Genomic DNA, 55,766 nt, shown 5'->3' with positions numbered 1-55,766 from the left:
TCGAAGGTGTTGGGCAGGTCCTGACGCGCCGCCATCCGCTCTGCGATCCAGGCCTCTTCCCGACCGTGGGCGTCCGCATACAGGCCGTCACGGATGCCGATATGGAGAACCTCGCGGAAGGTCATGCCGGGAACGAGCTTCGAGCTCAGCTCCGGATTCACCTCGTCGTAGCGGGCGTTCCACAGCACCAGACGATCGTTGGCGTCATAGAAGGCCATGCCGTCGGGCATGGCGTCGACGGCCTCCCGGATCTGGGCGATCGCACTGTTGCGGGACCAGTAGACGAGCCCGCTGAGGAAGCCGGCGATGGCGATGATCACCGCGACGGCGCCGGTGGCCGACGCCTGGATCGTCTCGGCGGGGAGAGAACCCGGCGAGAACTCGACGGCCGGATCGACGGCGACGATCAGGGCGGAGACGGTCAGGAAGTGTGCGACGATCACCGACGCCGCGGCCAGCCAGGACGCCAGCAGAAGCCGTTTGAAGCTGGTGGCCGTATTCAGCGTGGCGCCGAGCCCGCCCAGCGCACCGCTGACCAGGACGCTGAGCCAGATCATGCCGGTGTCCCAGCTCAATGACCGATGTTGAACCTCGATCCCGCGTACGCTCAGCAGCACCATGACCACGACGATCACCACGCCCGCAGAGCCCGAAAGGGCGCGCCACGGCGCGGTCTTGCCGCGGATCGAGATGATAAACGTCGTCATTACGGAGGCGACGGCCGCGCCATAGGAGGCGAGCGTCAACCAGCCGTCGTAACGGATCGGCTGATCGAAATGGAAACCCTGCATGGCGACGAAGTGGGTCGACCACAGGGTCAGGCAACCCACCAGCATCGAAGCGACGCCCTTGAGGCCACGTCCGCGGTGAGGCCCGCTGCGAGCGTCCGCCAGCAGCTTGAACGCCATCGGCACGCCCACAAGGGCGATGACGACCGCCAGCGTGGTCCAGCGCCAGTCATGCGCTGACATCACTGTCTGGTAGATGCGATCCAAGGTTGTCCCCACGAGATGACCAAGGATCGCTCAAAGGGGTGAACAAAAAGTGGGCGTCAGACCCTCAGGCGTTGACCTGATCGGGAACAGCGAACTGGAACGTGCGCCCCACAACCTTTGCGGGGTTGATCTGGGCGCCGTCGCGGCGAACCTCGAAATGCAAGTGAGGCCCGGTGGACCGGCCGGTGGTTCCCACCAGACCGATGCGACCGCCTTCACCGATGCTGTCGCCCGAGGCCACGTCGATACGGCTCAGGTGGCCGTACAGGGTGGTCATGCCGTTGGGGTGGCGTAGTTCGATGAAGCGGCCGTAGCCATGCGGATCGAACCCGGTGCGAACGACCTGACCTTCGGCGGCGGCGTAGACGCCGGTGCCGATCGGGGCGGCGATGTCCACGCCCTCATGCCGTCGTGCCGCGGCTTCACCGGCCAGACGGCGCAGGCCGAAAGCCGAGTTGACGGCATAGCCGCGCACGGGGCGTTCAAAGACCAGTTCACGCAGGACCGGCCCGGCGGGCCCCGCAACGGCGGTCACGGGCGGCGTTTCCGGTACGGCGAAGCCTTCGACAGGGACGGGGTCCGGCGTCTCGGTCAGGGGCGCGGCGGCCATGACCAGCACGGCGGTCGCGGCCAGGGCCACGGCGTGGCCGGAGTGGGAGAGAAACGACCGAACGGTCGGCAACAGGCGTCGCATGGCGGCGTCGGCTCCGTCTGGGCTCGGGAAGAGCGGTGAACGGGCGTCGGCGACGCCCAGGTCGGCGGCGCTGCTCAGCGCCTGCGAACGGGCGTTTCTACCGTTTCATGGGGCCGCTTTGGGGCGGAAGGGAGCGTCAGGTGGTCGCAGGCGGGAACGAAAAGGGCGCGGAGCCGAAGCTCCGCGCCCTCAATTCCTCGCCAGCGTAAGCGTCAGCGCAGCGAGATGCTGTAGGTCAGCGCGCCCATATGGCTGTCGGCGGCGTCGCCGAAGCGACCGCGATAACCGAAGGACAGCTTGCCCGGGCCGATGTCGGCTTCGACGCCGGCCGAGGCGATGATGCTGCCGCCGAACGGATCGTCGAACTCGCGCGACAGCACCTGCGCCGGGTTGCCCAGAATGCCGACACGCACGGCCTCGCTATTGTCGCTGAGGCTGTCGCGATAGCCGCCTTCGGCCCAGAAGCTCATTCCGTCGCCGCCGCCTTCGGCGCGCAGCGAGATTTCGCCCGTGGTCGCCTCCATCTTGCGGTCCTCGTAGCGGTATTCAGCCGCCGCACCGGTCTCGTTGTAGCCGTTGACGTCCATCGAGATCACGCTGACCGCTGCGCGGGGAGACAGGGCGATGCCGCCCATGTCGAACCACATGCCGCCCTGCAGCCGGGCGCCGAGGCCGCCGCCGTCGGTTTCGGCGGAGTGGACGATCGGCGCCAGCGAGGTGACGCGGGTGATATCCTTGTACTTGTCGATCGACCCGCCCGCGACAGCGTTGACGAACACCGATCCCGAACGCCAGCCGGCGTAGATGTCCATCGCGTAGCTATCGAGGTCGAAGCCCATCGGCCCGGCCTCGACCTCGGCGGTGCGGAAGGTGCCGGTCAGACCGAAGCGCAGGGAGTCCGACAGGGCGTGGTCCAGCCCCACACGACCGCCCCAGCCGTCGGCCTTGGCCTCGGCGACGGGGCCACGCGCGTCGGTTTCGACGCTGTCGCCAATGACGGCGAAGGTCATGTTGGTGCCGGGCTCCCAGGCGTCACGTCCGCCCAGAACCTCGGACGACAGGTCCATCAGGTCCTCGCGCTGGCGCATGGCGGTCTCGCCCTGCACCGTCGATTGGGCGCCGAGGTCGCCATAATACAGATAGTCGTTGGCCAGAGTCGCCAGCAGCCGGTGCCCCGCGGCGGTCGGGTGAACGCCGTCCCAGTACAGGTAGGTGTCGGGCGCCGAGCAGACCGTGACGCCGTTGAAGCAGGACGCGGTGACATTGGTCAGGCCGAAGTCGCCGGGGCGGGCGGCCAGCACGTCGCTGACCTTGTAGAGATCCAGCAGGATAATGTTGGTCCCGGGCCGCGCGGCCGCGGTGGCCATCAGATTGGTGGCGAGCGCGCTGTTGAACTGCTGCCCGGCGAAGTCCGCCAGAGCCATGCCGCTCGCGCCCGTCGCGCGGAACTGGGGCGTGATGCCCAGTCGCGGCAGGTTGGAGACTAGGATGGTTCCCGCGCCAGCGCCCGCGACGCTGTTGACGATGAAGTTGATGTCGGTGGCGGCCGCACCGGCTACCGCCTGGATGGTCGACTGGGCCGTCGTGGGGCTGGCGGCTGCGCCCGGGAAGGCCTGGAAGATATTGTTGGCGCCGCCAAGGATGCTCACCAGATCGGTGGAGCTGAAGGTGCCGCCCGCGCTGGTGTAGGCGAGCAACTGGTTACGCATTCCGGGCGGAGATGCTGCGCTGTCCGTGCGGGCGCCGCCGAAGGCGTAGTTGACGCTGCCGGTGACCGGAGCGCCCGCGGTGAACCGGCCCGCGTTGAAGCCCAGCAGCTCGGTGAAAACCGGCCCGTTCGAGAATCGGCCCTGGAAATATGGCGGCGACGTCGGCTGGCCGGAAACGGCATACAGGTTGCCGTTGTCGCTCAGGCTGTCGCCGAACACGACGAGGCGGTTGTAGCTCTGGGCCTGGGCGGCCGTGGCGACGGCTCCGAAGGCGGCGGCGGCAAGCGCGGCGCACGCGGCGGTGCGCAGAAAACGAGACATGGATGGTCCTCCCTCGGTCGTTCTTGGATACGACCGTTACGCGACAGTCTGCGCCCGTTCGCGCCCGGCGCAAGATGCCGTCGGGGAAGGTTCTAGTGGAGCATCCTGAACCGAAGCGTTCCGGCCACACTCCTCAGGGTGCCGAGGGAGTCCGGATCGTAGTCGCGGTCCACGTCGACGATGACGTAGCCGACCCGTTCGTCGGTCTTCAGATACTGTCCCAGCACGTTCAGACCAGCTCCGGCCAGCGCCTGGTTCAGCTCGGCCAGCACGCCCGGCTGGTTCCGGTGGATGTGCAGGATGCGGTGCCCGTCCTCGACCTCTGGAAGCTGCACATTCGGCAGGTTGACGCAGAATGTAGTGTCGCCCCGGTTCAGGTAGGACAGCAGCCGCTCGGCGGTGAATTCGCCGATCGCTTCCTGCGCCTCTTCCGTCGAGCCGCCGATGTGGGGGGTCAGGATAACGTTCTTCAGGCCGCGCAGGGGGCTGTCGAACGGGTCGCTGTTGGTCGCCGGCTCCTCAGGGAAGACATCCACCGCTGCGCCGCCGAGGCGGCCGGACCTGAGGGCCTCCACCATGGCGTCGATCTCCACGATGTGGCCGCGCGACAGGTTCAGCAGAACCGCGCCGGGTTTCATGGCTGCGAACTGGGCCGCGCCGAACAGGTTGGCGTTGGCGGAACGACCGTCGACATGCAGCGTCACCACATCGGCCTCGGCAAGCAAGGCGTTCAGCGACAGGTAGCGGCGGGCGTTGCCCATCACCAGACGCTCGGTCAGGTCATGGAAGATGACCCGCATGCCCAGCGCCTCGGCCAGTACGGACAACTGCGAGCCGATGGCGCCATAGCCGACGATGCCCAGCGTCTTGCCGCGCACCTCGCGCGAGCCGGTCGCTGACTTGTTCCACTCGCCCCGGTGCATGGCGGCGGACTTGTCGGTCATGTCGCGGGTCAGGGCGATCATGGCGCCGATGGCCAGTTCGACGACCGAGCGCGTATTCGAATAGGGCGCGTTGAACACGGCTACGCCCCGCTCGGCGGCGGCGGACAAATCGATCTGGTTGGTGCCGATGCAGAAGGCGCCGATGGCCAGCAGGCGGTCGGCGGCGTCCAGGACGCGCGGGGTCACCTGCGTCTTGGAGCGGATACCGAGGATGTGCACGCCCTTGATGCGTCGAACCAGTTCCCCCTCGCTGAGCGCGCCCTTGACCGTGTCGACGGCGTAGCCCGCGTCCTTCAGCCGGGCGACCGCCGCCGGGTGAATGTTCTCCAGCAGCAGGATGTTGATACGGCTGCGCGGGTAGGACCAGCGGCCGGTCAGGCCCTCGTTGTGAAGGACGTCGTCCAGCGTAGGCGCATCGGCGTCAGCGGCGGCGACCACCGGCTCGCGGCGGACGATTTCGGTGAAGGCGTAGAATCGATCAGCGGCACCGTCGCGTTTGACCTCTGCGTCCGTCCAGCCGTCACCGATCATCACCAGCGGCCGGGGCAGGTTCAGCGCGTTGAGCGCGATGGCCTTGCCGCCCGCGTGTGACAACTGATTTGCGTCGTCGACGCCCTCGACCCGACCGGCGGCGTCATAGACGAGGTCGTTGCACAGGACGCGGTCCGGCGGCACGCCCAGCCATTCCGCGAACGGCGCGATGATCTCGCGAAAGCCGCCCGAGACGATGACTACGCGCTCTGGGTTGTCGCGGAAGAAGTGCAGGTTTCGTCGGATCGACGGCGTGGCGTCGTCGAGGATGCGGGCGGCCAATGTCTGCACGTGTTCACGGGTGATCGGTAGCAGGGCCAACCGACGACGGAGGGCGTCGCCAAACCCCAGTTCGCCCGCCATCGCCTGATCGGTCAGGCGGGCGACCTCGGCCCGAAACTCATCAGCCTCCGGGCGCCCGGTCAGGCACAGGTCGGCCAGCGCCTCGAGCGTCTCAATGCGAACAAGGGTCGAATCGAAGTCAAAAACGAAGGTCGCGGCCTTTTCCATGCCGCGACCTTGGCCGACCTTCGCAGATGCAGCAACGCCGTAGGGGCGCAGCCGCGGTCAAAAACAGTGATCAGAGCCGTTCGGCGAGACCGCGCAGCTTGCTGTTCGGGCTACGGGCGTCCAGCGCAGCGGCGCCGACTGCCGCCGCGATCGTCGCCAAAGCCAGCAGGGCGCCGCCTTCCTTGGCGTGGTCGCGGGCGTAGGCGCCGGCCTCATTCGCGTAATGACGGGCGCGCTTGCCCGACTTCTTCAGCGCCTTGCGCGACGAGTGTTTGGTGTCGTGGAACCAGCGACGGCCACGGTGACGGGCGTCTTCGCCGAGGTCGGTCGCGCGTTCGCCGGCTTCTGACAGGCCATGACGAACCGTATCAGCCAGATCGGCGAATCGGCTGCCGAGACCCTCGGTATCGATCCAGCCGCGCGGATTGACGCGGCCGCGGAAGCTTTCCCATCGGGTCGGGCCCGTGCGCTGGTTCAGCAGGAGGGTGGCCAGACCGACGCCGGCCAGAACGGCGACCACGCCGCCGACGATGCCGGGATGTTTGCGGACTTCGGCCAGCACTGAGAAATCGCGAACCATGGGATAGTGAACCTCTTCGTCGAGGCCGTCTTCGGAAGGCTCGTAAAGCCCGTCGTCGAACGGCTGCCAGGCGGAACGCCTGTCCCGCATAAGGCTAGGAGCGAACCGGGCGAGAAGAGGTTCCGCCACGCCGGGCAAGGCGTTGTACAGGGTGGCGATCAGGCGGCCGCCTCCGCCGACGGTGATCTCGCGGATCGGGTGGGTCGCGCAGTACAGCACGGTGTCGGCCGCGACCCGCGTTGAGTAGACCGGCTGGGGGTTATGCACGGCGTAACCCGTCAGGTTTCGCGCGTGTTTGCTGTAGGGCGTATCCAGCGCCGCCGGCTTGACCAGCGACAGGCTGATCTTGGCGTCGTCGCGGATCAGCTCCATTCGCAGCGCATTGGTGAAGCCCTTCACCGCATGCTTGGACGCCGAATAGACGCCCTGAACCGGCATGGGCGCGTCGGACAGCACCGAGCCGATGTTGATCACCGAGCCGCCCCAGGGCCTTTCGCGCAGGTGCTCGACCGCCACCAGCGATCCGTTGACCACGCCCCAGTAGTTGGTCTCGAACAGGCGTCGCTGGTCCTCCATCGTGGTCTCCCGGATCGGGCCGAAGATCGAGACGCCGGCGTTATTGATCCAGGTGTCGAACCCGCCGAACAGGCGTCGGCACCTGTCCGCCGCCTCGGCCAGAGCGTCGTAGTCGGCCACATCCGCGACCGCGAAGGCGACACGGGCGCCCGTGCCCTGCAGCTCCTCGCACAGCGCCTTCAGATCCTTCTCGCCGCGCGCGATCAGGAAGACGCAGGCTCCGGCCTGAGCAGCCCGCCGCGCCACCGCCAGACCGATGCCCGAGGTCGCGCCGGTGATGACGATGCCCTGCTTGTTCAGCGGCTTCAGATGAAATCTGCTCATGGCGCTCAATATCCTCGCCAATTCCTGGTCCGGCAACTCGGAATGACGGCGCCCTGCAAGGCCTTACGTTTGGCCCGATCGGCGCCTATCTAGGCGACCTTCCGAGATCGACGCCAAAGAGGACCGCCGTGACCGATCACGCGCACACGACCGCCGACGACCTGGCCGCCGCCTTTCAGATCGAGGGCTGGCCCGTGCGCGGCCGCCTGGTCCGTCTGGGCGAGACCATCGACGCCATCCTGTCTGCCCACGCCTATCCGGAGCCGGTAGCCGCCCTGCTGGGCGAAGCGTGCGCGCTGGCGGCGCTGGTGGGCTCCAGCCTGAAGTTCGAGGGCCGGCTGATCGTGCAGGCGCAGGGCGACGGGCCCGTGCGCTACGTAGTGGCTGACTATGGCACCGACGGCCACCTGCGCGGCTACTGCCGGTTTGATGAGGATGAGGTGGCGGCAGCGTCGCAGGGTTTCGCGCGACCGGGCGCCAAGACGCTGCTGGGCGAAGGCGTATTCGTGATGACACTGGATCGCGGGCCCGACTTCGAACGCACGCAGGGCATCACGCCGATCGAGGGCGAAAGCTTGTCGCTGGCGGCCGAGCATTATTTCCAGCAATCGGAACAACTGCCGACCAAGGTGCGGCTCTCGGTCGGACAGGTCACGACGGATACCGCAACCGGCTGGCGCGCCGGCGGGGCGCTGATCCAGTTGATCGCCGCCGACGACGCCCGTGGCTCTACCGAAGAGGTCTGGGACCGTTCGCGCGCCCTGTTCCAGACCCTGGCCGATGACGAGCTGCTGGACCCGACGATCACACCGGAGACCCTGCTGTTCCGACTGTTCCATGAGGACGGTGTGCGCCTTGAGGACGCCCGACCCCTGTCGGCTCAGTGCCGCTGCTCCAAGGACCGTATCGGCGCGGTGCTGGCCTCGTTCGGCGAGGACGAGCGGGCGGACATGGTCGAGGACGACGGCAAGATCCGCGTGACCTGCGAATACTGCGCGACGGTCTATGAGCTGGAGCCGGCGGAAATCACCGTTGGCTGAGGCCTAGCTACCCAGATCCAGCGAATACCCGGCCGAGCGCACCGTGCGGATCGGGTTGACCGTGCCGTCAACGTTCAGGGCCTTGCGCAGGCGGCCGACGTGGACGTCGACCGTGCGGGCCTCGACGTAGACGTCCGAGCCCCAGACGGCGTCCAGCAGCTGTTCGCGGCTGAAGACCCGGCCCGGGTGTTGCATGAAGTGGTCCAGCAGGCGGAATTCGGTGGGGCCGAGGTGGATCTCGTTGCCGGCGCGGCGGACGCGGTGGGCGACCCGGTCGATGACGATGTCGCCGTGGTTGATGCGGTCGTCCGCCAGACCCGGGCGGATGCGGCGCAGGACGGCGCGGATGCGGGCGATCAACTCAACCATCGAAAAGGGCTTGGTCAGGTAATCGTCGGCGCCGGTGTCGAGACCGCGCACACGGTCGGTTTCCTCGCCGCGCGCGGTCAGCATGATGATCGGCAGGTTGCGCGTCTCGGGCTTGCCCCGGATGCGACGGCAGACCTCGATGCCCGACAGCTTGGGCAGCATCCAGTCCAGCAGGACCAGATCGGGCAGTCGCTCGTCGATCTGGAGCATGCCTTCCTCGCCGTCGGAAGCGACGACGACGCGGTAGCCTTCCTTTTCGAGGTTGTAGGACAGCAGCGTCGCCAGCGCGTCCTCGTCTTCCATCACCAGAACATAGGGCTGCACGTCGGGCTCTCCGGGGTCAGGCGCGTCTAGACGGGGCCGACGCCGCCGGGCGTCGTCTCATCGGCGGAGGGCGCCCAACGGGGGCGTTCGCCCACCATCTCGGCGCCCGTGATCTCATAGTGGATCGTCTCGGCGATATTGGTTGCGTGGTCGCCGATCCGTTCGAGGTTCTTGGCCATGAACAGCAGGTGCGTACACGGGCCGATCGTGCGCGGATCGCCCATCATGTACGTTAGCAGTTCGCGGAACAGGCTGTTGTAGTGCTCGTCGACCTCGTCGTCGGTATTCCAGACGGCTATGGCGCGGTCGACCTCGGCGGCGGCGTAGGCGTCCAGCACGTCCCGCAGGCGCATCGACACCAGCTTGCCCATGCGCTCGATCGACCGGGTCAGGGGCTGCATCGGCTCGCCCTCGGCCAGGATCAGGCCGCGCTTGGCGATGTTCTTGGCCAGATCGCCGGTGCGCTCCAGATCGGTCGCCAGCTTCATGGAGGCGAGGGTGCGGCGCAGGTCCGACGCCACAGGACCGCGAAGGGCGATCAGGCGGATGGCCTTCTTCTCGATCTCGCGATGCATGCCGTCCAGCTTGCTGTCGCGCTCGACCACGGCGCGGCCCAGCGCAACGTCGCGGCGGGCGACGCTGTCGACGGCGTCGGCGACCTGGGCCTCGGCCAGACCGCCCATCCGGGCGACCTCGGCGGTCAGCTGGTTCAGCTCGTCGCCATACGCTTTTACGGTGTGCTGGTTCATCAGCCGAAGCGCCCCGTGATGTAGTCGAGCGTGCGCCGCTCCCGGGGATTCGTGAAGATTTCCTCGGTGTTGCCGTGTTCGACGAGACGGCCGAGGTGGAAGAAGGCGGTGCGTTGCGAGACGCGCGCGGCCTGCGCCATCGAGTGGGTGACGATAACGATGCAATAGCGCTCGCGCAGTTCGTCGATCAGTTCCTCGATCTTGGCCGTAGCGATGGGGTCCAGCGCCGAGCAGGGTTCGTCCATCAGGATCACTTCCGGCTCGACCGCGATGGCGCGGGCGATGACCAGACGCTGCTGCTGGCCGCCCGACAGGCCGGTGCCCGGCGAGTGCAGGCGGTCGGCGACCTCTTCCCAAAGGCCGGCCCGCTTCAGCGACATCTCGACGATGTCGTCCAGATCGGCTTTGGACGACGAGAGGCCGTGGATGCGCGGACCGTAGGCGACGTTCTCGTAGATGGTCTTGGGAAAGGGGTTCGGCTTCTGGAACACCATGCCGACGCGGGCGCGCAGCAGCACGGGATCGACCGCCTTGGCGTTGATGTCCTCGCCGTCCATCTCGATCTTGCCGGTCACCCTGGCTCCGGTGATGGTGTCGTTCATGCGGTTCATGGTCCGCAGGAAGGTGGACTTGCCGCAGCCCGACGGGCCGATCAGGGCAGTGACCGTCTTGTCGGGGATATCCAGCGAGACGTCGAACAGCGCCTGTTTGCCGCTGTAGAAGACAGACACGTCACGCGCAGCGATCTTGGTCGGGCCGATATCACCGCCGCCGTGCACGACGGGCGGCGTAGGCACGACGACTTCGGCAGGGGCTTCGCTGCCTTGCGAGCCTTCCGGAGCGCGGAAAATCTTGGAGAGCATCGGGATCACCAGCGGCGTTCGAAACGTCGGCGCAGCAGGATTGCGCCGGCGTTCATGACGATCATGAAGGCGAGCAGGACCAGGATCGCGGCGGCGGTCCGCTCGTGGAAGGCGCGCTCTGACGCGTTCTCCCAGATGTAGACAAGCGAGGGCAGGGCGCCCGTCGGCTCGGTAAAGCTGTGGGGCAGGCCGGGCACGAAGCTGATCATGCCGATCAGCAGCAGCGGCGCGGTTTCACCCAGCGCGTGAGCCATGGAGATGATGGCTCCGGTCATGACGCCGGGCATGGCCAGCGGCAGGGTGTGCTGGAAGACCGTCTGGGTTTTCGAGGCCCCCATGGCCAGGGCGGCCTCGCGGATCGACGGCGGCACAGCCTTCAGTGATGACCGGGTGGCGATAATGATGGTCGGCAGGGCCATCAAGGCCAGCACCAGACCGCCAACCAGCGGGCTGGCGCGGGGCAGGTGCATCCAGTTGATGAACAGCGCCAGACCCAGCAGGCCGTAGATGATGGACGGCACGGCGGCGAGGTTGTTGATGTTGACCTCGATGATGTCGGTCAGCCGGTTCTTGGGCGCGAACTCTTCCAGATACACCGCCGCGCCGACGCCCAGCGGTATGGCGATCAGAGCCGTAACCAGCAGCATCAGGGCCGAACCGATCACCGCGCCCAGCACGCCGGCCAGCTCGGCCTCGGTGGAGTCGCCTTTGGTAAACAGGCCAGTGTTGAAATGGCTGGCGACCAGACCGTCCGCCTTCATGCGGTCCAGCCACTGGATCTGCTGGTCGGACAGGCGGCGCTGGTCCTGAGGCGTCGCGCTCGAAATCTCGCCCTTGAAGTAGAGGTCGGCGTCGTCAGAGATCGGCGCCGCCAGCGGCAGGGTCTGGCCAATAATGCCCGGGTTCTGCTGAACGCGTTCCGCGGCGACGAACTTCAGCTCGGACGAGAACAGCCGGCGCATCTCGGTCGCCTTCGTGCCCTGCGCGTCATCGATCACGCCGAGGCGGCGCAGTTGCTGTTCGGCCACCAGCTGTTCGAAGTTGGTGCCCTGCGGATAGGCGCGGTCGACGCGGGCCGGGTCCATGTAGACCGGCACGGTGACGGTGTGGCTGTAGAAGGCGGTGTGGCCCTGATCGATGATCCGGCCCAGCAGCAGTACAAGGAAGCCCACGGCCACGGCGATGGCCAGCAGGCCGTAGGCCTTGAACCGGCGCTCGCGGGCGTAGCGGGCCTTCAGACCCGAGCGCAGCCGGTCGATGCGGACGTTTGCGGTCGCGTCAGTCATACTGCTGCCGATAGGTCTGGACGATACGCTGGGCGATGACGTTGAGCGCCAGGGTCACAAGAAACAGGGTTAGGCCGAGGCCGAAGGCGGACAGCGTCTTGGGACTGTTGAACTCCTGATCGCCCGTCAGCAGGGTCACGATCTGCACGGTCACGGTGGTTACAGTGTCGAGCGGGTTCAGGGTCAGGCGAGCCGCAAGGCCGGCGGCCATCGTGACGATCATGGTCTCGCCAATGGCGCGTGACATGGCCAGCAGCATGGCGCCGGCGACGCCGGGCAGGGCGGCGGGCAGCAGCACCCGCTTCACCGTTTCGGACTTGGTGGCGCCCATGGCGTAGGAGCCGTCACGCAGCGACTGGGGCACGGCGTTGATGATGTCGTCGGACAGCGAACTGACGAACGGGATCAGCATGATGCCCATGACCGCCCCGGCCACCAGCGCCATCTGGTTCTGGACCAGCATCAGATATTGGCCGAGCCCGTCCAGCGGTCCGCCGACCAGCCACGAGCCGATGGTGTTGAAGAAGACCCGGAACGCCGGGCCCACCGTCAGGGCGGCGAAGAAGCCGTAGACCACGGTCGGAACGCCGGCGAGGATTTCCAGAACCGGCTTGATGACCGCCCGGAATGTCGGGCCGGCGTACTCCGACAGATAGATCGCCGAGAACAGGCCGACGGGACCAGCCACCAGCATGGCGATGAACATGATCAGGAAGGTGCCGGCGAACAGGGGCAGGGCGCCGAACGCGCCGGACGAGCCCACCTGATCCGCGCGGATGGCGGTCTGCGGGCTCCACTGGGTGCCGAACAGGAACTCGGCGATCGGCACAGAGGAGAAGAAGCGGAAGGAATCGTAGACCAGCGAGGCGATGATCCCGACGGTGGTCAGGACCGCGACCGCCGAACAGGCGAACAGCAGGCCGACGATCCAGCCCTCGACGCGATTGCGCGCCCGCATGCCGGGACGGATCTGGCTGAAAACGAAAAGGCCGCCGAGCAGGGCCGCCAGCGCCGCGCCGATTATCGCTCCCAGCGACAGCATCTGCTGGATGCGATGGACCCGCTGGCCCTCGCGCGGGAGCATCTCGGCAAACGGGGCGGGCCAGATCTGCGCGGCCTGACGTCCGGCGCCGACGGCATGGGCGTCTGCGAGGAAGGCGTCGCGCCGAAAGGCGTCGAGCTGCTGAACCTCGGTCGGTGCGCCGGAAATCATCATCTGGCGCTCGACCGGGGCGGAGAAGACGGTTGCGGCAAGGATCACCACCAGCGCCGGAACCACGGTCCAGATCAGGGCGTAGGCGCCGTGCTGGCCGGGACGGGAGTGCGCACGTTCACGGGCGGGCAGGCCGGCGGCGCGGCGCACGGCGAGACGACGTCCGCCGAGATAGGCGGCGACGGCGACCACGATCAGGATCGGCAGGAAGAGCCAGGTCATACGCGTCCAGCACTGCGAGAATCAGGTCGCGCCGGTCACCCGGTTCGCCCCGGCGCGGAAACTGCCCGGGAATGGTCAGCGGATTAAGACGGCGGCGTGACAGTTCTGTTACGCCGCCGGTCCGGTCGTCGGATCAGCGTCACAAACCCGTCCTGGGAGCGGGCTCAGGGCCGGGGAAATAGGCCGTAAACACCGCCCCCTGACCGGGTGCACTCTCCACCGCCAGCCCGCCGCGATGACGGTTGACGATGTGCTTAACGATAGCGAGGCCGAGGCCGGTTCCCTGCCGTTCGCCGCTCTTCTGGCCTTCGACACGATAGAATCGCTCGGTCAGGCGCGGCAGGTGCTCACGCGCCATCCCTGGTCCCTGGTCGCGCACAGAAACCGCCGCGAACCGTTGACCGGGCGCCCGGTCCGGGGTGAGCAGCGGCAGTCGGGTGACGCCTTCCTCGCGATGGCCGCCGGCCCATGCCGCCGCGGCCTCATCGGCGCTGACGTCCGGCCGTATCAGGACGTCGACCGTGCCCCCGGAGGGCGAGTATTTGATGGCGTTGTCGACGAGATTCTGGATCACCTGAACGATCTCGTCGCGATCCCCCAGCACGGGGGCGGCGACACCCTTGCCTTCGATCTGGATGTCCACCCCCCGTTCGACTGACAGAACACTGAGCGCGTCCGCCACGTCGCTGGCGGCGCGGGCGAGGTCCAGCTTGCCTGACGGCGGCACATGTTCGTTCAATTCAATCCGGCTGAGCGACAGCAGGTCAGCCACCAGCCGGCTCATCCGGTCAGCCTGCGCCGCCATGATGTCCAGAAACTTGTCACGGGCCTTGGGGTCTTCCCTCGCGTGGCCCTTCAGCGTTTCGATGAACCCGGACAGGGAGGCGAGAGGGGTGCGCAGTTCGTGGCTGGCGTTGGCGAGGAAGTCGACGCGCATCAGTTCCATGCGACGGACGTCGGTTTCGTCACGCAGGACGACGAGAGCCAACGTCCGGCCGTCCGCGGAGCCCAGCGGCCGCGACAGGGCGCGCCAGTGTCGCGTCTGGGCGCCGACGCCAGCGTAGTCGGTCAGGCGCGTCACACCGGCGAACAAGGCCTCGTCGACAGCCTCCAGCACCGTTGGATCGCGCAGAACCGAGACCAGCAGCGCCCCCTCGCGCGAAATCCGCAGCAGGTCGCGCGCGGAAGCGTTGGCCAGCACGACCCGGCGGCCGGCGATGTCGTCCGCTTCGCCGCCTTCGACGACTAGGACGGGGTCGCTCATCGCCTCCAGCACACTGTCCAGCAGGACCGGATCCACCGCCCCGACTGGCGCGACTGCACTGGGTATATCCGTGGCGGGAGACTCCGGGAGGTATGTCGTCGGCCGTCGACGATTCAACGTCCAGGTCATGACGACCACCAGCGCGGCCGCGCCGAGCAGCCAGGGCGCAGCCTCCCTCGCCAGCACCGCTCCGGCGATCAGGGCCGCGACCGCCACGGCCGCGCTCGCGCCGACGTTCCACAGGCGGGAGCCGGCTTGCGGGATCACGGGCGAGGGGGCGACTTCATAGGGCATCTGGCGACTCGTAGTTCGCGAACATGACACGGAATTCATGACAGTCGCGCATCGATCTGACCGTCTTCGTCTTGTCAAACACCCTTTACAACTCGTACGAAGACCGAACGGCATTAGGTGGAGGTGCGGATGACGGCGGCCCTGACCCTTGAGGGGGTGAGCAAGCGCTACGGCGAGTTCCAGGCGGTCAAGGACCTCACCTTCCAGGTGGGGCAGGGACGCATCTGCGGCTTCCTCGGACCGAACGGCGCGGGCAAGACCTCGACCATCCGGATGATCCTTGGTCTGCAGCCCGCGACCAGCGGCCGGATAGAGATCCTCGGCGCTGACGACGGGCGCAAGGTGCGCGACCGGATCGGCTTCCTCCCGGAAGAACGCGGCCTTTACAAAAAGATGACGCCGATCGACGCGATCGCCTTCTTCGGCTCGCTGAAGGGCGTGCCGCTGGCGGAAGGGCGCAGGCGGGCGAAGGAAATGCTGGAGGCCCAAGGCCTCGGCGCGTCCAGCCGCAAGAAGATGAAGGAGCTGTCCAAGGGGATGGCGCAGAAGGTCCAGTTGATCGCCTCGGTGGTGCATCGCCCCGAGTTCGTAATTCTGGACGAGCCCTTCTCGGGTCTGGACCCGGTGAACCAGCAGGGGCTGGAGTCCGTCATCCGCGGACTGGCCGCCGATGGAGCCACCGTCCTGTTCTCGACACACGTCATGCAGCACGCAGAGCGGCTGTGCGATCAGGTCGTGCTGCTGGCGCGGGGGCGCAAGGCCTTCGAAGGCACGGTCGCCGAGGCGCGTCAGACCGCCCGGCGGTTCCTTGAGCTGGAAGGCGACATCGATCCCGCCGCCGCAGCGAAACTGCCCGGGGTGGGCGAGGTCGAGGTGGTTACCCGCCCGGACGGCTCGCGCGTGCTGAAAGCGGCTCTGAAGTCGGATGCGCAGGGTCAGGAAGCCCTGAAGGCCGCCTTCCTCGGTGGACTGGACGTCCGCCGGTTTGAGCTGCGCGAGCCCAGCCTGCACGACGCCTTCATCAGCCTGACCGGCGACCATCCTGACGTCGATCAATCCATCAAACCGCAAGGCGTGGAGGCCGTACGATGAACCGCATCTTTCTGATCGCGCGTCGCGAATACGCGGCCTACGCCAAGACCGCCGGGTTCTGGCTCTCGCTGCTTGCCTTTCCGCTCTTCGCGGTGCTGGGCGGCGCCCTGCCCATCATGATGAAGAGCTCCGAGCCTGTCCGGACCGTTGCAGTGGTGGAAGAAGGACCGCGCGCAGCGGGTCTGGCCGGCGAGGTGAGGGCTGCCCTGGCCTCGGAGGCCCAACGCAACGCCGACCGTGCGCGAGAGGCCGCCGAGAAGGCCAATCAGGCCGCGCCCGGCGCCGCCTCAACCAACCCCGGAGCATTCGCAGGCCTGTCGCGACCGCGCATGCGCATCGTCGACACGCCCGCCGACATCGCTTCCGCGGCGCCGGGCGCGGCCCAGGACGCTGCGGTTCGTGAGCACCTGACTGACGACCTGCCCAAGGACCAGCGTCTTGCGGCAGTGGTCTTCCTGAACCGGGCGGCGGATGGCAAGCCGACGGCACGCGTCTGGACCGCCCGCGCCACCGACGACACGGTTGAAGACTTCGTTCGCGATGCGCTGAAGTCGTCCAACCGCAAAACCGTCTTCGCCCAGGCTGGCATCAATCCAACCGTGGTGGACCAGACCGAGGCCTTCCGACCCGAGGTTCGCGCCTTCTCGCCCAAGTCCCGCACCGGCGGCGAGCTGTCGTTCCGCGACCGACTGCCTTCGATCATGGGCCTGGCGGGCGGGTTTCTGCTGTGGTCGCTGATCATCACCGGCGCCTCGATCCTGCTGAACAGCGTGATGGAGGAGAAGTCGAACAAGATCCTCGAAGTCCTGCTGTCCTCGGCCTCCTCGACAGAGATCCTGACCGGGAAGGTGCTGGGCGTCGCCCTGCTGACCCTGACGGTGATGGCGGCGTGGGGCGGGATCGGAATCGTGGGGGTTTCTATCGCCGCGCCCCAGTATGCGGCCATGATGGGCGACATCATGTGGAACGGCGGCATGCTGCTGTGGTTCGTCGCCTTCATGGTCGGCGGCTATCTGATGTACGCAGTCCTGTTCGCGGCCATCGGCGCCTTCTGCGAGACGCCCCGCGACGCCCAGACCCTGATGGGGCCGATCATGATGATCCTGGTCATCCCCATGATGACCATGTCGATGGCTATCCGGACGCCCGACGCGCCGGTCATCCAGATCCTGTCGATGATCCCGTTCTTCACGCCCTTCCTGATGATGGCCCGCATCCCCAGTGATCCGCCCCTGATCGAGGCCATCGGCGCGCTGGTGATGATGTTCGCCTTCGCGGCCCTGATGGTCTGGGTTGCGGGCCGGGCCTTCCGGGCCGGCGCCCTGTCGGACGTAAAACTGAGCTGGAAGACCTTCGCCGGAGCGATCCGGGGAGGGGGGAACTAGCCGGGCGATATCCCTCTCCCCCGAGGGGAGAAGGACAAAAGAAAGGGCCGCCCCGGTTTCCCGGGGCGGCCCTTGATCTTTCGGCCTTGCGGCGAGGGTCTTACCGACCGCCCGGCACGCGGGGCTTCGGAGCGGGCAGCAGGCCTTCGCGTTGGGCGCGCTTGCGGGCCAGCTTGCGGGCGCGACGAACGGCTTCAGCCTTCTGACGGGCGCGCTTCTCCGAGGGCTTCTCGTAGTGCACGTGACGCTTCATTTCGCGGAAGCTGCCTTCGCGCTGCATTTTCTTCTTCAGGGCCTTGAGGGCCTGATCGACGTTGTTGTCGCGGACGAAAATCTGAACCAGGTGAAACTCTCCTTTGGCCGCCCGCCGCGTCCTGTGAGGGAGACGGGCAGACAAATAAAATTCGCTCTCGACGAACCGGGGCTCGTGAGTGGAGGCGGGCTGATACACGAGCCAGCCCGGCCTGTCCATATGGTCGCGATCACTTCTGAAGGGTCGAAACGCCCGTCGGACGGGCTTATGATGCCGCCATGACCGACGCGCCACATCTGTCAAATGCAACTCCGCAGGGAGACTGGGCGGACCAGATGGAGCAGACCGTGCTGGACGCCGCCATCCAGCGCGCGCCGACGCTGGGCTGGAACGGCCGCATGGTCCGCGCGGCCTGCGAGGCGTGCGGTCTCTCGCGTGGAGACGAGGAACTGCTGCTGCCCAACGGCGCCCGGGATCTGGCGGCCCTGCTGTCGCGACGTTACGACGATCGGGCGATGGCGGTTCTGGGCGACCTGGACGTGAAGAGCCTCAAGATCCGCGAACGAATCGCCCGCGCGGTCTCTGCCCGCATGGAGGCCGGCGCCGCCGATCTGGAGGCGACGAAGCGCTGCGCCGCCTTCCTCGCGCTGCCGACCAACGCCGATCTGGGCCTGAAGCTGGCGTGGGAGAGCGCTGACCTGCTGTGGAACTGGGCCGGCGACACGGCGACGGACTGGAACCACTATTCCAAGCGGGCGATCCTGTCGGGCATTCTGATCCCGGCCCTGACCATGCGCTGGTTCGACGGTCGAGAAGCGGCCGAGGCGTTCGTGGCTCGCCGCATCGACAATGTCATGGCGTTCGAGAAGTGGAAGGCCGGCAAGGACTTCGACGCGCCGCTGCGCAAGATGACGGATGCGCTGAGCCGGATGCGGTACGGGCCGAAGGCGGCTTCCGAGAGCTAGAGCACTCTCACCCGGTTCACGTGCGCCATTTTGCGACCCGGTCTGGCCTCAGCCTTGCCGTACAGGTGCAGGCGGACATCGGCTTCCGCCGCCAGCGTCCGCCATTGCTCGACCTCGTCGCCCAGCAGATTGGTCATCTCGACACGGGCGTGGGCTTCGGTCGGGCCCAGAGGCCAGCCGGCGATGGCGCGGATGTGCTGTTCGAACTGGTCGCAAACGCAGCCGTCCTGCGTCCAGTGGCCGGTGTTGTGGACACGCGGGGCGATCTCATTGACCAGCAGCTTGCCGTTGCCGAGGTCGAACAGCTCGACGCCGAGGACGCCGACGTAGTCGAGGCCGTTCAGGATCGCCGTCGCGATCTCCCGGGCGCGGGTCTCGGTGGCGGCGTCAACCTTCGCCGGGGCGAGGGTAGTCTTCAGAACGCCGCCGGAATGGATGTTCTCGCCCAGCGGATAGACAGCGACCGCGCCGTCGCGTCCACGGGCGCAGATTACCGAAAGCTCGCGGATGAAGGCGGCGCGGGCTTCAAGGATCGCGGGCTTCTCACCGATGGCGGACCAGGCGTCTGCAGCCATCTCCGCCGAGCGAATCCAGACCTGTCCCTTGCCGTCATAGCCGTCCCGGCGGGTCTTGAGCAGGGCGGGCGTTCCGAGCTGTTCGAGACCGGCTAGCAGATCGTCGAGGCTATCGACGGGGGCGAAGTCGACGGTCGTCGCGCCCACGCTGTTCAGAAAGGTCTTCTCCTCGACCCGGTCCTGCGCGACGGCGAGCGCGCGAGGCCCCGGAGCGACCAGTGCGCCGGCCTCGGCCAGCCGTTCAATCGAGCTGGCGGGCACGTTCTCGAACTCGAAGGTTACGACCTGCGCGACCTTGCCCAGCACGGTCAGGGCCGTGGCGTCGTCATAGGCGGCGACGACCTGACCTTGGGACACCCGGCCGGCCGGGCTGTTCTCCTCGGGGTCGAGGATGACGACGTTGAAGCCGAGGCGCGACGCGGCCTGACTAAGCATGCGGCCGAGCTGCCCGCCGCCCAAGACGCCGATGGTCGAGCCGGGGGGCAGGGGAGCCGCCACTCAGTCCTCGACCGTTTCGTGGACGCTTTCGGTCTGGGCTTCGCGGAAGGCCGCCAGCCGACCAGCCAGAACGTCGTCCGACAGGGCCAGAATCTGGGCGGCGAGAATGCCCGCGTTCTTGGCGCCCGCCTCGCCGATGGCCAGCGTCGCCACCGGCACGCCGCCGGGCATCTGGGCTATCGACAGCAGGCTGTCCATGCCCTTGAGCGCCTTCGATTCAACCGGCACGCCCAGCACCGGCAGCTCGGTCATCGACGCCGCCATGCCGGGCAGGTGCGCCGCGCCGCCGGCGCCCGCGATTATGACCTTGTATCCGGCCGCCTTGGCGCCGTGGGCGAAGTCGAACAGGCGTTTCGGTGTCCGGTGGGCGCTGACGACCTTGGCGTCCCAGGTCACGCCCAGACGGTCCAGCGCATCGGCCGCGTGCTTCATCGTGGGCCAGTCCGACCGGCTGCCCATGATGATCGCCACCGGCGGAGTTTCCGTCGCCATGCGTCGCCCCTTCGCAAGGAAAGCGGCCCGTTACAGCACACGCGTTGCGCCCGCAACCGACCGCGCTAGGTTGAACGTCGGTCGCGCGGGGTGAGTCGCGGACCTTGGGGAGCCTTCAGCGCGTGACCGAGCCGGCCGCCGCCGCCGATATGACCGCCGAACTCGAGCGCCTTCGCGCCGAGAACGAGCGGCTGCGCGTGCGCGCCGAGGCGGCCGAGGCGCTGGCGGATCATGACGTGCTGACGCCCGCGCTGAACCGTCGTGGGTTCATCGCTGCCCTGCGCAGCGCCATGGCCTTCTGCCAGCGGCACGGCACGCCCGCGGTGTTGCTGTATCTCGACATGGACGGGTTCAAGGGCGTCAACGACCGGCATGGCCATGCGGCCGGCGACGCGGCGCTGGTGCATGTCGCCCGGCTGCTGCTGGCCAATGTGCGCGAGTCCGATTCGGTCGGGCGTCTGGGCGGGGATGAGTTCGCCCTGCTGATGCTGAACGCCGGCCTGAACGGCGGGCGGGACAAGGCGGATCGGCTGGCAGAGGCCCTGCTTTCGGATAGCTTCGAGCACGAAGGCCAGAAGATCGATCTGGGCGGCTCGTTCGGGGTTCGCGCCTACTCGGGGCAGACCGATCCCGAAATCTGGCTGTCAGAGGCGGACGCGGCGATGTGGATCCGCAAGCGGCGCTAGGCCGTCAGGCGATAATGTCCGGCAAGATGCGGGCCTCGATCTTCACGATCTCGTCGCGCAGCTGCAGCTTCTTCCGCTTCAGGCGCGCGATCATCAGCTGATCGGGGATGGGCATATGGCCCAGCGCCTCGATGGAGGCGTCGAGGTCCGCGTGTTCCTGCCGCAGAGCCTTCAGCTCCGCGCGCAGCACCTTGTCTTCTTCACTCAGAAACGGTTCGTCGTCGTTCATGTCAGGCCCCGGACGGGGTTCTATAGCGTGCGTCCCGTCAGGCCGAAAGGCGGTCAGCCAACAAGGTCAGGGCCGTGCGCGGCGTGATCGCCGACCATGTCCGGGAAGCCGCCACAAGAGCCGGGAGAACGGGCAGCACGGCGCCGGACGAAGGCGGCGACAGGGCCTCCAGCGCCTCCAGCAGATAGCGTTCAGCTTCCAGTTCGGCGGATTTGACCCGGGCCCGAACCGCCTCGCGGGCAACGTCCTCCATATCGGGCATGCGCGTCTTGAGGCTTCGCCTAACCTGGCGAAGCGGAGCGATCGCCGCGTCCTGCCAGACCCGGGCGGTGTCTGACGCCGCGTCGAGCGCATCCTCGTCCAGCTTTCGCCCGGTGCTCGCGCACCACGCCGCCCACAGCAGCAGCGGCACGTTCTGTCCCTGCGCGTCCTGCAGGTCGAGGCAGGCGATCGCTACACCCTCGGCGGCATAGGCCCGAACGGCCCAGTCCCACAGGGTCATTCGCTCGCCGGGCCCTTCAGCCCGCCCCAGCGACGCACGGCCGACCAGTCCAGTCCGAACACATCGAGCGCGCGTCCTACCGACTGGTCCACCATCTCCTCGATGCTGGCGGGTTTGGCGTAGAAGGCGGGCAGGGGCGGGGCGATGGTGGCGCCCATCTCGGCCAGCGCGGTCATGGTGCGCAGGTGACCGAGGTGCAGGGGCGTCTCGCGAACCATCAGGACCAGCGGCCGTCGCTCCTTCAGCGTCACATCGGCGGCGCGGGTCAGCAGGCTGGAAGTCACGCCCGTCGCGATCTCGCTCATCGTCCGGACAGAACAGGGCGCAACGATCATGCCGATGGTGCGGAACGAGCCCGAGGCGATGCTGGCTCCGACATCGGCCAGACGGTGCGTCACGTCGGCGCGGCCTGTGAGCTCTTCTGTGGATAAGTCGGTCTCCTGCGACAGCGTCAGCAGGGCCGCGCGGCTGACCACAAGGTGGCTTTCCACCCCCAGCTCACGCAGGGCGTCCAACGTCCGGATGCCGTAAGTCACGCCGGACGCGCCGGAAATTCCGACCACCAACCGGCGTTCGGATTTTCGTACGGCTCCGTTCACATCTTGGGCCAATTCCAACTCCAGGCTCACCCGCGTCCGGATCGTCTGCAGCTTCACCGCAAAGTGATTCTACAGGCGGTCAAGCCGGGCGCTGACTGTATTCGTTCCTATGACATGGAGGCGCAAGCCATGACCATCGAAGCTCGTATCCGCGAACTCGGGAATCGTCACCGGAGCCTGGATGAGACCATCCGGGCCGAGATTTCCAGGCCCTCGACGGACTCGCTTCGGGTAAGGGAGCTCAAGCAGCAGAAGCTCAGGCTCAAGGAAGAGATCACCAGCCTTGAGCAGCGAACCTACTAGATGAAGAAGGCCCCGGGATCACTCCCGGGGCCTTTTTCGTGGGTCAGTTCTTGCCGAACACCGACTCTGCGGTGGGCTCGGCGCCGCGGCGCTCGCGTTCCTCGGGAACGAACTCCGGTTCGGCCGGCTCCTGCGCGGCGATCTCTTCAGCCGACTGCAGGGTGGCGCCGCCCTTCTTCGCGTCGTCCTTCGCCTTCTTGTCCGCCGCCTTGCGGACCACGTCATCAAGCTGCAGCTGGCCGACCAGGCCGAGGGTCACCGGATCGACCGGCTTGATGTTGGGAGAGTTCCAGTGGGTGCGGTTGCGCACGCTCTCGATCGTGGCCTTGGTGGTGCCCAGCAGCTTGGCGATCTGCGCGTCGGTCACTTCGGGGTGGTTCCGCACGAACCAGGCGATGGCGTCCGGACGGTCCTGACGACGCGACACGGGCGTATAGCGCGGCGCGGGCTTGGCGGCCTTGATCATTTCCGCGTGGCGGCTGACCACGGCCTTCATGCGGTAGCTGTCGTTTTCCTGTGCCTTGTCCAGCTCGTCGCGGGTCAGCTGGCCGCCGGTGATCGGGTCGACGCCGCGAATGTCGCGGGCCACATCGCCGTCGGCGATGCCGCGCACTTCAAGCGGGTGCAGGCCGCAGAAATCGGCGATCTGCTCAAACGTCAGGGACGTGTTGTCGACCAGCCAGACGGCGGTGGCCTTGGGCATCAGGATGTCGGTCATGGCGTCTTCGCTTCTTGTCTGAGCCCGGTCTGGCCGGGTTCCGGATACGACGGCGCCCGACCTTTCGGCCGGGCGCTCAAGCATTCGATATAGGCGCATTCAGCGGAAAAGAAAACGATTGCCGACCGTGTTATACAGCCAAGGTTCATCCGGTGCGTTGAACATTGCCCTCACAGACGCGTTCGCGTCACATCACGGGAGGATGCCATGTTGATAGAAGCCTTCGCCGCCCTGGCCATGACCTCGAGCCCTCAGGTCAGCACCATGGCGGCTCCGCGCGGGGATTACCGCCAGACCTGCAGCGGCGAATACACCAACCGCGGCCGGCTCTATGCCGACTGCCGCGACGACCGGGGACGCATCCGCGGGACCTCGATCGAACTGAACCGCTGTTCGGATTACGAGATTCGCAATCGCGACGGTCTGCTGGTCTGCGGTCCGAACAGGGGCGACTATGAAGACCGGCCCGGCGGCGGTCCGGGCGGCCCCGGCGGCCCCGGTGGTCCGGGTGGACCCGGCGGCGGCTGGGGTGGTCGCGGGATCGAAGTCTATCGCGACGACAACTTCCGCGGGGCGTCCCAGACCCTCAACGGCGCCGTCAACGATCTGCGCAGCGTGGGTATGAACGACACGATCAGCTCGATGCGCATGCGCGGCGAGTGGACGGCTTGCACCGACGCCAACTTCCGCGGCCAGTGCCAGACCTTCTCGGGCGATGTCAGCAGCCTGCGTCCTTCCGGCATGAACGACCGCATCTCGTCGCTTCGTCCGGGCCGGTATGATGGCGGAAACGGCGGCCCCGGCGGGGGGTGGGGCACGACCTCGATCACTGTCTTCGGCGACGCCATGTATCGCGGTCAGTCGCAATCGTTCCGCAGTGAGATCGCGGACCTGCGCGACAGCGGCCTGAACGACCGGATCAGCTCGATCCGGCTGACCGGCCCGTGGGAGGTCTGCACCGACGCCTACTTCCGGGGTCAGTGTCAGGTTATCCGCGAGGATGTCTGGAACCTCCAACAGCTCCAGCTGAACGACCGCATCTCGTCGATGCGTCCGCTGGCCCGCTAGACGGTCAGCACGATCTTGCCGACATGGCCGCCTGCCTCAAGCCTGAGGTGGGCGGCCATTGCGTGTTCGAGGGGGAAGGTCGCCTCGATCGGCGGCCGCACCTGACCTGAGGCGACCCAGGGCCAGACGGTCGCCTCCACCGCTGCAATCAGCCGCGCCTTCTCGTCAGCCGGACGAGCGCGAAGGGTCGAGCCGGTCAGGACAATCCGCTTCAGCATCAACCGCATCAGATCGATTTCCGCCATCGCGCCGCCCAAGGTGGCGATGACGACCCAGCGGCCGCCGGGTTTCAGCACGGCCTGATTCAGCGTCGCATAACCGGCCCCAACCATATCCAGCACGACATCGACGCCGCCGAAATCCAGAATGGCCCGCTCAAGGTCGTCTGTTTCCGCGTCGAGGCTCAGGTCCGCTCCGAGCGCACGTGCGGCGGCCGTCTTCTCCGCGCCCCGCGATGTCGCCACGATACGGGCGCCGGCGGTCTTGGCCATCTGGATGGCCGTCACTCCGATACCGCTTGTCGCGCCGTGCACCATCAGCGTCTCGCCGGCGTTCAAGGCGCCGGCCTCGAAGACATTGGCGAAGACGGTGCAGACGGTCTCGGGCAATCCCGCCGCGTTGACCCAGTCCAGACTGTCAGGGATCGGCAGGGCGTGTCGGGCGTCGACCACCGCATAATCCGCGTATCCTCCGCCACCAAGAAGGGCGCAGACCCGGTCGCCGACCCGCCAGCGGGATACGCCTTCACCGACCTGATCCACCTCGCCGGCGACCTCAAGGCCCAGAATGTCGGAGGCGCCGGGCGGCGGCGGATAGCGGCCGGCGCGCTGTAGCAGGTCGGGACGGTTTACGCCCGAGGCGCGAACGCGAAGGCGGACCTGTCCCGGCCCGGCGACCGGATCGGGACGCTCGACCAGTCTCAGGGCCTCCGCCGGGCCCGCTCCACCGTCGATCTCGATCACACGCATGACGGGCTCCGTGGGTTGCAATCGTGGGTCTGAGGGCGTTCAGATAGGCGGTTGCGGGTCCCTTGGCCAGGAAGGAGGCGGCGATGTTCGAAGATCTGGAGCCCCGTCCGGCGCGCGGCGCGCCCATGATCGCCCTCACGCGAGAAGATCTGGACGGCTATTCGGTGGAAGACCTCAAAGAGCGCATCGAGGCGCTGGAGGGCGAGATCGCCCGCTCGCGCGCCGCCATCGACGGCAAGTCGTCCCAGCGCAACGCCGCAGACGCCCTGTTCAACTTCCGCTCCTGACCCGGACGAACTGGCACATCCGTTGCAGACGGTGATTGCGCCGCGCGAAACCGTGTCGGGCGTGATACGGATGCCTGTTCCCTGATGAGTCTGATCCTTTTGACTTCGACCGACGACCCTTCAGTTCCGACATCCGCCCGCAACCGCGCCGCCGTGGTCGAGGATTTCGCACGCTCGCAACTGTTCGACCGGACGTTCCGCGAAGGCATGGAACTGGTCGAGGAAACGGCCGCCTATCTGGATGGCGAAGGCCGCCGCGACTCCAAGCTGCTCTCCCGGTCCGCCGCGCTGGCCTATGCGGGCGAGAGCATGAAGCTGACGACCCGGCTGATGCAGATCGCGTCGTGGCTGCTGGTCCAGAGGGCGGTGCGGGAAGGCGACATGTCCGCCGACGACGCCTGCCAGCCGCGCTATCGCCTTGCCGACCGCAAGCCGGAGGCCGAGCCGACCAGTCCGGAGCTCCCGATCGCCCTTGTCGAGTTTCTGGTCCGCACCGAGAAGCTCTACGACCGGGTGCTGCACCTCGATCGCCGCATGTATGTAAACGCAGCGGAGGAAGAGGCCCTGAACCCGGTTCAGAGCCATTTCGATCGCCTGACGGCCGCCTTCGGCCGGGGCTAGACCCTACGGCCCGACGTCATTGGCGACGTTGCGGCCGTCATCGACGACGGTCGGCAGGCTGACGGCGATGCCGAGAGCCTCGGCCAGCTTCTTGTCGCGATTGTATACGTCCTCGCGGAACGCCACCCGACCCTGTCCGTCCACGAAGGCCGTCCAGTAGAGCAGGCGCACGCCGATCTCGCGCCCGGTCTGGATGCGCTTGGTCTCGCGGGTGTCCTGCGCCGTGTCGAACTGGCCCAGCAGAGACGGGTCGGGCGACAGCAGCAGGCGAGCGAACTCCACCGCGTTCTGCACCCGGACGCAGCCGTGCGAGCGCTGGCGCATGGACAGGTTGAACGCCGCCTTCGACGGCGTGTCGTGCAGGAAGATGGCGTAGCTGTCGCGCAGTTCGAACTTCACATAGCCGAGCGCGGCCGAGGGGCCGGCGCGCTGGATGACCTGTCCGTTCTGGACGTACATGTTCTGGCTGGCGAGGTAGCCGGGGCCCTTGGGCAGAATCTCGCGGCGCGCGATGCCGGCCGGCACATACCAGGGCGGATTGGCCACGACGGACGCGAACGGTTTCTCGAGGCTGGGCGTCTGGTTGTCAGGCGAGCCGCAGACGACGCGGTTCGAGTGCACCGGACGACCGTCCTTCCAGTAGACCATGATCGCGGCCGCGGTGTTGACCTCGATCCGCTCCGGCTGGACCTCGCGCTTCAGCCAACGGCGGCGTTCGAGGTTCAGCGCGATCTGACGGGCGCGATCCTCGGCCGATGCGGAGAGCGAACGTTGGGTGCCCGCGCCAATCCGCCCGTCAGCGCCCAGCCCGTGCCGGGCCTGGAAGCTGCGAACGCCCGCCTGGATCGGTGCGGAATAGACATTGCCGGTCGCTGTCGCGGCCACATCGGCGGTCATATCGCCTTCGGCCACCAGTCGCTGGACGAGGGCTGGAATGCGGCTGTCGCTGCCGCCGGGCTCGATGTTGGCGCCGCTGCGGAACGCCGGCCAGCCGCCCTTGTCGCGGATCAGGCGGCGATAGCGGACATAGCCGGCCGACAGGTTGGAGTAGCCGATGTCAGTAGGGGCCAGACCTTCAAGCCAGTCCGCCAGCCGCTCGTTGGCCAGCGCGTCGTTCAGCCCGGCGGGCAGATCGACGCGGTTCTTGCTCATTTCCCACAGTTCTTCGACGTCCTCGGGACGCACGCGGCCCTCGGCCAGCACCCGGGCGTAGTCCAGGGCGGCGGCGGTGGTCTTCATCTCGCCGGCTGTGCGATCGGCGGCCACGGCGTCGAAGTCGAAGAAGTCGCCGGGGTAGAGGCCGTGACGCTCGGCCCGAGCCGCGCCTGCCCGCAGGGCCTGCATCCGCGCCGGAGTCCAGACCGGCCGCCAGCCGTTCAATTCGTAGAAGGCGCGGACGTCCGCCTGCTGCGCCTCGGGCAGGGTCGCCAGTTGGTCATTGAAGCCGTTGTAGAAGGCGACTGCGCCGGGATCACGTGTCTGCGCCAACGCGCTCACGCTTGCGCAGGACGCAAAGGCCGATACCGCCGCGCCCAGTCCCAATTGCCGTCGATTCATCGCCAGATCTCTACGCGTTTCGCCGCCGGGACACAGTGTCCACGCCCGAAACGCCAACGCCGTGCATGTTATCGGCGTTCCGGAAAAACAGAAAGGCGCCGGTCAGGGACCGACGCCTTTGAGTGTCTTTGATATCGCGGTGTGTGTCTCCACACCCACGACTTACTTCTTGATGAAGCCGGCGAACTTGTTGTTGAAGCGCGAAACACGGCCGCCGCGGTCCATCAGCTGCTGGTTGCCGCCGGTCCACGCGGGGTGCGTCGACGGGTCGATGTCCAGGTTCAGGGTGTCGCCCTCTTTCCCGTAGGTGGAACGGGTCTGGTAGGTCGAACCATCCGTCAGCGTGACGGTGATGAAATGGTAGTCGGGGTGCGTATCCGCCTTCATGGTCGTCGTCCGGTCTCTGCGCGATGACGATGCCGACCGTCTGTGCGCGTAAAATGAGAAACCCGCCGGGACGCGGCGGGAGCGAGTGGCGGCGTTTACACCGAGGCCCTTTCCGGGGCAAGAGGCGGCCAAATGACCGACGCGCGCGCATCCGACTCCGCAGACCTACGCAGCCGCCCCGGAGAGGGCGCGCAACTGGCGGGGCGGATGGAGGAGGACGGCGGGCGTCGCAAGCGGAACCGCGACGTGCGCCCCCTGGGCCGACTGCTGCCATACCTGTGGCGGCACAAGGGTCACGCGGCGATGGCGGCGGTCTGGCTGATCCTGTCCACGACCGCCTCGCTCAGTCTGACCGCGGCCGCCCGGGGCGCCATCGACCACGGCTTCGAGGGTGGTGGGGCGCAGCTGAATCTCTGGTTCATGCTGCTGGGTGCGGTGGCGCTGTTCCTCGGGCTGGCGACGGCCGTTCGGTATTACTTCGTCACCAAGACCGGCGAGCGGGTGATCGCCGACCTGCGCAAGGGCCTGTTCGAGCGGGTGCTGACGCTCGATCCGTCCTTCTACGCCCAGATGCGGACCGGCGAGGTGCTGTCGCGGCTGACGACTGACGTGGCGCTGGTCGAGACCCTGCTGACCACCTCGGTCAGCTATGCGTTGCGCAACTTCCTGACCCTGATCGGCGGCACGGTGCTGCTGTTCTTCGTCAGCCCCAAACTGACCGGTCTGGTCATGCTGGTCGTGCCGCTGCTGCTGGGTCCGCTGTTCCTGTTCGGCCGTCGCGTGCGCAAGCTGACCGTGGCCTCGCAGGACAAGTTCGCCAGCGCCGTGGGCTTTGCGGGCGAGAGCGTGGACGCGATCGAAACGGTGCAGGCCTTCGGGCGGGAGAGAAGCGCCATCAATCGTTTCGGCGATGCGGTTGAAGCGGCGTTCGGCGTCTCCCTGACCCGGATGAAGGCGCGCGCCGTGATGACGGCCATGATCATCGTCGTCATGTTCGGCGGCGTGACGCTGGTGCTTTGGCTGGGCGCGCAGGACGTCATCGCGGGACGCATGACGCCGGGCGCCCTGATCCAGTTCGTGCTGCTGTCTGTGTTCTGCGCCGGGGCCGTGGGGGCGCTGGGCGAGAGCTGGGGCGACGTCCAGAAGGCCGCCGGCGCCATGGAGCGGATCGACGAGTTGATGCGAGCCACGCCGTCAATAGCCGCGCCCGCCAATCCCCGTAACCTGCCGGAACCGCCGGTGGGCGAGGTGTCGATGTCCGGGGTCCAGTTCGCCTATCCGGGCCGTCCGGACCTGCCGGCGTTGAGAGGTTTCAGCCTGACTGTCCGTCCCGGCGAGACTGTGGCCCTTGTCGGCCCGTCGGGGGCGGGCAAGTCCACCGTCTTCCGCCTGCTTCTGCGGTTCTACGATCCCCAGTCGGGTCTGGTGTCGGTCGATGGCGTCGATGTCCGCGACGCCGATCCGGTCGCGGTGCGCAATCGCTTCGCCTGGGTCTCCCAGGAGGCGCCGCTGTTCTCGGGTTCGGCTCTGGAAAATATCCGCTTCGGCGACGAATCCGCCACCGAGGACGAGGTGCGGGCGGCCGCCGAGGAAGCGCAGGCGCTCGGCTTTGTGAATGCACTGCCTGAAGGGTTCCGCACGCCGCTGGGTGAGCGCGGCAAGAGCCTGTCGGGTGGACAGCGCCAGCGTCTGGCCATCGCCCGGGCGCTGGTTCGTGATGCGCCGATCCTGTTGCTGGACGAAGCCACTTCCGCGCTCGACGCGGAAAACGAGCGGCTCGTTCAAGCTGCGCTTGATCAGGCCATGGAAGCCCGCACGACGCTGGTCATAGCCCACAGACTGGCGACAGTCCTGCGCGCCGACCGCATCGTGGTGATGGAAGACGGCAAGGTGGCGGAAGAGGGCACCCACCACGCGCTGATCGCACGCGGCGGGCTTTATGCGCGTCTGGCTGAGCTTCAGTTCCGGGCCGACTAGCCTACGGGCGCGAATACGCCGCAGGCGATGCGGCCGCCGGCCCCGCCGATCGGCTGGCTGACGTGATCATCGGCGTTGGCGTGCACGAGGAACGACGTTCCGTCCGCATCCGTCAGGTCGACAGTGGTGTTGCCCAGATAAACCTCGGCGTGGGCGCTGCCGTCCGCCGCTGCGTGGATGTTTTGCAGATCACCCAGATCCGGACCGCCGGAACCGTTCAGCAAACCGTGCGGATGCGCCTCGGCGTGGTTCACGTGGGCGCCGGCGGAGGTGAAGCCGGGCCCTTCGCACTTGCCGACGGCATGCAGGTGGGTGCCGTGCCAGCCTTGCGGCCAGCCCTTGCCCTCGACCCGGAACAGCAGCCCCTGCGGGCCGCGGAACGCCGTCACCATGCCCGCATCGCCCCCATCGGCGGTCTTCAGGGCGGCCGTCGCGACGGGCTCCGGAGCCGGCGCGGGAGCCGGGGTCGGAGCGGGAGCGGGCGACTGGGCCAGCGCGGCTCCGCAAGCGACCATCAGGGGCGCGGTCAGAAGGGTGGCGAGGGCAAGGCGGCGCATGGTTGGATATCCCGTGTGAAAGCCCAAAAAGGCGGTGATTTCTTTGCCTCGGAAGGCCGTGACTGCTAGAAAACCCGATAGCGGATCACGTTCCGATTCCCGGCAACTGAAGCCTGATTTCCTTGACCGACGACAGCTACGACAACGCCGCACCGCCGGCCGGCGGCGGCGACATCGCCACCATCACCATCGAGGACGAACTTCGCAGGTCGTATCTCGACTACGCCATGAGCGTCATCGTGTCGCGCGCCCTTCCGGATGCGCGGGACGGACTGAAGCCCGTGCACCGGCGGATCCTGTATTCGATGCACGACCTCGGCATGGAGCCGAACCGCGCCTATTCGAAGTGCGCCCGTGTGGTCGGCGATGTGCTCGGTCGCTTCCACCCGCACGGCGACGCCTCTGTCTACATGGCGCTGGTGCGTATGGCCCAGCCCTTCTCGATGGGGCTGATGCTGGTCGACGGACAGGGCAACTTCGGTTCGGTCGATGGCGATATGCCCGCCTCGATGCGATACACCGAGGCCCGGATGGCTTCGGCCGCCGTCGCCTTGCTGGCGGACATCGACAAGGACACCGTCGACTTCCAGCCGAACTACGACGAGAAGGAGCTGGAGCCGGTCGTCCTGCCCAGCCGGATTCCAAACCTGCTGGTCAACGGCGCGGGCGGTATCGCCGTCGGCATGGCCACCAATATCCCGCCGCATAACCTCGGCGAGGTCATCGACGCGGCGGTGGTGTTGCTGGACGATCCGAACGTGTCGGACGACGCCTTGCTGGACATCGTCCCGGGTCCCGACTTCCCGACCGGTGGCGAGATCATGGGCCGCACCGCGCCGCGCAACGCGCTGCGCGACGGTCGCGGCTCGGTCATCGTGCGCGGCAGGGCAACGATCGAGACCATCCGCAAGGACCGCGAGGCTATCGTGGTCACCGAGCTGCCATATCAGGTCAACAAGCAGACCCTGATCGAGCGCATCGCCGAGATGGTTCGTGAGAAGCGGATCGAGGGCATCGCCGACGTTCGCGACGAGTCCGATCGTCAGGGCATGCGCATGGTCATCGAGCTGAAGCGCGAGGCTTCGGGCGACGTGATCCTGAACCAGCTGTGGCGCTTCACGGCCATGCAGTCGTCGTTCGGCGTCAACATGCTGGCCCTCAACCACGGCCGCCCGGAACAGATGGGCCTGCGCCAGCTGCTGCAGGTCTTCCTCGACTTCCGTGAAGAGGTAGTGGTCCGCCGGATCAAGTTCGAACTGGCCAAGGCCCGCGACCGCGGCCACGTGCTGGTCGGTCTGGCCGTCGCCGTGGCCAACATCGACGAGGTGATCCACATCATCCGATCCTCGGCCGACCCGACCGAGGCGCGCGAGCGGTTGCAGGCCAAGAGCTGGCCGGTGGGCGACATGATCGCCCTCGTCGAGCTGATCGCCGATCCGCGCTCCATGCTGATCGACGGCGACAAGCTGAATCTGACGGACGAACAGGCCCGCGCCATTCTGGCTCTGACGCTCAGCCGCCTGACCGGCCTTGGCCGCGACGACATCTTCGGCGAGGCGCGTGAGCTGGCCGGGACCATTCAGGGTCACCTGAACCTGCTGTCCGACCGCGCCAACATCCTCGCCGTGATCCGCGACGATCTGATCGCCGTGAAGGACCAGTTCGCGGTGCCGCGCCGGACCCAGATCGGCGACGGCGATTTCGAGCTGGAAGACGAGGACCTGATCCCGCGCGAGGACATGGTGGTGACCGTGACCCACGGCGGCTACGTCAAGCGCGTGGCGCTGAACGCCTATCGGACCCAGCATCGTGGCGGAAAGGGCCGCTCGGGCGTGGCGATGAAGGACGACGATGCGGTCGTGGGCGTCTTCTCGGCCTCGACCCACACACCGGTGCTGTTCTTCGCCACCAACGGCAAGGCCTACAAGCTGAAGACCTGGCGTCTGCCGCTGGGCAACCCGCAGTCGCGCGGCAAGGCGTTCGTGAACCTGCTGCCGATCGAGCCGGGCGACAGCATCATGAACGTGCTTCCCCTGCCCGAGGACGAGGCCACCTGGGGCGACTACGACATCATGTTCGCCACGAAGTCCGGCGACGTGCGACGCAACAAGCTGTCGGACTTCGCGACGGTCAATCGCGCCGGCAAGATCGCCATGAAGCTGGAAGACGGCGACCGGATGGTCGGCGTCGGCCTGTGCACCGGCGAGGACGACATCCTGCTGACCACGGCGCTCGGCCGCGCAATCCGCTTCAAGGCGGACGACGTGCGGGTGTTCAAGGGCCGGGATTCCACCGGCGTGCGCGGCATCCGCCTGCAGGACGGCGACGAGGTTATCTCGATGGCTGTGCTGGGCCGGGTCGACGCCACTCCGGAAGAGCGCTCGGCCTACGTCAAGCACGCCAACGCCATGCGTCGCGCCGTCGAGGGCGAGGATGAAACCACGGCTGTCGTCGAGGAGGATGGAGATGAGGCGGCGAGCGACGCCATCCTGTCGACCGAACGTATCGCCCAACTCGGCGCGGCGGAGCAGTTCATCGCGACTGTCACCGAAACCGGCTTCGGCAAGCGCTCCTCGGCCTATGAGTACCGCCGCACGGGTCGCGGCGGTCAGGGGCTGACGGCTCATGGTCTTGGCGGACGGGCCGGCACGCGTCTGGCGGCGGCCTTCCCGATCGAGGACGGCGACGAACTGCTGCTGGTCACTTCGGGCGGCCAGATGATCCGTACGCCGATCGGACAGGTTCGTATCGTCGGCCGCACCAGTCAGGGCGTCACCATATTCCGCACGGCGGACGGCGAAAAGGTCGTATCGGTCGAGCGCCTGCCGGACAGTGGCGGCGGGGATGAGATCATCGACGGTGAAGGCGGCGAGATCGAGGGCGGCGAGGGGGAGGCCTGATCGCATTGGCCGATCGCCGCATCCTCTGGATCGACGGCGAGCCGGCCAGCACGCGCGATCTGGCTCATCAGGCGCTGGTCAACTACGGCGCCTACACCTCGTTCCGCGTCGAGAACGGCGGGGCGAGGGGGCTGGACCGGCATCTCTCGCGGCTGGACGCCTCGGCCGTCGAACTGTTCGGCGAACCGGTCGGCGAGCCGCGGTTGCGCGAGGCCCTGCGGCAGGCGCTGGGCGATCGAACCGAGGCGTGGGTGCGGGTCAGCCTGTTCTCGCCTGAAATCTCTCACCGCGAGGTCGAGTGGCGAGGGCGGCCCAAGGTCATGGTCGGCGCCTTCGACCCGCCAGCACCACTGGCGGAGAGCGCCCGCGCCCAGCCGCAGGTGCACCAGCGGCAGTCGCCGCATCTCAAGCATGTCGCCACCCTCGAATTGATTCAGGCCCGCCGTGCGGCGCGGGCCTCGGGCTTTGATGACGCGCTGTTCGTGGATGCGACCGGGCTGATCTCGGAGGGGGCGCTCTGGAATATCGGATTTGTCGTGGGTGATCAGGTCATCTGGCCCGACGCCCCCATGCTGGAAGGCGTCACGCAGGCGTTGATGGACCAGCACCTTGCGGTTGTCGGGATGACCAGCACGATCGCGCCCGTTCGCCTGCCGGACCTGCACCGGTTCGATGCGGCCTTTCTCTGCAACAGCGCCACCCCCGCCTGTGCGATCACGGCGATCGGAGATCATGTCTTCGATGCTCGCCCCGACCTGATCGAGCGTCTGACCACGGCGTGGCGCGCCGCTGCGCTCCAGCCGATCTAGGCCCGGCTGCAACTGCCTGCTAAACCAGCGAAATCGCGGGGGAGGACTGCATGCGTATCGGGCTCTATCCCGGCACTTTCGACCCGATCACCAACGGGCATATGGACATCATCGGCCGGGCCGTGAAGCTGGTGGACCGTCTGGTCATCGGCGTGGCGCGCAATGACGACAAGGGGCCGCTGTTTGCGACCGACGAACGCGTCGAGATGCTCCGCGCCGAGGTGGCCCGGTTCGGCGACAAGGTGGAGGTCCGCGCGTTCGACACCCTGCTGATGCATTTCGCCGAGGAGCTGGGCGCCTCGATGATCATCCGCGGCCTGCGCGCCGTCGCGGACTTCGAATACGAATTCCAGATGACGGCGATGAACCAGCGCCTCAATGCCGACATCGAAACGGTCTTCCTCATGGCCGACCCTCGCCACCAGGCCATCGCCTCGCGGCTGGTCAAGGAGATCGCCCGTCTTGATGGCGCGATCGACAGTTTCGTCAGTCCCGCAGTGGCCAGCGCCGTCCGCGCCAAGGTCAGATAAGAGATCAAGAGCTTGAAGTTCGCAGCCGCCCTCGCCGTTTCGTTTGCCATCCTTGCCGCGCCCGTCGCCGCCCAGACCGCGCCGGACTGGCGCACGATTGAGCCGCAGAACCTGCTGGTCATCGACACCGTGCACGGGCGAATTCTGGTTGAACTCGACTCCCGCGTCGCGCCGCTGTCGGTCGAACGTATCCGCACGCTGGCGGACCGCGGCTTCTACGACGGATTGAAGTTTCATCGCGTCATCGCCGACTTCATGGTCCAGACCGGAGACCCCCAAGGCACCGGTCAGGGCGGCAGCGACCTGCCTGACGTCAACGCCGAGTTCCAGTTCCGTCGTGGCCGCGATGCCGGGTTCGCCCCAGTGCAGCCGACACCGCAGGGCCAGGCCGGCGTGATGGGGTCCATGGCCGTCGTCACCCAGCCCGACGCCCAGATGATGGTGACCGCCGACTTCAAGGCGGGCGCGCAGGCGCTGTTCTGCAAGGGCGTCGCCGGCATGGCCCGCAACGGCGCCGACGTGAACAGCGCGAACAGCCAGTTCTTCCTCATGAGGGCTGACCGAGAAGATCTGAACGGCCAGTACACGCCCTTCGGCCGCGTGGTTGTCGGGATGGACGCCGTGGAAGCCATCAAGGTCGGGCAAGGCCCCAACGGTCAGGTCGTCGACCCCGACGTCATGACCCGGGTCCGGACGGCGTCCGCCATGCCGGAGGGCCAACGCCCGGCCGTGCGGGTGATGAATACCGCCAGCCCGGCCTTCACTGCTTTCGTCGAACGGACCAAGACAACCAGAGGCGCCGCCTTCAACATCTGCGACGCCCAGCCGCCCGCCGAGCTGATCGGGGGCTAGTTAATCATTCGCCCCGGGGAGAAGCGCATGACTTCGAGGTTCACCGTGCTGGCGGCTCTGGTCGCCTTGTCCGCTACGCCGGCCTTGGCCCAGGAAGCCGCGACGCCGCCTCCGCCTCCGCCGCCGGCCGAGCAGGCGGCGCCTCCGCCCAGCGAATGGCGGACGGTCGCCCCAGAGAACCTGCTTGTCATCGATACGACCAAGGGCCGCATCCTCGTCGAGCTCGCGCCCGACGTTGCGCCGCTGCATGTCGAGCGTATCCGCCTGCTGTCCCGCAACGGCTTCTTCGACAATCTGACCTGGCACCGGGTGATCGACCTGTTCATGGCCCAGACCGGCGACCCGCTGGGCAGCGGGGAGGGGCAGAGCGCCTACCCGGACCTGAAGGCCGAGTTCACCTTCCGACGCGACCGAACGGCGCCGTTCGCCGCCGTAGCCGCGCCCATGGGCGCGCAGGTGGGCTTCCTGAACTCTCTTCCGATCCAGACCCAGCCCGACGCCCTCTTCGCCACCACAGCGGACGGCAAGGTGCACGGGTGGGCGATCTACTGCCCAGGCGTGGCCGGCATGGCGCGCGACGAGGGCAACGACACCGCCAACAGCCAGTTCTTCCTCATGCGTCAGGCCTATCCTGCGCTCGACAAGCGCTACACAGTCTGGGGCACGACGATCTCCGGACTGGAGGTCGTGCGGTCAATTCAGGTCGGCGACGGCGACAACGGCATGATGGCGCAGGCGACGCCCGACCGGATGACGCGGGTGCGCGTCGCCTCAGACCTGCCGGCGGCCGAGCGCCCGACGGCGCGGGTTCTGGCGACGGATTCCCCGCGCTTCCGGGCCTTGGCTGATCAGGCGAGAGGGGCGCGCGGCGCGGACTTCTCGATCTGCGACGTCACCCTGCCTGTTGAGGTGAGCTAGAGCCGCGTCTGCGGCGTCTTCGGCGTGGGCGTCGATCTTCCCGCATGCGCTGAAGCAGCAGCCCTTCGCGCAGGCCCCGATCCGCCACGCGGACCCGCTCGGACGGCCATGCCCTCTGCACCGCCTCCATGATCGCCGCGCCCGCCAGAACCAGATCGGCGCGGTCCGGGCCAATGCAGGCCTCGGCTGCGCGCCCTTTTGGCCCGAGCGCCTTCAGACGTTCCGCCGCCGCCTCGCAGTCGGCCCGGGACATCCAGAGCCCGTCGACCAGATTGCGCTGATATCGCCGAAGATTCAGGTGGATGCCCGCAAGGCTGGTGATCGCGCCCGAGGTGCCGACCATATGGGCGCGGCCGGCGACAAACACCTCACGCAAGTCCTGCCCGACAGGAGCCTCGGCGATGCCCCGGCCCATGTCGGCGACCATGGCTTCGTACCACGCGACATGCGCGCCCGCGTCCGCGTCGACAGGTTCCGGGTGCCGCTCGGCCAGTGTCACCACGCCAATCGGTGCCGACATCCAGCCTTGCAGGTCGTAGCCCGTCCCCTTGCGCAGCAGCCAGCTCAGTTCGGTCGAGCCGCCGCCCACATCCACGACCAGAACCGCTTCGGCCTCCGGGTCGAACAGGTTCTGACAGCCCTCGACGGCCAGCTTCGCTTCCTCGATCGGGTCGATGATCCGCAGCTTCAGCCCGGTGCCGGTGCGAACGCGTTCGATGAAGGCGGCGCCGTTATCCGCCTGCCGGCAGGCCTGGGTCGCCACGGCCATCAGACGGTCAGGGCTCACGCCCTTTCGTCCAACCCGCTCGGCGCACAGCATCAGGGCGTCGTAGGCGCGGTCCATGGCGGCGTCATCCAGCCGCCCGGTGCGCGACAGGCCTTCGCCGAGGCGAACGATGCGGCTGAACGAATCGACCACCTGAAAGCCGTCGCGCGACGGGCGCGCGATCAGCAGACGGCAGTTGTTGGTCCCCAGGTCGAGTGCGCCATACAGCGGCGCCTCTCGCCCTTGCGCCGATGACCCTCCGGAGGCGCCGGCTCCGCCGCGCCGCCCTCGGGGCCCTCGATGCGGGGACCGGTCGCGCGTGGGCGCGTCCCCAGTCTCCGGCATGGGCCGAACTTTCAAGGTGGGCGGTCCGAAGCGGCGCCCGTCCCGAACAAGGTAATCCCGGACGGCCACGGAGCAAATGGATTCTGTCAGGAAGATGAACGAGCCGTGCGGGGTTCGCTCAGGCGAGGCGTCGCAGTATGCCCCCATGACCCGCATGCCCTCCGCCCGCTTCGGCCTTGGCCAGATCGTTCGTCACCGCGAAGCCGACTTTCGCGGAGTCGTGGTCGATGTCGATCCGCACTTTCTGGGCGGTCCGTTGTCCGAAGGCGCGGGCGTTTCGGACCAGCCCTTCTACCATGTGCTGGCGATCGACGAGGGCGGCGGCTACATGGCCTACGCCGCCGAAGACGCGCTGGAGCACGACCCTGATCTGCTCAAGGTCTGCAGCGCGGACGAGCGTCGCCTGTTCACCATGGACTCAAGCGGGCGCCACGCTCCGAAGGCTCAGGCTATCCACTGACGCTGGCGAACCGCTTCGGCGCGGCCTAGATTGGACAAAACGGCCGTCAGAGCCGAAGGAGCGTCGCCATGTCTGATTTCGAGCACGTCTTCGACAAGCCCCCCGAGGGCGCCGCCGAGGACTGGACCATTCCGCAGAACTGGCGCGCCTATACCGAGGTCGAACACAGCACGTGGGACACGCTCTACGCCCGCCAGATGGAGATCCTGCCCGGCCGTGCCGCGGACGTCTTCTTCAAGGGGCTGGAGGCGCTGGACCTGAACACCGGCGGCATTCCCGACTTCGGCCTGATGAATCCCAAACTGCAGGCCCTGACCGGCTGGACAGTGGTATGCGTGCCCGGTCTCGTGCCGGACGAGGTTTTTTTCGACCATCTCGCCAACCGCCGTTTCCCGTCGGGCCAGTTCATCCGCAAGCCGGACCAGTTGGACTACCTGCAGGAGCCGGACATCTTCCACGACGTCTTCGGCCATGTGCCGATGCTGACCGACCCGGACTTCGCCGCCTATATGGAAGCCTACGGCAAGGGCGGGCAGCGGGCCGCGTCGCTGGGCATGCTGCCGAACCTCGCGCGCCTCTACTGGTACACGGTCGAGTTCGGCCTGATGCAGGATACGGACGGCCTGCGTATCTATGGCGCCGGGATCGTGTCGTCAGCGACAGAGAGCGTATTCGCGATCGAGGATCCGTCGCCGAACAGGCTCGGCTTTGATCTGGAGCGGGTGATGAAGACCCTCTACCGGATCGACGATTTCCAGCAGGTCTACTTCGTTATCGACTCTATCGAGCAGCTGAAGCGTGAGACGCTGAAGGACTTCGGCCCGATCTACCAGCGGCTGGAGGGCGCCGAGGCGATCCCGATCGAGACCATCCTTACGACGGACAAGGTCTACACCGAGGGCAGCCAGGATTACGCCACCAAGGGCGGCCGCTTCGCCGCCTAGTCGTGCTGGATCAGGCTGCGATGTTTCGTGTCGCGCATGAACAGATAGACCAGCAACGACACGCCGATCATGGCGGTGACGTACCAGAAGTATACGCCCTCGAACCCGGCGTCCTTCAGCCACAGCGCGACGTACTCCGCCGTACCGCCGAACAGGGCGTTGGCGATCGCGTAGGGCAGGGCGACGCCCAGCGCGCGGATGTGCGCGGGGAACAGCTCGGCCTTCACCACGGCGTTGATGGCGGTGTAGCCGCTGACGATCACCAGCGCTGAAAGCGCCAGCAGGAAGGCGATGAACGGGCGGTCCACGCGCGCCAGCGTGGTCATGATCGGTACGGTCAGCAGGACGCCGAGAACCCCGAACGTCACCATGACCGGCTTGCGCCCGATCCGGTCCGACAGGGCGCCGACCGCCGGCTGGATCAGCATGAAGATGAGCAGGGCCGCCGCGCTGATTTCCGTCGACGTCGTCTTCGAAAACCCGCTCGTGTTGACGAGGAATTTCTGCAGGTAGGTCGTGTAGGTGTAGAAGGCCAAGGTCCCGCCGGCGGTCAGGCCCATGACCAGAAGGGCCTCGCGCGGGTGCTTGAGGGCCAGCAGCAGGGCGCTGGATTTCGGCGCGGCGCGGGTTTCCTCGGCCGTGAAGGCTTGTGTCTCGTCCAGTCGTCGACGCAGCCAGAAGACGATCACCGCCAGCGCCGCGCCGACGAAGAACGGAATGCGCCAGCCCCATGAGGCCAGGGCGCCTTCGCTGAGCGTGTTCTGGAGCACGATCAGCAGCAGCAGGGCCAGCAGCTGGCCCGAGATCAGGGTCACGTACTGGAAGCTGGACCAGAAGCCGCGATGGTCCTTCGTCGCCATCTCCGACAGATAGGTCGCGGACGACCCGTATTCCCCGCCTACGCTGAGGCCCTGAAGCATGCGAGCGAACAACAGCAGGGCAGGCGCGGCCAGTCCGATGGCTGCATACCCGGGCGTGCAGGCGATGATCAGGCTGCCGGTGCACATCAGCGTCACCGACAGCGTCAGCCCCGCCTTGCGTCCTTTCCGGTCGGCATAGACGCCCATGATCCACGCGCCGACCGGTCGCATCAGGAAGCCGACCGCGAAGACGGCCGCCGCGCTCAGCAGTTCCGCGGTGCTGTTGCCGCTCGGGAAGAAAACCGGCGCGAAATAGAGGGTGAAGGCCGCATAGGCGTACCAGTCGAACCACTCGACCAGATTGCCGGCCGATCCGCCGATGATGTTGCGCAGGCGGCGGGCGGGGGTCATCGCGTCAGGTCCTCTGGAACGGATAGAAGCCGCCGCCGAGGCCGAGGATCGAGGTCAGCTCGTCCAGCGCGCCCCGGCTCTCGTCCAGCAGCCCGGGATCGGCGAGGTCCGAGGGCCGCAGCTCGTCGCGATACCAGGTCGCGCCCCAGACGCTGAGCGCGCCGTGCAGTTCGTCGGTCAGGCGCATGCCCGGGTTGGTCGCTGCGAGCTCGGCCTCGGTCAGCACCACGCGCAGACGCAGGCAGGCGGGCCCGCCGCCGTTACGCATCGATTGGCGCACGTCGACGTACTCGACCCGGCCAATCGGGCCGTTCGAGCCGGTCAGCCCCTGAGCCACCGCATGGCTGCGGGCGTTGTCGCGGGTCTCGGTCGGGCAGATCAGGGTCAGGCGGTCCTCCCCCGGCAACTGCACCAGCATCGAGTTGAACAGATAACTGGAGATGGCGTCGGCCAAGGGCAGATCAGCGGCCGCGATCTCGACGAAGATGGGCTCGAAGCCGTCAGCGGCTTGTCGGATCGCGGCGTGCGTCCCGGCCGTGTCCTCGAACGCCAGCTCGTGATGGAACAGGGTGTTCAGCGCGCCGACGCATACGACGTCGTTATGGAAGGTCCCGCCGGCGATGGCGGTTCGAGACTGGCGAGCGAGCACGACGCCCCGCGCGTCATGTCGGCGAGCGATCGCCTCCGACGCCTCGCGAGTTTGCCGCGCGGGGTAGGGCCCGTCCCAGTGCTCCCAAGCTTCACGCCCCCAGACCAGCAGGTTGACCCCGGGCGCGCCGTGATCCGCGCAGAGTCGGATGTGGTTCGCGGCGCCCTCATCGGCGAAGTGCGCGACGGGCGGCAGGGCGTCGTGCACGGCGAACCGCGCCGGGTCAGGGAAGAGGGCATGCAGCGCACGCTTCGTCTGTTCGTGCTCCAGCGAGCGATGCAGGTTGGTCACGAGGTTGGCCGGGGTGAAATGGACCCGGCCGTCCGCGCTGTCCGCGCCTGGCGTCACCATCGCGGCGTTTGCGGCCCACATCGACGAGGCCGAGCAGGCGGCGGCGGCGAAGGAGGGGGCGTCCCTCCACGCGCGCTCCAGCACCTGCGCGTCAGAACCGGAGAAGCCCAGCGACCGGAGGAAGCGCAGATCCGGCCGCTCATGTGGGGGCAGTACAAACTGCGGCAGGCCCAGATCGGCCAGCCGTTTCATCTTGTCGAGGCCCTGCAATACCGCGGCCCGGGGGTTGGACGCCTCACCGGCGTTCAGGCTCGAAGCCAGATTGCCCGGCGACAGGCCCGCATAGGAATGCGTCGGCCCGATCAGTCCGTCGGCATTGGCCTCGACAGCCGAGGTCATGGCCGCAAGCCCTTGATCTCGCTTTCGATGTTCTTCACCGCGCCGGCCTCAAAGCTCGCCACCGGGTATGCGCAGTAGTCGGCGGCGTAGTAGGCGCTGGGCCGATGATTGCCGCTGGCCCCAAGACCGCCGAAGGGCATGTCCCCGGCGGCGCCCGTCGTCGGCCGGTTGAAGTTGACCACGCCTGCGCGGATGCGACGGATGAACCGCTCCCATTTGGCCGGATCGTCGCTGACCAGCCCCGCGGACAGGCCGTAGCGGGTCGCATTGGCCGCCGTGATCGCTGCGTCGAAGGTCGGAACGCGAATGACCTGCAGGAAGGGGGCGAACATCTCCTCGTCCAGCACGTCGAGGCCGGTGACGTCGACGATTGCCGGCTTGACGAAGGCGCCGGACAGGCCGTCGATCCGGCCTGTCGCGCGCACGACGCGGGCGCCTTGATCGATCCGCTGTTGCAGGGCCTGCTTCGCCGCCTCGGCCGCGCGCTCGGAGATCAGCGGCCCTGCGTAGGGCTCATTCTCGCTGTTCCACGGTGCGAAGGTCAGGCGGTCGGCGATGGCGGCGACGGCCTCGATGATTGCGTCTCCCTGCGGACCTTCCGGCACGATCAGGCGGCGGGCGCAGGAGCAGCGCTGTCCGGTGGTGACAAAGGCGGACTGGACCACGATACCTGCGACCGCGTCTGCGTCAGCCGCATCCCAGACCACCAGCGGATTGTTACCGCCCAGCTCGAGCGCGAGGATCACATGCGGATCGTCCGCGAACCGCTTCTTGAAGTGGGCGCCGGCGGCGCCAGAGCCGGTGAACATCAGGGCGTCGATGCCGCTGTCCAGCAGGGCCGTGCCGGTGTCGCGTCCGCCCTGCACCACGTTGACCACGCCGGTCGGCAGATCGGCCGCCTCGAAGGCTTTGGCCATCAACTCGCCAGTAAGGGGCGTCTCTTCAGACGGTTTGAACACCACGGTGTCGCCTGCCAGCAGGGCCGGGACGATGTGGCCGTTGGGCAGGTGGCCGGGGAAGTTGAACGGCCCCAGCACCGCCGCCACGCCATGCGGCCGGTGACGCAACACCGCGCGGCCAAAGCCGGTGGCGGTTTCGCGTTCGCCCGTGCGCTCATCATAGGCGCGGATCGAGATGTCCACCTTGCCCTGCATGGCCTGAAGCTCGGTCTGCGTCTCCCACAGCGCCTTGCCGGTCTCGCGACTGATGGCCTCCGCCATCTGCGGCGCGCGGTCCTTCAGCACCGCCTGATAGCGTTTCACCGCATCGACCCGGGCCTGCCGCGGGCGGTCCGACCAGTCGTCGAAGGCGGCGCGAGCGCGGTCGGTCGCCGCCTGCACGTCTGCCGCTGTGGCGGCTGCGCCTTCCCAGACGGCTTCGCCGGTGGCCGGGTCGATGGACTGGAAACGGGTCATGGGATCACTCAAGCCTTCACACGAACGGTGTCGCCCGCCCGCACCCGCAGCGCCTCGGCGGTCTCGCGGCTCAGGGTGGCGATGTCGCCCTCCATATGGGCGCGCTGACGCACGGCGCGAAACGCCCCGACGCTGTTGGTCGATATCAGGGCCGGTAGTTCGGCCTCGACCTCGTCCGCGATGGCGACCGTCAGCTGACGGGCGTCCCGGACGGTGCGGATGTTGTCGCGCTGGCAAGTCACGGTCGGGCCGGCGTCGAAGATGTCGATCAGACCGTTGGGCCGGAAGCCTTCGCTCTCCAGCAGGGCCATGGCGGGCACGCCCTGCGGGTGCACCTTGCCGATCACGGCCCGAGCGGGCTCGGGCAGCAACTCGACATACACCGGATGGCGCGGCGCCAGATCGAGGATGAACTGCTTGTCGGTCGAACCGGTCATCCGGTCGGCCTCATCGAATTCCATCGGGAAGAACTTGTGCGCCACATGATCCCAGAACGGACAGGCGCCGTCGGGGGTGAAGACGCCGCGCAGTTCGGCCAGCACGGTGTCGGCGAAGAGGTCCGGCTCGGCCCCGATCAGCATATAGCGCGACTGGCTGAGCAGCCTCCCCGCGCCGCCCTTGCGCCGGTCAGCCTTGAGGAATAGCGAGCCCACTTCGGTCCAGCCGGTGCACTCATTGACCAGTACGAGGGTCTTCTGCTCCAGCTTGATGCCCAACGAAGGCGAAGACTGGGTGTTCGTCACGACCCGGAAGCTGAAGAAGGGCCGTTTGAGCCCGACCGCCGCCTTGACCGAGCCGACGCCGTCAACGTCCCCGGTCTCGCTCTCCTCCAGCATCAGCGTGTACCAGCGCTCCTGCGGCTGAAGCACTCCGGCGAAGCTGTCGCGGCTCAGGTCCAGACGCTCGGCCAACTGGTCCGGATCCTCGGGCAGGCTGGTGAAGCCCGGGCCGCTCAGGATGGCGAGCTCCAGCAGGAAGTCGAGGTCGGAGGGGCCGGCGGGGCGAACGACGAGCATGCGGGTTACATCGACTCCAGACGAAGGAACTTCAGCTTCAGGGCGTCGATCTCGCCGGACGCGATCTTGCACAGGATCAGGGCGCTGAGCTGCGCCCGTTGAACAAAGCTGGCGGGCCAGGCGAACTCCTGATCCGAATGAATGTCGCCGCCAAGGACGCCGAGGGTATCGACGTTGGGCAAGCCCGCGGCGTGCAGATTGTTGCCCTCGCAGACGCCACCGGACGGCTTCCACGCGATGCCTTGGCCCAGCAGGGCGCCGGCGTCGCGAACGGCCTCGAAAAGGGCGCTCTGGCTGGCGTCCATCGGCTTCGGCGCGCGGGTCATGCCGCCATGAAGATCGAGGGTCAGGCCGGGGAAGGGGACGTCGGCCGCGATCTCGCGCACGGCCCCCGACACCCAGGCCGAGGACTGGGCGTCGGGCACGCGCACATTGAACCGGACCACGGCGTTGTCGGCCACGACGTTCAGCGCACCGCCGCCGCTGATCTTTGCGACATTCACGGTGACGCCTTCGCGCTCGCCGTTCAGCCCGTGCAGGCGCGCGGCGATGATCGCGGCTCCGGCTATGGCGTTCGCGCCTTCATGGAAGGCTCGCCCCGCGTGGGCGGCCTTGCCGGTGACGATCAGATGGTAGTTTCCGCTGCCCTTGCGTGCGCCGGCCAGCGTCCCGTCGGCGAGCGCGGGCTCATAGGTCAGGCCGACATGGCCGCGCGCACCCAGCTCAGCCAGCAGGGGCGCGGATGCTGGAGAGCCGATCTCCTCGTCGGGGGACAGCAATACAGTCCAGCCGACGCGTTCCCGGTCAGGATGAGTCTCGAAGGCCTCGAGCGCGGCCAGCATGACGCTGATCCCGCCCTTCATGTCGGCGATGCCGGGGCCGTTCAGGGCGCCGTCCGCGCGCGTCGTGACCGTCTGGAACCGGCTGTCCGAAGGAAAGACAGTGTCGTAGTGGCCCGTCAGGACGACCTGTATCGGGGCATCGGGCCGTGTGCTGATCTGGAGGGCGTCCGCGTGCGCCTCGCTCCGCACCGAGCCGTCGTCGCCGACGAGCGTGGAGCCTTGGGTGGGAATGCGGCGAACCTCGCCCTGAAGCCCCCGGGCGGTGACTTCCAGCATATCCAGCACGCGCGCCAGACCGTCCGGATTGCGGCTGCCCGAATTAACGTTCGCCCAGGCGACGGCCCGGTCAACGATCGATGCGCCGCGCGCCGCGACATGGTCGAACACGGCCTGGTCAGGAGCGAGAATCCGCATGCGCGCGGACCCTAGCCGGGCGGGCGGCAAAGGTGAAGGCGAGGGGGTGCTTGCGCGGCGCGTGACCACCGTTACCCTGAACGGCCAAATCAGGAGGGACTGAGACATGACGGACTGGGTCAAGGCGTGCAATCCGACCGCGCCGATCGCCAATGTGGAGGAGGCGAAAGCCGCCGCACGGGCCAGCGCTATCGCCATCTTCATCGGGGTGCTGTGGGCGCTCTACGGCGTGATTTATCTGATGGGCGAGGGCGGGGCGGTCGTGCAGGCGGCTGTCGCTGATGGTATGGCGCAAAATCCGGAGGCCGCGGCCATGCCCGGGATGACGGACATGATGATGGGCTTCGCCATCGGCGGCGCGATCGCGGTGGTGGTGATCCAGATCGTGCTGGGCGCCGTCCAGTGGTTCAAGCCGAACGTGATCATTCCGATCATCTTCACGATCCTGGTGGTCTATGGCCTCGGCTCGACGGCTCTGGGCCTCATGATGGCGGGCAGCAACCCGGCCGCGGCGGCGACGCCGATGTGGCAGATCGTGGTCGGCTTCATCGTCATGATCGTCGAACTGGTGCTGCACATCGCCGGCATCCGGGGCGGCAATGCACTGGGCAAGTTCAAGCGCGAAGCCGAGTACGCCTCGTAGGACGACCTACCGGTTCGGGCGCGGGTCGTCTCGACCCGTGCCCGGCTGCCGGGCCTGTCGCCGCCAGCGGATCGACAGGCTCGCGTCGCCCTGACCGCCGATGCTGGAACTGACGGTCAGGTTACGGCGCACCTGCCATTCCAGATTGACCGCCGCGCCCTCGTCGCCGCCGCCGATGATCTCCAGATAGACGTCGTCAGTGATGTAGCGCCCGCCCGCCACGGTCAGGCTGGACGCCTCTCCGCCGAAGGACAGGCGGTCCAGACCCGCCAGTTCGCGCAGGTTTCCGATCACATCGAAGCCGCCGCCGCCCGCCAGCGCCGCGACGCCGGCCGCCAGCTGGGCCGCCTCGAAGGCGGACAGTTGCGACGCTGACCGTCCGAAAAGCACCTGCGACAGGATTTCGTCCTGCGGCAGCGCCGGGCTGGAGGTCAGCGCGATCTCGGGCCGCGCAGCGGTGCCGGTGACGCGGATGGTCGCCGTCAAGGCCGGATCCTCGCGCGTCGCCGTCAGATTCAGGCGAATCTGCTCCGGATTGGTCGACAGGCTGACCGAGCCGCGGTCGTCGAAGACGAAGCGCTTGCCCGCGAATTCATAGTCCCCCCGCACCACGCGCGCGTTCCCGGTCAGGATCGGGCGGGTGATCGTGCCCGTGACCCGCGCGTTGACGCTCATCTCCACATTAAGGCCGCGCCCGACCACGCGCACATCGCCGCCGGGCGAGCGGATGGCGACATCCATGGCGATCTGCGGACCGCGCGGACGGTTCTGTTGCTCTTCCGGAATGTCGCCGCCGGGCTTGTTGATCTCGATGACGTCCATGCTGACGATGCCGGTCGATCCCGGCGGATTGGCCTCGATGCGGGCGTCGTCGATGTCGATCCGGCCGTTGATCTGGATGCGGCCGTCCGCGGCCCGCTCGACCGTCAGGGGACCGGAGGCGCGGGCTTGGGCGATGTCGTTGTCGATGATCCGGAAGCGGGTCAGGTTCAGTTCGAAGCTGGACCCGGAGCCTTCACGCAGCCCGATCCGCCCGTCGCCCCGCACCGTACCGGCCGACCCGTCGTGGGCCGAGAGGGTCTCGATCAGGGCGGTGGTGTCGTCGAACCGGCTGTTCAACGTTACATCGGTCAGGCGCAGGCCTGAGGCGTTGTCCCGGAAGCCGCCTTCGGTCAGGTCCAGTCGGCCATTGATGCGCGGCGCGGCGAGAGTGCCTGCCAGCGTCGCATCCGCATCCACCTTGCCCGACAGCGACCGCTCCCCGCCGAGGAACAGGTCCCAGATGGGCTGAATCTGGCCGTCGATAGCGACCTGACCTGACATCGGGCGTGTCCGGGCGATGGCGAGCCGCAGCGGCGCCGCGGACGCCTCGACCGGCAGGTTGATATCCGCCGACGCCTCGACCGCCCCTTCGTCGCGCGCCTGAGCCTGAATGCGCAGGGTATCGTCGGCCAGCACGGCGTTGACGCTGCCGTCCACAGCGAGACCGCGCGGAGCGTCAATGCTGCGGATCTGTTCGAAGGTCATGTTGGCCGAGCCGGCGAGGTCGTCACCCGCGCCCCGAAGCGACAGTCGCCCTGTCGCCCGTCCGCGTAGGTCGGGAGCCAGCGAACCCAGCTCGACGCTGGTCAGATTGGCTTCGATGACCGCGGCCTCGGAATCCTGACGCAGTTCGCCGCTCAGGACGCCGCCGCCGAGGTTCAGATCGACCCGCGCGACACGCCCGTCTCCCGCCAAGGCGATAACGGCGGGCGTGCGGGTGGTGAAGGCGATCTCGCGAACGCGTCCGCCGCCTTCCAGCGTCACCGTCTGGGCTTCGCCCTGTCGCGAATAGACCCCGCTTCCGTCGAAGGCGACGGGCGTGCCGCCACCGACATCGGCTTTCAGCGTGAAGGGCAGGCGCTCCAGCGTTCCGCGGCCGTTCAGGTCGAAGGTCCGGACTACATAGGTCGAGCCCGCCAGCCGGACGTTGCGGCCGCTGACATCCAGAATGGCGGACTCGTTCCCGCCGCTGTCCAGCAGGCGGATGCGCCCATCCGCCTGGCCCGAGGCCAGAAACGCGCCGGGACGGGCGGTGAAGGTCAGGTCCGCACTGGACGGGAAGTTGTTGGACAGCGTCACCGCTCCGCGGGCGGTAATCCCGCCTGCGTCGAGATCGACCTCGGTCAGCCGGATTCGCTCGCCGCCCAGATAGAAGACGCCGCTGGCTCGCGCCGGTCCGTAGTTCGATCCCGACACGACGGCGATACGTCCGTCCGAGGCGTCTGCGCCGCGCCGGAAGGTCAGGTCCATTCGCGCGTCCGTCAGGGTCAGGGCGCCGGCCTTCACCTGACCGAACGCCGCATGCAGGTCCGCCGAAGGCTGCGCCAGCGTGCCGCCCACCGTGCCGTTGCCGGTCATCGCGCCATCGATCGCGACGGGCCCGACGCCGAAGGGGCCGCGTGCGTTCCAGTTCATGGCGAGGTTCAGGCGACCGTTGCCTTCGATCGTCCCCCGAGCGGCGGCGTTTCCGTGCGCTCCGGTCAAACGTCCGTTGTCGATCCGCACCCGCCCGCCATCCAGCGAGCCCGCCAGTTGGAGCCGGGGCGTGGGCCCCAGCAGCCGATCCAGCTCTTCCATGCCCAGCGTCAGGCCGCGCCCGCGGCCGTCGAACGTCAGCCGCCACGGTGAGCCCGCCCGGGCCATCGAAGCCGTTATCGGCCCGCCGAAGGCGCCGCGCGCCGAGGGCCGTATGCGTCGTGCGTCGGTGATCTCGGCGCGACCGCGGAAGCCCAATCCTCCGAGCAGATTGCGTGCCCCGGAACCGGAGACCTTCAGCGCCTGTCCGGTCGCATCGACCTTCTCAAGCAGGTAGGAGCCGTCCTTAAGGCGTGCGCCCGAGAACTGTACACGCGGCTGCGAGCCCAGAAGGCCGCCGATCAGGCCGGCGGCGGACCCGCCTTGGGCGCGGATGTCGCCGTTGATCCCGTATCGGCCATTGCGAACGCTGACATTCAGCGGTCCCCGGATGCGCTGTGCGCGATAGCTGGACACGTCGGCGCCAAGCAGATCGACCGCGCCATCCAGCGTCCATGTCGTCGCGTCGCCCTTGAACACACCCGTGTAGGACGATGGCCCGGCGACCGGCTGTCCGACCAGTCGGCTCAGCGAGGGGGTGGAGACGTTCAGACGGACCCCGTCCGGCGCGCTGCGGTCGCTGAGACGGATCAGCCCTTGCGCGTCCGAGGTCAGGTTGTCCGCGGTCAGCCGCCAGCCCACGCCCTGCAGGCCGTCACGATTGGCATCCGGCAGGGTGGCGAAACCGAAGCGGACGGTGCGGCCTATGCGTTCGGCGAAGGGGGCGAACAGGTCTGATCCCGAGAAGTCCGCGAAGCCCGAAATGCGCGTCAGGTCCTTGCCGTACACACCGCGCACGATCAGCGGGGTGAACTCGCCCGTTTTTACGGTGGCGTTCACAACCTCACCGTTGATCAGGGCGTTGGCCATGAAGGGCTGATCGGGTGAATAGCCCAGCGAGCCGGCGATCGGGCCGCCTTGCGCCTCGTTCGCCCTCAGCGTCAGGCGCAGATCGGCGATGCTCGCACCCATGGTGGCCGCAACGTGCAGGAAGTCGCCCGGACGGGTGTTGCTGGCCGCGTTGACGACGAACTTCCTCGCCCCGACGCGGGGAACCTCGGCCTCGCCGCTCAGGTTCCAGCGGCCGTATTCCTGGCTGAAGCCTTCCAGCAGCTCCACATTGGCGGCGAAGCGGTCGATGTCGATCGACAGGGGGTGGGGCCCCGGCGGCGTGGTGGACGGCTCGACCAGCGGCCGACGGATCAGGCGGATGACTTCGGCCTCGATCTCGGTGGCGTGGAATTTCCGCGTGATCAGCGGGATGAAGCTCCAGTCCACGTGGACCTTGCGCGCTTCCAGCCAGACGCCCTGCTGATCGGTGACCGTGACCCGGTCGATGGTGAAGTCGTTGAACAGGTCGCCGCGCACGCCCTCGACATTGATCCGCCCATAGCGCCCGATCTTCTTGCCGGCGATGAAGCTGGTGACCAGTTCACGACCGGGCCCTGAGAGCAGATACATCCGCCCGCCCACCGCCGCGACGATCAGAACGACCGCCAGCACCGCCGCCGCCATGCCGCCGAAGAAGGCGAAGGCCTGCAAGCGCGTGCGCTTGCGCTTGGCCGCCTGAGCCGGGGTGTCCGGCGTCGGCGCCTCAGGCGTGTCGTCGGGCGGGACCTCGGTCAAAACGCCTGCCCGATGCTGACATAGATCTGGAAGTTGGAGTCGCCCGGCTGACGGTCCAGCGGGAAGGCGATGTCGGCGCGAACCGGGCCGAACGGCAGCTTGTACCTGACGCCGACGCCGGCCGCGTAGCGCAAGTTGTTGAAGTTCGGATATTCCTGGAAGCCGATGGCCCCGGCATCGACGAAGACCGCCGCGCCGAAGCTGTTTCCGATGTCACGACGGACCTCGAGCGAGGTCTCGAACAGCGAAAGACCGCCGCGAGGCGTACCGTCGGGAAGGCGAGGGCCCACGCCCTGATATTCGAAGCCGCGCACCGAACCTGCGCCGCCCGAGTAAAAGAGGCGGTCCGACGGGATGGTCAGTTCCTCGCCGCCGAGGATGGTCCCCAGCCTCAGCCGCCCGGCCAGAACGGTCTTTCCGCCTTCCTGAAGCGGCAGATAGGCCGTGCCCTGGGCGTCGGTGCGCAGGAACAGCAGGGAGTCGTCGCCGGTCACCGCGGTCGGCTGGATGTTCGCTGTCAGACGATAGCCGCTCTTGGGGTCGAGAGGATCGTTCGACCGATCCAGATAAACGCCGCCGCGGCCGGTGAGCAGGGCGAGATTGCGCGTGATGTCGAGCGGCGTCTGGGTGATCGGGTCGAAGCGGTTTTCGTCGTACTGACCGACGTCCACGCCTAGTCCGTAGCTGTACCACGACGACTTGCCGAGCCGCTGCCGGATGTCCGCGTAGAGCACGCCGGCGAACCGGCGATAGGCGTCTGTGTCCTCGTTGACGATCGCGGCGCCCATGCTCAGCGTCCGCCCCGGGCGACGCCAGTGCGGCAAACTGAGGTCCGCGCCCAGACGGCTGTCGATGGTCGACAGACGAGCGTCGAACTTCAGCGTGTCGGCCCGCCCGAAGCGGTTGTAGTAGGTCCACTCGCCCTCGATCGCGGAACCGCCGGTGGTCGACGTCGCCCGTCCGGATGTCACGGTGGCGCGCGCGGTCGACAGGGTGACGCCCGCCTCCTGAATCCAGCGTGGCCGATCCGTCAAAGTGACGACCACGGGCCGGTTGCCGTCAGCATTCGTCTGGTCGACCGGGGCCAGCGCCACGCCGACGCCGTTGTAGACCCCGGTCTCGAGCAGGCGACGCTCCAGTTCGGCCACGTCCTCCGGGTCGTAGACGTCGCCCTCGTCCCACGGGGCCAGACCGGCGACCCACGCCGGATTGGTGGGCCCGCGCGTCTCCAGCCTTATCCCGTCAAGCTGGACGAGAGACCCGGAGTCGATGTTGTAGGTGGGTTGAACGGTGAACGCCGCGTGGTCGACAACCACCCGTCGCGGGTTTGCCCGGGCGTCGGCGTAGCCCCTCCGTGTCAGGCCCGCCACCAGCCGGCCTTCGGCGGCGATCACCTCGACGGCCCGGCCGGGTTCGCCGGGAGTCAGGTTCAGTTCGCTGTAGGCCGCTGCAGCGGTTTCCGTATCAGGCGGCGGCAATGCCCAGTTGACGCCGGCCTCGCCCAGCACGAACCGACGTCCGGGCGTGACCTGCACGATGGCGACCGGGTTGTCCTCGCCCTCGACCACGTCTTCCAGCGTCGGCTGGTAGTAGCCTTCAGACCGAAGAAGCGCCTGCGCGGCCTCCAGGGCGCCGCGAGCCCGACGTCTCGCCTCGAACCGGTTGGACGGTGCGCCGTCGACCTCGCCGACCGCCCGGGTCAGTTGGCCTCGCAGGGCCGCATCCATCTCGCCCCGGATCTGGGCGCGAGGTTCCGCCGTCGCAGCGCCGGCCAGCAGAGCCACGCTCGCCACGCTGGAAAGGAAAAGGGCCGCCCGGAACGTCAATCGTCAACCTTCGTCATCGGGCGGAGAACCCTCGTTTTGCGCGCCCGCCCCTCGCATCCGCCTGTGGCGGCTTTCTGGCGATCAGTAGAACAGGGTCTCGCTTTCCGGCTGGACCGATTCTTCCGACGACTTGGTGTCGGGCGGCAGGGCGCCCTGATCCGCCGGCGGCGCCGTGTCGATGGGGCTGGGCGCTGATTCGGGCGCAGCGGTTTCGACAGCCGCGTCCTCGGCCGACTGGGCCTCAACCTGCACGTCATCGCCGCGATCGTCAGGGCGGGGGTCGTCGCATGCGGAGATCAGGCTGGCGCCGGCAAGAATCGACAGAAGGGTCAGTTTCGTTTTCATTTTCAGGATACTCCCCCGCGTGCCCGGCTGCCGAACGCGCGGCCTTTTCGACTGTTCCATACCCCCGAACCGGACCGGGGTCATCCGAACGGCAACCAATCCTTGGGGAATTTTGATCAAACTCCGAATTTCGGAGGGCCAGAATGGCGACCACAGTCTACGCCACCCTTGCGGAAGGGCGCCGTCGGGAGCTGAAATCCCGGCTTGCACTGGCCGCGTTCATCGGCACGACCGCCTGGTTCATCGCGCCCGGAACGGCGCCGTTGATCTGGTTCGTGGCCGTAGCGGCCAGTCAGGCGGCCGACTGGCTCGTCTTCCGTCGTTTCCGCCAGAACCCCTTGTGGAAGCCGGACAAGGCCTATCTGGCCCTGTGCTGCGCCTCGACGGTGCTGAGCGTCACCGTCTATTCCGCCATGTCGGCCTACCTCTGGTTCAATGGGGGCGAGATCGGCCGTCTGTTCGCCATGGTGCAGGTGGCCGGCAGCCTGCTGCACGTCAGCCTGCACATGCACCATTCGCGGCCGATCCTGATTTCGGCCGTCGCGCCGCATTCCGCCTACTTCCTGGGTCTGCCGCTGGCCGGCGCCGTGGTCAGCGGCCACTGGCAGGACCTGCTCGTGATGGTGGGCTGCTTTCTCTACATGACCCATCTGGTCGTCACGGTCCGCCAGAGCTCGACGACCACCAGCCTGCTCCAGTCCGCGCGGGACACGGCGCAGGAGGCCCGTCGCAAGGCTGAGGTCGCCAACGCCGCCAAGTCCGACTTCCTCGCCGTCATCAGTCACGAAATCCGCACCCCCATGAACGCCGTCATCTCGGCGGCGAACCTGTTGCGTCGGACCAAACTTGACACCGGCCAGCGCGAGCATGTCTCGATGCTAATCGACGCGGGCGACGTGCTGATGGGCCTGCTCAACGACGTGCTCGACTTCTCCAAGATCGAGGCGGGCAAGATGCAGCTGGAAAGCGCCGACATGGTCGTGCGTGATCGCCTGATGGCGCTCAGCCGTCTCTGGGAGCCCCGGGCCGATGCCGGTGGCGTCCGTCTCAGCGTCACGGTCGCCCCGTCGGTGCCCGATGCGGTTCGCACCGACGCCTTGCGGTTCCAGCAAATCCTGTTCAATCTTCTGTCCAATGCCGTGAAGTTCACCCGGAACGGCGAGGTCGCGGTCGATGTGGACTGGATCGACGGACAGTTGATCGTCGCCGTGCGCGATACCGGCTGCGGCATTCCGCCCGAGCGGCTGAAACAGATATTCAACAGTTTCGAACAGGCCGAAGTCGGCACGACGCGCCGCTATGGCGGCACCGGCCTTGGCCTGACCATCAGCCGCAAGCTGGCCGAGCTGATGGGCGGGAATCTGACGGTCGAAAGCGTCATCGACGAGGGCTCGACCTTCACCCTGCGGCTCCCCCTTCAGGTCGTTCAGGTCCGTACCGTCGAACCTGAACGTGACGTGGTCGAGGGCGGCTCCCTGCAGGGCCGGTCGATCCTCGCCGCTGACGATCACGAGATGAACCGCCGCATTCTGGAGCTGTTGCTCGAGCCGCACGGCTGTCGCCTGACATTGGTCGAAAACGGGGCCGAGGCGCTGGAGATGGCCGCGCAGCAAAAGTTCGACGCGGTGCTGATGGACATGCAGATGCCCGTCATGGACGGGCTTGAGGCCACAAGGCGCATCCGCATGGGCCGCATGAACGGCACGACGCCGGTGATTGCCCTGACGGCGAACGCCATGGACACCCACCGCGCCGCCTGGGATGCGCTCGGCGTCCACGCCTTCCTGACCAAGCCGATTGATCCGGTCCTGTTGGCCCAGACCCTGGCCGGCGCCTGCGCGGGCGAGCAGGCTCGCGAAACCGAGGTCGCCTAGCTCCAGCGCTGCAGTGCTGCGTCGAGCGTGATGCTGGCCTGATGCCGGGGAGGGGAGACCTCGCCGTCGAACCGCGGAGCAGGCGCAGGCTGAAACAGACCGTCGCTCTCAACGAATGTGGAGCGCGCCTCGTTGTGCGGGTGGCGCGGCGCCTCTTCCAGAGACAGCACCGGCGTGACGCAGGCCTCCGTGCCGGCAAAGACGGCCGTCCATTCATCCCGATCCCGCATCGTGAAGATACTCGCGAACCGCTCGTGCAGGCCCGGCCATCCGCCCATGTCGAACTGCGGCGCCTCATCCGCGCTCAGGCCCAGCCCGCTGATCAGGGCCGCATAGAACCGGGGCTCCAGTGCGCCCACCGCCACGAACTGTCCGTCCCGGCATGCGTAGCAGCGATAGAAGGGCGCGCCGCCGTCCAGCAGGTTGCCGCCTCTTTCGGGCGACCACAGTCCACGCGACAACAGGGCCGAGAACAGGCCCATCAACATCGCCGACCCGTCCGTCATGGCCGCATCGACCACGCGACCGCGTCCCGTCGTCCGCGCCTCTACCAGACCTGCCAGCACTCCTGTCACCAGCATCATCGCCCCGCCGGCGTAATCGCCGACGAGATTCAGCGGCGGGCGGGGCGGCCGATCCGGCTCTCCGAGCGCATGCAGCGCCCCGGACAGGGCGATGTAGTTGATATCGTGCCCCACCTCGCCGGCCATCGGCCCGGTCTGGCCCCAGCCCGTCACCCGGCCATAGACCAGCCGGGGATTGCGCCCGGCGACCACATCCGGCCCCAGCCCCAGACGCTCCATCACGCCCGGCCGAAAGCCCTCGATCAAAACGTCAGCGCGCCCGGCCAGCGTCAGCACCTGCTCCCGATCCGCATCGCTCTTGAGGTTCACCCCGACCGCCGCGCGTCCGCGATGCAGCACCTCGCCGCCGACATCCGAGAACACCGCCGCCTCGGCCCCGCCGCCGCGCGTCAGCCGCAGCACCTCCGCGCCCATATCCGCCAGCATCGTCCCGGCGAACGTCACAGGCCCCAGCCCGTCGAACTCAAGGATGCGCACGCCGGCAAGGGGCTTCATGCCCCTTGGGTATCCGAGCCGGCGATGGGAGGAAAGGCTGTGGTACGTCCTCTCGGGCTCGAACCGAGGACCCTCTGATTAAAAGTCAGATGCTCTAACCAACTGAGCTAAGGACGCACGCACGCCGATGACCGGGAGCCGGTCCATCGAAGGGGCGCTTCATCTTGCAATCCGGGGCCAAGGTCAAGGCGTGAACTCGCCTGATCAGGGTTTCTCCTTGCCGCCCTGGTCCGGACTGACGACCAAGGCGGTCATGCGAGGTTTGAAAGACAGGCCTTTGACGGTTGGCGGGCGCGTGCTGGCGGCCACGGCGCTGTGCCTGCTGCTGGCGGGATGCAGCGGTGCGCGGGCGTTCGGTTCAGGCGCGCTGACGCCTCTGGACGACCTGAATCTGAGGCGGGAGGTCATT

Annotated in this window: 52 protein-coding genes, 1 tRNA gene and 1 pseudogene (2 of these 54 only partly in view); 20 read left to right on the top strand and 34 right to left on the bottom strand. The window is 67.5% G+C overall.

Annotated elements, in window-relative coordinates; all coding sequences use genetic code 11:
• The 6 genes and pseudogenes from ACIQC9_RS07475 to ACIQC9_RS07450 all read right to left on the bottom strand — a co-directional run.
• A protein-coding gene (locus tag ACIQC9_RS07475) for an ATP-binding protein (RefSeq protein ID WP_400614020.1) crosses the window boundary here: on the bottom strand, nt 1-995 show its beginning. It extends 1,285 nt beyond the left edge of the window; the window shows 995 of its 2,280 coding nt (coding positions 1-995); its start codon is at nt 993-995; its stop codon lies off the left edge, out of view.
• A 64-nt stretch (nt 996-1,059) separates the two neighbouring features.
• Nucleotides 1,060-1,689, bottom strand: a complete 630-nt coding sequence (locus ACIQC9_RS07470) for a M23 family metallopeptidase (protein WP_400614018.1) — start codon at nt 1,687-1,689, stop codon at nt 1,060-1,062.
• 212 nt (nt 1,690-1,901) lie between these two features.
• Nucleotides 1,902-3,719, bottom strand: coding sequence for an autotransporter domain-containing protein (locus ACIQC9_RS07465; protein ID WP_400614016.1), 1,818 nt, complete (start codon nt 3,717-3,719; stop codon nt 1,902-1,904).
• A 92-nt stretch (nt 3,720-3,811) separates the two neighbouring features.
• Nucleotides 3,812-5,041, bottom strand: coding sequence for a phosphoglycerate dehydrogenase (gene serA / locus ACIQC9_RS07460; protein WP_400615421.1), 1,230 nt, complete (start codon nt 5,039-5,041; stop codon nt 3,812-3,814).
• Nucleotides 5,042-5,176: 135 nt separating this feature from the next.
• Nucleotides 5,177-5,704: pseudogene (locus ACIQC9_RS07455) on the bottom strand (HAD family hydrolase); the annotation flags it as partial.
• Between the two features lie 70 nt (nt 5,705-5,774).
• Nucleotides 5,775-7,184 carry an SDR family oxidoreductase gene (locus ACIQC9_RS07450; protein WP_400614014.1) on the bottom strand — a complete coding sequence of 470 codons (1,410 nt, stop codon included), beginning with the start codon at nt 7,182-7,184 and terminating at the stop codon, nt 5,775-5,777.
• A gap of 128 nt (nt 7,185-7,312) precedes the next feature.
• Here ACIQC9_RS07450 and ACIQC9_RS07445 point away from each other — a divergent pair, with 128 nt between their 5' ends.
• Nucleotides 7,313-8,224: an Hsp33 family molecular chaperone gene (locus ACIQC9_RS07445; protein WP_400614012.1), complete on the top strand. Its 912-nt coding sequence runs from the start codon at nt 7,313-7,315 to the stop codon at nt 8,222-8,224.
• Between the two features lie 3 nt (nt 8,225-8,227).
• On the opposite strand, the gene phoB is transcribed toward ACIQC9_RS07445, so the two are convergent.
• The 6 genes from phoB to ACIQC9_RS07415 all read right to left on the bottom strand — a co-directional run bounded on the left by phoB (nt 8,228) and on the right by ACIQC9_RS07415 (nt 14,808).
• On the bottom strand, nt 8,228-8,917 hold the full coding sequence (phoB, locus tag ACIQC9_RS07440; protein WP_400614009.1) for a phosphate regulon transcriptional regulator PhoB: 690 nt from the start codon (nt 8,915-8,917) through the stop codon (nt 8,228-8,230).
• Nucleotides 8,918-8,943: 26 nt separating this feature from the next.
• Nucleotides 8,944-9,666, bottom strand: coding sequence for a phosphate signaling complex protein PhoU (gene phoU / locus ACIQC9_RS07435; protein WP_400614007.1), 723 nt, complete (start codon nt 9,664-9,666; stop codon nt 8,944-8,946).
• Complete coding sequence (gene pstB, locus ACIQC9_RS07430) at nt 9,666-10,529, bottom strand: phosphate ABC transporter ATP-binding protein PstB (RefSeq protein WP_400614004.1); 864 nt, start codon at nt 10,527-10,529, stop codon at nt 9,666-9,668. Before pstB ends, phoU begins: the two co-directional genes overlap by 1 nt.
• Before the next feature lie 5 nt (nt 10,530-10,534).
• On the bottom strand, nt 10,535-11,815 hold the full coding sequence (pstA, locus tag ACIQC9_RS07425) for a phosphate ABC transporter permease PstA (protein ID WP_400614001.1): 1,281 nt from the start codon (nt 11,813-11,815) through the stop codon (nt 10,535-10,537).
• Complete coding sequence (gene pstC, locus ACIQC9_RS07420) at nt 11,808-13,250, bottom strand: phosphate ABC transporter permease subunit PstC (RefSeq protein ID WP_400613999.1); 1,443 nt, start codon at nt 13,248-13,250, stop codon at nt 11,808-11,810. The genes pstA and pstC overlap by 8 nt, the downstream gene beginning before the upstream one ends.
• A gap of 139 nt (nt 13,251-13,389) precedes the next feature.
• Nucleotides 13,390-14,808 (bottom strand): sensor histidine kinase, encoded by a 1,419-nt coding sequence (locus ACIQC9_RS07415; RefSeq protein ID WP_400613997.1) that lies wholly within the window; start codon nt 14,806-14,808, stop codon nt 13,390-13,392.
• 129 nt (nt 14,809-14,937) lie between these two features.
• Between ACIQC9_RS07415 and ACIQC9_RS07410 the strand changes: the two genes are divergently transcribed.
• Both ACIQC9_RS07410 and ACIQC9_RS07405 read left to right on the top strand, forming a co-directional pair.
• Complete coding sequence (locus tag ACIQC9_RS07410; RefSeq protein ID WP_400613994.1) at nt 14,938-15,900, top strand: ABC transporter ATP-binding protein; 963 nt, start codon at nt 14,938-14,940, stop codon at nt 15,898-15,900.
• Complete coding sequence (locus ACIQC9_RS07405) at nt 15,897-17,285, top strand: ABC transporter permease (RefSeq protein WP_400613992.1); 1,389 nt, start codon at nt 15,897-15,899, stop codon at nt 17,283-17,285. The genes ACIQC9_RS07410 and ACIQC9_RS07405 overlap by 4 nt, the downstream gene beginning before the upstream one ends.
• 100 nt (nt 17,286-17,385) lie before the next feature.
• Here the strand turns inward: ACIQC9_RS07405 and rpsU are convergent, their stop codons facing one another.
• Entirely contained in the window at nt 17,386-17,628 is a 243-nt protein-coding gene (rpsU, locus tag ACIQC9_RS07400) for a 30S ribosomal protein S21 (protein WP_087120183.1), read from the bottom strand.
• Nucleotides 17,629-17,816: 188 nt separating this feature from the next.
• On the opposite strand from rpsU, the gene ACIQC9_RS07395 reads away from it, so the two are divergent.
• Nucleotides 17,817-18,503 (top strand): COQ9 family protein, encoded by a 687-nt coding sequence (locus ACIQC9_RS07395; protein ID WP_400613989.1) that lies wholly within the window; start codon nt 17,817-17,819, stop codon nt 18,501-18,503.
• Here the strand turns inward: ACIQC9_RS07395 and ACIQC9_RS07390 are convergent.
• Nucleotides 18,500-19,576, bottom strand: a complete 1,077-nt coding sequence (locus tag ACIQC9_RS07390) for a 5-(carboxyamino)imidazole ribonucleotide synthase (protein WP_400613987.1) — start codon at nt 19,574-19,576, stop codon at nt 18,500-18,502. The two genes, ACIQC9_RS07395 and ACIQC9_RS07390, sit on opposite strands and share 4 nt — an antisense overlap.
• A complete protein-coding gene (gene purE, locus ACIQC9_RS07385; RefSeq protein WP_400613985.1) occupies nt 19,577-20,068 on the bottom strand; it encodes a 5-(carboxyamino)imidazole ribonucleotide mutase in 492 nt (163 codons plus the stop codon).
• A gap of 122 nt (nt 20,069-20,190) precedes the next feature.
• On the opposite strand from purE, the gene ACIQC9_RS07380 reads away from it, so the two are divergent.
• Nucleotides 20,191-20,754 (top strand): GGDEF domain-containing protein, encoded by a 564-nt coding sequence (locus ACIQC9_RS07380; protein ID WP_400613983.1) that lies wholly within the window; start codon nt 20,191-20,193, stop codon nt 20,752-20,754.
• A gap of 4 nt (nt 20,755-20,758) precedes the next feature.
• On the opposite strand, the gene ACIQC9_RS07375 is transcribed toward ACIQC9_RS07380, so the two are convergent.
• From ACIQC9_RS07375 to ACIQC9_RS07365, 3 genes are read right to left on the bottom strand one after another with little or no spacing between them, the layout of a single operon-like run.
• Nucleotides 20,759-20,983 carry a YdcH family protein gene (locus ACIQC9_RS07375; protein WP_400613980.1) on the bottom strand — a complete coding sequence of 75 codons (225 nt, stop codon included), beginning with the start codon at nt 20,981-20,983 and terminating at the stop codon, nt 20,759-20,761.
• Nucleotides 20,984-21,020: 37 nt separating this feature from the next.
• Entirely contained in the window at nt 21,021-21,485 is a 465-nt protein-coding gene (locus ACIQC9_RS07370; protein ID WP_400613977.1) for a TIGR02444 family protein, read from the bottom strand.
• Nucleotides 21,482-22,084, bottom strand: a complete 603-nt coding sequence (locus tag ACIQC9_RS07365; RefSeq protein ID WP_400615418.1) for a UbiX family flavin prenyltransferase — start codon at nt 22,082-22,084, stop codon at nt 21,482-21,484. The genes ACIQC9_RS07370 and ACIQC9_RS07365 overlap by 4 nt, the downstream gene beginning before the upstream one ends.
• Before the next feature lie 129 nt (nt 22,085-22,213).
• Between ACIQC9_RS07365 and ACIQC9_RS07360 the strand changes: the two genes are divergently transcribed.
• A complete protein-coding gene (locus tag ACIQC9_RS07360) occupies nt 22,214-22,387 on the top strand; it encodes a YdcH family protein (protein ID WP_400613975.1) in 174 nt (57 codons plus the stop codon).
• Between the two features lie 43 nt (nt 22,388-22,430).
• Here ACIQC9_RS07360 and ACIQC9_RS07355 read toward each other — a convergent pair whose 3' ends face one another.
• The gene (locus ACIQC9_RS07355) at nt 22,431-23,105 is read right to left on the bottom strand and encodes a DUF1013 domain-containing protein (RefSeq protein ID WP_400613973.1); all 675 of its coding nucleotides are present in this window, start codon (nt 23,103-23,105) and stop codon (nt 22,431-22,433) included.
• Nucleotides 23,106-23,312: 207 nt separating this feature from the next.
• Here ACIQC9_RS07355 and ACIQC9_RS07350 point away from each other — a divergent pair, with 207 nt between their 5' ends.
• Nucleotides 23,313-24,173 carry a beta/gamma crystallin-related protein gene (locus ACIQC9_RS07350; RefSeq protein WP_400613972.1) on the top strand — a complete coding sequence of 287 codons (861 nt, stop codon included), beginning with the start codon at nt 23,313-23,315 and terminating at the stop codon, nt 24,171-24,173.
• Here ACIQC9_RS07350 and ACIQC9_RS07345 read toward each other — a convergent pair.
• Complete coding sequence (locus ACIQC9_RS07345) at nt 24,170-25,141, bottom strand: NAD(P)H-quinone oxidoreductase (protein ID WP_400613970.1); 972 nt, start codon at nt 25,139-25,141, stop codon at nt 24,170-24,172. The two genes, ACIQC9_RS07350 and ACIQC9_RS07345, sit on opposite strands and share 4 nt — an antisense overlap.
• A gap of 83 nt (nt 25,142-25,224) precedes the next feature.
• Between ACIQC9_RS07345 and ACIQC9_RS07340 the strand changes: the two genes are divergently transcribed.
• Nucleotides 25,225-25,428, top strand: coding sequence for a DUF1192 domain-containing protein (locus tag ACIQC9_RS07340; protein WP_400613967.1), 204 nt, complete (start codon nt 25,225-25,227; stop codon nt 25,426-25,428).
• An 84-nt stretch (nt 25,429-25,512) separates the two neighbouring features.
• On the top strand, nt 25,513-26,049 hold the full coding sequence (locus ACIQC9_RS07335; RefSeq protein WP_400613965.1) for a DUF1465 family protein: 537 nt from the start codon (nt 25,513-25,515) through the stop codon (nt 26,047-26,049).
• Nucleotides 26,050-26,052: 3 nt separating this feature from the next.
• On the opposite strand, the gene ACIQC9_RS07330 is transcribed toward ACIQC9_RS07335, so the two are convergent.
• Complete coding sequence (locus tag ACIQC9_RS07330) at nt 26,053-27,546, bottom strand: murein L,D-transpeptidase (protein ID WP_400615416.1); 1,494 nt, start codon at nt 27,544-27,546, stop codon at nt 26,053-26,055.
• A gap of 222 nt (nt 27,547-27,768) precedes the next feature.
• Nucleotides 27,769-27,993 carry a 50S ribosomal protein L31 gene (gene rpmE / locus ACIQC9_RS07325; RefSeq protein WP_400613962.1) on the bottom strand — a complete coding sequence of 75 codons (225 nt, stop codon included), beginning with the start codon at nt 27,991-27,993 and terminating at the stop codon, nt 27,769-27,771.
• 132 nt (nt 27,994-28,125) lie between these two features.
• On the opposite strand from rpmE, the gene ACIQC9_RS07320 reads away from it, so the two are divergent.
• Nucleotides 28,126-29,970 (top strand): ABC transporter transmembrane domain-containing protein, encoded by a 1,845-nt coding sequence (locus ACIQC9_RS07320; protein ID WP_400613960.1) that lies wholly within the window; start codon nt 28,126-28,128, stop codon nt 29,968-29,970.
• Here the strand turns inward: ACIQC9_RS07320 and ACIQC9_RS07315 are convergent.
• Complete coding sequence (locus ACIQC9_RS07315; RefSeq protein WP_400613958.1) at nt 29,967-30,527, bottom strand: superoxide dismutase family protein; 561 nt, start codon at nt 30,525-30,527, stop codon at nt 29,967-29,969. The genes ACIQC9_RS07320 and ACIQC9_RS07315 overlap by 4 nt on opposite strands.
• A 122-nt stretch (nt 30,528-30,649) precedes the next feature.
• On the opposite strand from ACIQC9_RS07315, the gene gyrA reads away from it, so the two are divergent.
• The 5 genes from gyrA to ACIQC9_RS07290 are packed head-to-tail and all read left to right on the top strand — an operon-like array spanning nt 30,650 to nt 36,536.
• Nucleotides 30,650-33,427 carry a DNA gyrase subunit A gene (gene gyrA / locus ACIQC9_RS07310; RefSeq protein ID WP_400613956.1) on the top strand — a complete coding sequence of 926 codons (2,778 nt, stop codon included), beginning with the start codon at nt 30,650-30,652 and terminating at the stop codon, nt 33,425-33,427.
• Nucleotides 33,428-33,432: 5 nt separating this feature from the next.
• Nucleotides 33,433-34,236, top strand: a complete 804-nt coding sequence (locus ACIQC9_RS07305) for an aminotransferase class IV (RefSeq protein WP_400613953.1) — start codon at nt 33,433-33,435, stop codon at nt 34,234-34,236.
• A 50-nt stretch (nt 34,237-34,286) separates the two neighbouring features.
• Nucleotides 34,287-34,766 carry a pantetheine-phosphate adenylyltransferase gene (gene coaD / locus ACIQC9_RS07300; protein WP_400613951.1) on the top strand — a complete coding sequence of 160 codons (480 nt, stop codon included), beginning with the start codon at nt 34,287-34,289 and terminating at the stop codon, nt 34,764-34,766.
• Nucleotides 34,767-34,778: 12 nt separating this feature from the next.
• The gene (locus ACIQC9_RS07295) at nt 34,779-35,618 is read left to right on the top strand and encodes a peptidylprolyl isomerase (RefSeq protein WP_400613948.1); all 840 of its coding nucleotides are present in this window, start codon (nt 34,779-34,781) and stop codon (nt 35,616-35,618) included.
• Nucleotides 35,619-35,645: 27 nt separating this feature from the next.
• Nucleotides 35,646-36,536, top strand: a complete 891-nt coding sequence (locus ACIQC9_RS07290) for a peptidylprolyl isomerase (RefSeq protein ID WP_400613946.1) — start codon at nt 35,646-35,648, stop codon at nt 36,534-36,536.
• On the opposite strand, the gene ACIQC9_RS07285 is transcribed toward ACIQC9_RS07290, so the two are convergent.
• A complete protein-coding gene (locus ACIQC9_RS07285) occupies nt 36,511-37,647 on the bottom strand; it encodes a Ppx/GppA phosphatase family protein (RefSeq protein ID WP_400613944.1) in 1,137 nt (378 codons plus the stop codon). The genes ACIQC9_RS07290 and ACIQC9_RS07285 overlap by 26 nt on opposite strands.
• A gap of 145 nt (nt 37,648-37,792) precedes the next feature.
• On the opposite strand from ACIQC9_RS07285, the gene hspQ reads away from it, so the two are divergent.
• Together hspQ and phhA are read left to right on the top strand one after the other, a co-directional pair.
• On the top strand, nt 37,793-38,107 hold the full coding sequence (gene hspQ / locus ACIQC9_RS07280; protein WP_400613942.1) for a heat shock protein HspQ: 315 nt from the start codon (nt 37,793-37,795) through the stop codon (nt 38,105-38,107).
• 68 nt (nt 38,108-38,175) lie between these two features.
• Entirely contained in the window at nt 38,176-39,051 is an 876-nt protein-coding gene (gene phhA, locus ACIQC9_RS07275) for a phenylalanine 4-monooxygenase (protein ID WP_400613940.1), read from the top strand.
• Here the strand turns inward: phhA and ACIQC9_RS07270 are convergent.
• Genes ACIQC9_RS07270 through ACIQC9_RS07250 form a run of 5 tightly spaced genes read right to left on the bottom strand, consistent with a single transcriptional unit; the run spans nt 39,048 to nt 45,348 of the window.
• Entirely contained in the window at nt 39,048-40,322 is a 1,275-nt protein-coding gene (locus ACIQC9_RS07270; RefSeq protein ID WP_400613938.1) for an MFS transporter, read from the bottom strand. The two genes, phhA and ACIQC9_RS07270, sit on opposite strands and share 4 nt — an antisense overlap.
• Nucleotides 40,323-40,326: 4 nt before the next feature.
• Nucleotides 40,327-41,661, bottom strand: a complete 1,335-nt coding sequence (gene astB / locus ACIQC9_RS07265) for an N-succinylarginine dihydrolase (RefSeq protein ID WP_400613936.1) — start codon at nt 41,659-41,661, stop codon at nt 40,327-40,329.
• A complete protein-coding gene (gene astD / locus ACIQC9_RS07260; RefSeq protein WP_400613933.1) occupies nt 41,658-43,076 on the bottom strand; it encodes a succinylglutamate-semialdehyde dehydrogenase in 1,419 nt (472 codons plus the stop codon). Before astD ends, astB begins: the two co-directional genes overlap by 4 nt.
• 8 nt (nt 43,077-43,084) lie before the next feature.
• Nucleotides 43,085-44,092: an arginine N-succinyltransferase gene (locus ACIQC9_RS07255; protein WP_400613931.1), complete on the bottom strand. Its 1,008-nt coding sequence runs from the start codon at nt 44,090-44,092 to the stop codon at nt 43,085-43,087.
• Nucleotides 44,093-44,097: 5 nt separating this feature from the next.
• Entirely contained in the window at nt 44,098-45,348 is a 1,251-nt protein-coding gene (locus ACIQC9_RS07250) for a hydrolase (RefSeq protein ID WP_400613928.1), read from the bottom strand.
• A gap of 106 nt (nt 45,349-45,454) precedes the next feature.
• Here ACIQC9_RS07250 and ACIQC9_RS07245 point away from each other — a divergent pair, with 106 nt between their 5' ends.
• Entirely contained in the window at nt 45,455-45,991 is a 537-nt protein-coding gene (locus ACIQC9_RS07245; protein ID WP_400613926.1) for a hypothetical protein, read from the top strand.
• Between the two features lie 6 nt (nt 45,992-45,997).
• Here ACIQC9_RS07245 and ACIQC9_RS07240 read toward each other — a convergent pair whose 3' ends face one another.
• The 3 genes from ACIQC9_RS07240 to ACIQC9_RS07230 all read right to left on the bottom strand — a co-directional run bounded on the left by ACIQC9_RS07240 (nt 45,998) and on the right by ACIQC9_RS07230 (nt 52,404).
• Nucleotides 45,998-50,233 carry a translocation/assembly module TamB domain-containing protein gene (locus ACIQC9_RS07240; RefSeq protein WP_400613924.1) on the bottom strand — a complete coding sequence of 1,412 codons (4,236 nt, stop codon included), beginning with the start codon at nt 50,231-50,233 and terminating at the stop codon, nt 45,998-46,000.
• Entirely contained in the window at nt 50,230-52,059 is a 1,830-nt protein-coding gene (locus ACIQC9_RS07235) for an autotransporter assembly complex family protein (RefSeq protein WP_400613922.1), read from the bottom strand. Before ACIQC9_RS07235 ends, ACIQC9_RS07240 begins: the two co-directional genes overlap by 4 nt.
• 81 nt (nt 52,060-52,140) lie before the next feature.
• Nucleotides 52,141-52,404, bottom strand: coding sequence for a hypothetical protein (locus ACIQC9_RS07230; protein ID WP_400613920.1), 264 nt, complete (start codon nt 52,402-52,404; stop codon nt 52,141-52,143).
• A 143-nt stretch (nt 52,405-52,547) separates the two neighbouring features.
• On the opposite strand from ACIQC9_RS07230, the gene ACIQC9_RS07225 reads away from it, so the two are divergent.
• On the top strand, nt 52,548-54,278 hold the full coding sequence (locus tag ACIQC9_RS07225; RefSeq protein WP_400613918.1) for an ATP-binding protein: 1,731 nt from the start codon (nt 52,548-52,550) through the stop codon (nt 54,276-54,278).
• Here ACIQC9_RS07225 and ACIQC9_RS07220 read toward each other — a convergent pair.
• Together ACIQC9_RS07220 and ACIQC9_RS07215 are read right to left on the bottom strand one after the other, a co-directional pair.
• On the bottom strand, nt 54,275-55,357 hold the full coding sequence (locus ACIQC9_RS07220; protein WP_400613916.1) for a CaiB/BaiF CoA transferase family protein: 1,083 nt from the start codon (nt 55,355-55,357) through the stop codon (nt 54,275-54,277). The two genes, ACIQC9_RS07225 and ACIQC9_RS07220, sit on opposite strands and share 4 nt — an antisense overlap.
• 40 nt (nt 55,358-55,397) lie before the next feature.
• Nucleotides 55,398-55,474: transfer RNA gene (locus ACIQC9_RS07215), tRNA-Lys, on the bottom strand.
• A gap of 160 nt (nt 55,475-55,634) precedes the next feature.
• On the opposite strand from ACIQC9_RS07215, the gene ACIQC9_RS07210 reads away from it, so the two are divergent.
• A protein-coding gene (locus ACIQC9_RS07210; protein WP_400613914.1) for a hypothetical protein crosses the window boundary here: on the top strand, nt 55,635-55,766 show its start. 459 nt of this gene lie beyond the right edge of the window; the window shows 132 of its 591 coding nt (coding positions 1-132); it begins with the start codon at nt 55,635-55,637; the stop codon falls past the right edge of the window.

This window comes from Brevundimonas sp. NPDC092305 (assembly GCF_044755415.1).
In the GTDB taxonomy this organism is placed as follows: Bacteria; Pseudomonadota; Alphaproteobacteria; order Caulobacterales; family Caulobacteraceae; genus Brevundimonas.
Note: the sequence above shows the minus strand (reverse complement) of the source record. Positions and strands in the feature narration are given on the sequence as shown.

What these genes read in the sequence shown, in the direction of transcription:
- astD (WP_400613933.1), bottom strand. Translation starts at nt 43,076, where the DNA reads ATGACCCGTTTCCAGTCCATCGACCCGGCCACCGGCGAAGCCGTCTGG.
- ACIQC9_RS07370 (WP_400613977.1), bottom strand. Translation starts at nt 21,485, where the DNA reads ATGACCCTGTGGGACTGGGCCGTTCGGGCCTATGCCGCCGAGGGTGTA.
- coaD (WP_400613951.1), top strand. Translation starts at nt 34,287, where the DNA reads ATGCGTATCGGGCTCTATCCCGGCACTTTCGACCCGATCACCAACGGG.
- ACIQC9_RS07320 (WP_400613960.1), top strand. Translation starts at nt 28,126, where the DNA reads ATGACCGACGCGCGCGCATCCGACTCCGCAGACCTACGCAGCCGCCCC.
- astB (WP_400613936.1), bottom strand. Translation starts at nt 41,661, where the DNA reads ATGACCTCGGCTGTCGAGGCCAATGCCGACGGACTGATCGGGCCGACG.
- pstC (WP_400613999.1), bottom strand. Translation starts at nt 13,250, where the DNA reads ATGACCTGGCTCTTCCTGCCGATCCTGATCGTGGTCGCCGTCGCCGCC.
- ACIQC9_RS07255 (WP_400613931.1), bottom strand. Translation starts at nt 44,092, where the DNA reads ATGCTCGTCGTTCGCCCCGCCGGCCCCTCCGACCTCGACTTCCTGCTG.
- ACIQC9_RS07450 (WP_400614014.1), bottom strand. Translation starts at nt 7,184, where the DNA reads ATGAGCAGATTTCATCTGAAGCCGCTGAACAAGCAGGGCATCGTCATC.
- ACIQC9_RS07410 (WP_400613994.1), top strand. Translation starts at nt 14,938, where the DNA reads ATGACGGCGGCCCTGACCCTTGAGGGGGTGAGCAAGCGCTACGGCGAG.
- ACIQC9_RS07350 (WP_400613972.1), top strand. Translation starts at nt 23,313, where the DNA reads ATGTTGATAGAAGCCTTCGCCGCCCTGGCCATGACCTCGAGCCCTCAG.
- pstB (WP_400614004.1), bottom strand. Translation starts at nt 10,529, where the DNA reads ATGCTCTCCAAGATTTTCCGCGCTCCGGAAGGCTCGCAAGGCAGCGAA.
- ACIQC9_RS07470 (WP_400614018.1), bottom strand. Translation starts at nt 1,689, where the DNA reads ATGCGACGCCTGTTGCCGACCGTTCGGTCGTTTCTCTCCCACTCCGGC.
- phoU (WP_400614007.1), bottom strand. Translation starts at nt 9,666, where the DNA reads ATGAACCAGCACACCGTAAAAGCGTATGGCGACGAGCTGAACCAGCTG.
- ACIQC9_RS07395 (WP_400613989.1), top strand. Translation starts at nt 17,817, where the DNA reads ATGACCGACGCGCCACATCTGTCAAATGCAACTCCGCAGGGAGACTGG.
- ACIQC9_RS07270 (WP_400613938.1), bottom strand. Translation starts at nt 40,322, where the DNA reads ATGACCCCCGCCCGCCGCCTGCGCAACATCATCGGCGGATCGGCCGGC.
- ACIQC9_RS07340 (WP_400613967.1), top strand. Translation starts at nt 25,225, where the DNA reads ATGTTCGAAGATCTGGAGCCCCGTCCGGCGCGCGGCGCGCCCATGATC.
- ACIQC9_RS07415 (WP_400613997.1), bottom strand. Translation starts at nt 14,808, where the DNA reads ATGCCCTATGAAGTCGCCCCCTCGCCCGTGATCCCGCAAGCCGGCTCC.
- pstA (WP_400614001.1), bottom strand. Translation starts at nt 11,815, where the DNA reads ATGACTGACGCGACCGCAAACGTCCGCATCGACCGGCTGCGCTCGGGT.
- phhA (WP_400613940.1), top strand. Translation starts at nt 38,176, where the DNA reads ATGTCTGATTTCGAGCACGTCTTCGACAAGCCCCCCGAGGGCGCCGCC.
- ACIQC9_RS07335 (WP_400613965.1), top strand. Translation starts at nt 25,513, where the DNA reads ATGAGTCTGATCCTTTTGACTTCGACCGACGACCCTTCAGTTCCGACA.
- ACIQC9_RS07245 (WP_400613926.1), top strand. Translation starts at nt 45,455, where the DNA reads ATGACGGACTGGGTCAAGGCGTGCAATCCGACCGCGCCGATCGCCAAT.
- ACIQC9_RS07405 (WP_400613992.1), top strand. Translation starts at nt 15,897, where the DNA reads ATGAACCGCATCTTTCTGATCGCGCGTCGCGAATACGCGGCCTACGCC.
- ACIQC9_RS07225 (WP_400613918.1), top strand. Translation starts at nt 52,548, where the DNA reads ATGGCGACCACAGTCTACGCCACCCTTGCGGAAGGGCGCCGTCGGGAG.
- ACIQC9_RS07345 (WP_400613970.1), bottom strand. Translation starts at nt 25,141, where the DNA reads ATGCGTGTGATCGAGATCGACGGTGGAGCGGGCCCGGCGGAGGCCCTG.
- hspQ (WP_400613942.1), top strand. Translation starts at nt 37,793, where the DNA reads ATGACCCGCATGCCCTCCGCCCGCTTCGGCCTTGGCCAGATCGTTCGT.
- ACIQC9_RS07250 (WP_400613928.1), bottom strand. Translation starts at nt 45,348, where the DNA reads ATGCGGATTCTCGCTCCTGACCAGGCCGTGTTCGACCATGTCGCGGCG.
- ACIQC9_RS07360 (WP_400613975.1), top strand. Translation starts at nt 22,214, where the DNA reads ATGACCATCGAAGCTCGTATCCGCGAACTCGGGAATCGTCACCGGAGC.
- ACIQC9_RS07230 (WP_400613920.1), bottom strand. Translation starts at nt 52,404, where the DNA reads ATGAAAACGAAACTGACCCTTCTGTCGATTCTTGCCGGCGCCAGCCTG.
- ACIQC9_RS07285 (WP_400613944.1), bottom strand. Translation starts at nt 37,647, where the DNA reads ATGCCGGAGACTGGGGACGCGCCCACGCGCGACCGGTCCCCGCATCGA.
- ACIQC9_RS07375 (WP_400613980.1), bottom strand. Translation starts at nt 20,983, where the DNA reads ATGAACGACGACGAACCGTTTCTGAGTGAAGAAGACAAGGTGCTGCGC.
- ACIQC9_RS07220 (WP_400613916.1), bottom strand. Translation starts at nt 55,357, where the DNA reads ATGAAGCCCCTTGCCGGCGTGCGCATCCTTGAGTTCGACGGGCTGGGG.
- purE (WP_400613985.1), bottom strand. Translation starts at nt 20,068, where the DNA reads ATGGCGACGGAAACTCCGCCGGTGGCGATCATCATGGGCAGCCGGTCG.
- ACIQC9_RS07315 (WP_400613958.1), bottom strand. Translation starts at nt 30,527, where the DNA reads ATGCGCCGCCTTGCCCTCGCCACCCTTCTGACCGCGCCCCTGATGGTC.
- ACIQC9_RS07290 (WP_400613946.1), top strand. Translation starts at nt 35,646, where the DNA reads ATGACTTCGAGGTTCACCGTGCTGGCGGCTCTGGTCGCCTTGTCCGCT.
- ACIQC9_RS07465 (WP_400614016.1), bottom strand. Translation starts at nt 3,719, where the DNA reads ATGTCTCGTTTTCTGCGCACCGCCGCGTGCGCCGCGCTTGCCGCCGCC.
- rpmE (WP_400613962.1), bottom strand. Translation starts at nt 27,993, where the DNA reads ATGAAGGCGGATACGCACCCCGACTACCATTTCATCACCGTCACGCTG.
- ACIQC9_RS07355 (WP_400613973.1), bottom strand. Translation starts at nt 23,105, where the DNA reads ATGACCGACATCCTGATGCCCAAGGCCACCGCCGTCTGGCTGGTCGAC.